Origin of the sequence: Flavobacterium frigidimaris (genome assembly GCF_002217275.1) — a bacterium.
GTDB classification, from domain to species: domain Bacteria; phylum Bacteroidota; class Bacteroidia; order Flavobacteriales; family Flavobacteriaceae; genus Flavobacterium; species Flavobacterium aquidurense.
The window spans coordinates 115,343-173,013 of sequence record NZ_MUGV01000019.1; the positions used below are offsets into that span (position 1 = coordinate 115,343).

57 protein-coding genes and 1 tRNA gene (2 of these 58 running past the window's edge) are annotated in these 57,671 nt (G+C 38.7%); 30 read left to right on the forward strand and 28 right to left on the reverse strand.

The annotated features are described in order from the left end of the window. Both B0A65_RS11985 and B0A65_RS11990 read right to left on the reverse strand, forming a co-directional pair. Positions 1-310: the 5' portion of a hypothetical protein gene (locus tag B0A65_RS11985; RefSeq protein WP_074661134.1), read on the reverse strand. 95 nt of this gene lie to the left of the window's left edge; only the first 310 of its 405 coding nucleotides appear in the window; it begins with the start codon at positions 308-310; the stop codon falls past the left edge of the window. 18 nt (positions 311-328) lie between these two features. Beyond that, positions 329-1,183 (reverse strand): hypothetical protein, encoded by an 855-nt coding sequence (locus B0A65_RS11990; RefSeq protein WP_074661133.1) that lies wholly within the window; start codon positions 1,181-1,183, stop codon positions 329-331. Positions 1,184-1,466: 283 nt separating this feature from the next. On the opposite strand from B0A65_RS11990, the gene B0A65_RS11995 reads away from it, so the two are divergent. The 3 genes from B0A65_RS11995 (at position 1,467) to B0A65_RS12010 (ending at position 3,957) form a co-directional block, all read left to right on the forward strand. Beyond that, positions 1,467-1,904, forward strand: coding sequence for a hypothetical protein (locus tag B0A65_RS11995; RefSeq protein WP_074661131.1), 438 nt, complete (start codon positions 1,467-1,469; stop codon positions 1,902-1,904). A gap of 764 nt (positions 1,905-2,668) precedes the next feature. Then, positions 2,669-3,307 (forward strand): sensor histidine kinase, encoded by a 639-nt coding sequence (locus B0A65_RS12005; RefSeq protein WP_242670274.1) that lies wholly within the window; start codon positions 2,669-2,671, stop codon positions 3,305-3,307. Then, positions 3,307-3,957 carry a response regulator transcription factor gene (locus tag B0A65_RS12010; RefSeq protein WP_074661126.1) on the forward strand — a complete coding sequence of 217 codons (651 nt, stop codon included), beginning with the start codon at positions 3,307-3,309 and terminating at the stop codon, positions 3,955-3,957. The genes B0A65_RS12005 and B0A65_RS12010 overlap by 1 nt, the downstream gene beginning before the upstream one ends. A 1-nt stretch (position 3,958) precedes the next feature. Here the strand turns inward: B0A65_RS12010 and B0A65_RS12015 are convergent, their stop codons facing one another. Beyond that, complete coding sequence (locus tag B0A65_RS12015; protein WP_074661125.1) at positions 3,959-4,471, reverse strand: adenine phosphoribosyltransferase; 513 nt, start codon at positions 4,469-4,471, stop codon at positions 3,959-3,961. Positions 4,472-4,586: 115 nt separating this feature from the next. On the opposite strand from B0A65_RS12015, the gene B0A65_RS12020 reads away from it, so the two are divergent. Continuing rightward, positions 4,587-4,660, forward strand: a tRNA-Arg gene (locus B0A65_RS12020). Here B0A65_RS12020 and B0A65_RS12025 read toward each other — a convergent pair. The 10 genes from B0A65_RS12025 to B0A65_RS12065 form a co-directional block, all read right to left on the reverse strand. Further along, positions 4,626-6,176 (reverse strand): recombinase family protein, encoded by a 1,551-nt coding sequence (locus B0A65_RS12025; RefSeq protein ID WP_074661123.1) that lies wholly within the window; start codon positions 6,174-6,176, stop codon positions 4,626-4,628. The genes B0A65_RS12020 and B0A65_RS12025 overlap by 35 nt on opposite strands. Beyond that, complete coding sequence (locus B0A65_RS23280) at positions 6,173-6,343, reverse strand: hypothetical protein (RefSeq protein WP_207556427.1); 171 nt, start codon at positions 6,341-6,343, stop codon at positions 6,173-6,175. Before B0A65_RS23280 ends, B0A65_RS12025 begins: the two co-directional genes overlap by 4 nt. Before the next feature lie 396 nt (positions 6,344-6,739). Continuing rightward, positions 6,740-7,813 carry a DNA methyltransferase family protein gene (locus B0A65_RS12030; RefSeq protein ID WP_074661122.1) on the reverse strand — a complete coding sequence of 358 codons (1,074 nt, stop codon included), beginning with the start codon at positions 7,811-7,813 and terminating at the stop codon, positions 6,740-6,742. Continuing rightward, a complete protein-coding gene (locus B0A65_RS12035; protein ID WP_074661120.1) occupies positions 7,810-8,658 on the reverse strand; it encodes a hypothetical protein in 849 nt (282 codons plus the stop codon). Before B0A65_RS12035 ends, B0A65_RS12030 begins: the two co-directional genes overlap by 4 nt. A gap of 4 nt (positions 8,659-8,662) precedes the next feature. Beyond that, positions 8,663-10,351, reverse strand: coding sequence for a zinc ribbon domain-containing protein (locus B0A65_RS12040; protein WP_074661119.1), 1,689 nt, complete (start codon positions 10,349-10,351; stop codon positions 8,663-8,665). 39 nt (positions 10,352-10,390) lie between these two features. Further along, on the reverse strand, positions 10,391-11,329 hold the full coding sequence (locus B0A65_RS12045; RefSeq protein WP_123890334.1) for a hypothetical protein: 939 nt from the start codon (positions 11,327-11,329) through the stop codon (positions 10,391-10,393). A 25-nt stretch (positions 11,330-11,354) separates the two neighbouring features. Further along, complete coding sequence (locus B0A65_RS12050; RefSeq protein ID WP_074661115.1) at positions 11,355-13,241, reverse strand: ORC-CDC6 family AAA ATPase; 1,887 nt, start codon at positions 13,239-13,241, stop codon at positions 11,355-11,357. Beyond that, positions 13,225-14,163, reverse strand: a complete 939-nt coding sequence (locus B0A65_RS12055; protein WP_074661114.1) for a phosphoribosyltransferase-like protein — start codon at positions 14,161-14,163, stop codon at positions 13,225-13,227. Before B0A65_RS12055 ends, B0A65_RS12050 begins: the two co-directional genes overlap by 17 nt. 30 nt (positions 14,164-14,193) lie before the next feature. Beyond that, positions 14,194-14,379: a hypothetical protein gene (locus B0A65_RS12060; RefSeq protein WP_123890336.1), complete on the reverse strand. Its 186-nt coding sequence runs from the start codon at positions 14,377-14,379 to the stop codon at positions 14,194-14,196. Between the two features lie 232 nt (positions 14,380-14,611). Further along, complete coding sequence (locus B0A65_RS12065) at positions 14,612-14,854, reverse strand: helix-turn-helix domain-containing protein (RefSeq protein ID WP_074661109.1); 243 nt, start codon at positions 14,852-14,854, stop codon at positions 14,612-14,614. A gap of 530 nt (positions 14,855-15,384) precedes the next feature. On the opposite strand from B0A65_RS12065, the gene B0A65_RS12075 reads away from it, so the two are divergent. From B0A65_RS12075 to B0A65_RS12085, 3 genes are all read left to right on the forward strand, one after another. Further along, entirely contained in the window at positions 15,385-18,408 is a 3,024-nt protein-coding gene (locus B0A65_RS12075) for a SusC/RagA family TonB-linked outer membrane protein (RefSeq protein ID WP_074661106.1), read from the forward strand. Positions 18,409-18,419: 11 nt separating this feature from the next. Then, complete coding sequence (locus B0A65_RS12080) at positions 18,420-19,811, forward strand: RagB/SusD family nutrient uptake outer membrane protein (protein WP_074661105.1); 1,392 nt, start codon at positions 18,420-18,422, stop codon at positions 19,809-19,811. A gap of 92 nt (positions 19,812-19,903) precedes the next feature. Next, on the forward strand, positions 19,904-22,483 hold the full coding sequence (locus B0A65_RS12085) for a S9 family peptidase (protein ID WP_207556428.1): 2,580 nt from the start codon (positions 19,904-19,906) through the stop codon (positions 22,481-22,483). 73 nt (positions 22,484-22,556) lie between these two features. On the opposite strand, the gene B0A65_RS12090 is transcribed toward B0A65_RS12085, so the two are convergent. The 4 genes from B0A65_RS12090 to B0A65_RS12105 all read right to left on the reverse strand — a co-directional run bounded on the left by B0A65_RS12090 (position 22,557) and on the right by B0A65_RS12105 (position 25,900). Continuing rightward, positions 22,557-22,910: a DUF6520 family protein gene (locus B0A65_RS12090; RefSeq protein ID WP_074661102.1), complete on the reverse strand. Its 354-nt coding sequence runs from the start codon at positions 22,908-22,910 to the stop codon at positions 22,557-22,559. Further along, positions 22,910-24,448, reverse strand: a complete 1,539-nt coding sequence (locus tag B0A65_RS12095) for a MauE/DoxX family redox-associated membrane protein (protein WP_074661100.1) — start codon at positions 24,446-24,448, stop codon at positions 22,910-22,912. Before B0A65_RS12095 ends, B0A65_RS12090 begins: the two co-directional genes overlap by 1 nt. Positions 24,449-24,538: 90 nt before the next feature. Beyond that, the gene (locus B0A65_RS12100) at positions 24,539-25,474 is read right to left on the reverse strand and encodes a helix-turn-helix domain-containing protein (protein ID WP_083370475.1); all 936 of its coding nucleotides are present in this window, start codon (positions 25,472-25,474) and stop codon (positions 24,539-24,541) included. A gap of 12 nt (positions 25,475-25,486) precedes the next feature. Next, a complete protein-coding gene (locus tag B0A65_RS12105) occupies positions 25,487-25,900 on the reverse strand; it encodes a DUF7793 family protein (protein WP_074661096.1) in 414 nt (137 codons plus the stop codon). 245 nt (positions 25,901-26,145) lie between these two features. Between B0A65_RS12105 and B0A65_RS12110 the strand changes: the two genes are divergently transcribed. From B0A65_RS12110 to B0A65_RS12135, 6 genes are all read left to right on the forward strand, one after another. After that, positions 26,146-28,572 carry a bifunctional aminotransferase class I/II-fold pyridoxal phosphate-dependent enzyme/GNAT family N-acetyltransferase gene (locus tag B0A65_RS12110; protein ID WP_074661094.1) on the forward strand — a complete coding sequence of 809 codons (2,427 nt, stop codon included), beginning with the start codon at positions 26,146-26,148 and terminating at the stop codon, positions 28,570-28,572. A gap of 102 nt (positions 28,573-28,674) precedes the next feature. Next, positions 28,675-29,526 carry an RteC domain-containing protein gene (locus B0A65_RS12115; RefSeq protein ID WP_074661092.1) on the forward strand — a complete coding sequence of 284 codons (852 nt, stop codon included), beginning with the start codon at positions 28,675-28,677 and terminating at the stop codon, positions 29,524-29,526. Between the two features lie 228 nt (positions 29,527-29,754). Further along, positions 29,755-30,063, forward strand: coding sequence for a helix-turn-helix domain-containing protein (locus B0A65_RS12120; protein ID WP_074661090.1), 309 nt, complete (start codon positions 29,755-29,757; stop codon positions 30,061-30,063). An 81-nt stretch (positions 30,064-30,144) separates the two neighbouring features. Further along, complete coding sequence (locus tag B0A65_RS12125) at positions 30,145-31,581, forward strand: DUF3945 domain-containing protein (protein WP_074661707.1); 1,437 nt, start codon at positions 30,145-30,147, stop codon at positions 31,579-31,581. Positions 31,582-31,587: 6 nt separating this feature from the next. Continuing rightward, entirely contained in the window at positions 31,588-33,681 is a 2,094-nt protein-coding gene (locus tag B0A65_RS12130; RefSeq protein ID WP_074661089.1) for a type IA DNA topoisomerase, read from the forward strand. Then, on the forward strand, positions 33,671-34,549 hold the full coding sequence (locus tag B0A65_RS12135) for an ORF6N domain-containing protein (protein WP_074661087.1): 879 nt from the start codon (positions 33,671-33,673) through the stop codon (positions 34,547-34,549). Before B0A65_RS12130 ends, B0A65_RS12135 begins: the two co-directional genes overlap by 11 nt. Positions 34,550-34,644: 95 nt before the next feature. Here B0A65_RS12135 and mobC read toward each other — a convergent pair whose 3' ends face one another. Beyond that, positions 34,645-36,663 (reverse strand): conjugal transfer protein MobC, encoded by a 2,019-nt coding sequence (gene mobC, locus B0A65_RS12140; RefSeq protein WP_074661086.1) that lies wholly within the window; start codon positions 36,661-36,663, stop codon positions 34,645-34,647. A 188-nt stretch (positions 36,664-36,851) separates the two neighbouring features. Here mobC and B0A65_RS12145 point away from each other — a divergent pair, with 188 nt between their 5' ends. Further along, a complete protein-coding gene (locus B0A65_RS12145; RefSeq protein ID WP_074661084.1) occupies positions 36,852-37,139 on the forward strand; it encodes a hypothetical protein in 288 nt (95 codons plus the stop codon). Between the two features lie 60 nt (positions 37,140-37,199). On the opposite strand, the gene mobB is transcribed toward B0A65_RS12145, so the two are convergent. Next, entirely contained in the window at positions 37,200-38,486 is a 1,287-nt protein-coding gene (gene mobB, locus B0A65_RS12150; protein ID WP_074661083.1) for a conjugal transfer protein MobB, read from the reverse strand. Between the two features lie 2 nt (positions 38,487-38,488). Beyond that, a complete protein-coding gene (gene mobA / locus B0A65_RS12155) occupies positions 38,489-38,926 on the reverse strand; it encodes a conjugal transfer protein MobA (protein WP_074661081.1) in 438 nt (145 codons plus the stop codon). Positions 38,927-39,670: 744 nt separating this feature from the next. Here mobA and B0A65_RS12160 point away from each other — a divergent pair. The 16 genes from B0A65_RS12160 to B0A65_RS12235 all read left to right on the forward strand — a co-directional run bounded on the left by B0A65_RS12160 (position 39,671) and on the right by B0A65_RS12235 (position 51,969). Then, on the forward strand, positions 39,671-40,438 hold the full coding sequence (locus B0A65_RS12160; RefSeq protein ID WP_074661080.1) for a ParA family protein: 768 nt from the start codon (positions 39,671-39,673) through the stop codon (positions 40,436-40,438). A 4-nt stretch (positions 40,439-40,442) separates the two neighbouring features. Beyond that, positions 40,443-40,880: a DUF3408 domain-containing protein gene (locus B0A65_RS12165; RefSeq protein ID WP_074661078.1), complete on the forward strand. Its 438-nt coding sequence runs from the start codon at positions 40,443-40,445 to the stop codon at positions 40,878-40,880. A 10-nt stretch (positions 40,881-40,890) separates the two neighbouring features. Then, positions 40,891-41,163, forward strand: a complete 273-nt coding sequence (locus B0A65_RS12170) for a DUF3408 domain-containing protein (RefSeq protein ID WP_074661704.1) — start codon at positions 40,891-40,893, stop codon at positions 41,161-41,163. Between the two features lie 2 nt (positions 41,164-41,165). Further along, complete coding sequence (locus B0A65_RS12175; RefSeq protein ID WP_074661077.1) at positions 41,166-41,798, forward strand: conjugal transfer protein TraD; 633 nt, start codon at positions 41,166-41,168, stop codon at positions 41,796-41,798. A gap of 44 nt (positions 41,799-41,842) precedes the next feature. Then, positions 41,843-42,655: a hypothetical protein gene (locus tag B0A65_RS12180; RefSeq protein WP_083370474.1), complete on the forward strand. Its 813-nt coding sequence runs from the start codon at positions 41,843-41,845 to the stop codon at positions 42,653-42,655. Between the two features lie 195 nt (positions 42,656-42,850). Beyond that, positions 42,851-43,156, forward strand: a complete 306-nt coding sequence (locus B0A65_RS12185; protein ID WP_074661075.1) for a DUF4134 domain-containing protein — start codon at positions 42,851-42,853, stop codon at positions 43,154-43,156. Between the two features lie 8 nt (positions 43,157-43,164). Continuing rightward, positions 43,165-43,497, forward strand: coding sequence for a DUF4133 domain-containing protein (locus B0A65_RS12190; protein ID WP_074661073.1), 333 nt, complete (start codon positions 43,165-43,167; stop codon positions 43,495-43,497). Continuing rightward, positions 43,494-45,998, forward strand: a complete 2,505-nt coding sequence (locus B0A65_RS12195; protein WP_074661071.1) for a TraG family conjugative transposon ATPase — start codon at positions 43,494-43,496, stop codon at positions 45,996-45,998. Before B0A65_RS12190 ends, B0A65_RS12195 begins: the two co-directional genes overlap by 4 nt. A gap of 27 nt (positions 45,999-46,025) precedes the next feature. Beyond that, positions 46,026-46,658, forward strand: coding sequence for a DUF4141 domain-containing protein (locus tag B0A65_RS12200; RefSeq protein ID WP_074661069.1), 633 nt, complete (start codon positions 46,026-46,028; stop codon positions 46,656-46,658). 1 nt (position 46,659) lies between these two features. Continuing rightward, the gene (traJ, locus tag B0A65_RS12205; protein ID WP_074661068.1) at positions 46,660-47,655 is read left to right on the forward strand and encodes a conjugative transposon protein TraJ; all 996 of its coding nucleotides are present in this window, start codon (positions 46,660-46,662) and stop codon (positions 47,653-47,655) included. A 19-nt stretch (positions 47,656-47,674) separates the two neighbouring features. Then, on the forward strand, positions 47,675-48,298 hold the full coding sequence (traK, locus tag B0A65_RS12210) for a conjugative transposon protein TraK (RefSeq protein ID WP_074661066.1): 624 nt from the start codon (positions 47,675-47,677) through the stop codon (positions 48,296-48,298). A gap of 9 nt (positions 48,299-48,307) precedes the next feature. Continuing rightward, positions 48,308-48,736, forward strand: a complete 429-nt coding sequence (locus B0A65_RS12215; protein ID WP_074661064.1) for a hypothetical protein — start codon at positions 48,308-48,310, stop codon at positions 48,734-48,736. A 19-nt stretch (positions 48,737-48,755) separates the two neighbouring features. Next, entirely contained in the window at positions 48,756-49,019 is a 264-nt protein-coding gene (locus tag B0A65_RS12220) for a hypothetical protein (protein WP_074661063.1), read from the forward strand. Between the two features lie 10 nt (positions 49,020-49,029). Next, positions 49,030-50,310 carry a conjugative transposon protein TraM gene (gene traM / locus B0A65_RS12225; RefSeq protein ID WP_074661061.1) on the forward strand — a complete coding sequence of 427 codons (1,281 nt, stop codon included), beginning with the start codon at positions 49,030-49,032 and terminating at the stop codon, positions 50,308-50,310. 23 nt (positions 50,311-50,333) lie between these two features. After that, the gene (traN, locus tag B0A65_RS12230) at positions 50,334-51,227 is read left to right on the forward strand and encodes a conjugative transposon protein TraN (protein ID WP_074661059.1); all 894 of its coding nucleotides are present in this window, start codon (positions 50,334-50,336) and stop codon (positions 51,225-51,227) included. A gap of 184 nt (positions 51,228-51,411) precedes the next feature. Continuing rightward, entirely contained in the window at positions 51,412-51,969 is a 558-nt protein-coding gene (locus tag B0A65_RS12235; protein WP_123890338.1) for a hypothetical protein, read from the forward strand. Positions 51,970-52,201: 232 nt separating this feature from the next. Here the strand turns inward: B0A65_RS12235 and B0A65_RS12240 are convergent, their stop codons facing one another. From B0A65_RS12240 to B0A65_RS12275, 8 genes are all read right to left on the reverse strand, one after another. Beyond that, the gene (locus tag B0A65_RS12240; RefSeq protein ID WP_074661056.1) at positions 52,202-53,002 is read right to left on the reverse strand and encodes a PRTRC system ThiF family protein; all 801 of its coding nucleotides are present in this window, start codon (positions 53,000-53,002) and stop codon (positions 52,202-52,204) included. Further along, complete coding sequence (locus tag B0A65_RS12245) at positions 52,999-53,727, reverse strand: PRTRC system protein B (protein WP_074661054.1); 729 nt, start codon at positions 53,725-53,727, stop codon at positions 52,999-53,001. The genes B0A65_RS12240 and B0A65_RS12245 overlap by 4 nt, the downstream gene beginning before the upstream one ends. Beyond that, complete coding sequence (locus B0A65_RS12250; protein ID WP_074661053.1) at positions 53,720-54,895, reverse strand: hypothetical protein; 1,176 nt, start codon at positions 54,893-54,895, stop codon at positions 53,720-53,722. The genes B0A65_RS12245 and B0A65_RS12250 overlap by 8 nt, the downstream gene beginning before the upstream one ends. A gap of 15 nt (positions 54,896-54,910) precedes the next feature. Continuing rightward, the gene (locus B0A65_RS12255) at positions 54,911-55,129 is read right to left on the reverse strand and encodes a PRTRC system protein C (RefSeq protein ID WP_074661051.1); all 219 of its coding nucleotides are present in this window, start codon (positions 55,127-55,129) and stop codon (positions 54,911-54,913) included. 18 nt (positions 55,130-55,147) lie between these two features. Further along, complete coding sequence (locus tag B0A65_RS12260; protein ID WP_074661050.1) at positions 55,148-55,828, reverse strand: PRTRC system protein E; 681 nt, start codon at positions 55,826-55,828, stop codon at positions 55,148-55,150. Further along, a complete protein-coding gene (locus tag B0A65_RS12265; RefSeq protein WP_074661048.1) occupies positions 55,812-56,186 on the reverse strand; it encodes a hypothetical protein in 375 nt (124 codons plus the stop codon). The genes B0A65_RS12260 and B0A65_RS12265 overlap by 17 nt, the downstream gene beginning before the upstream one ends. Positions 56,187-56,302: 116 nt before the next feature. Continuing rightward, the gene (locus B0A65_RS12270; RefSeq protein ID WP_074661046.1) at positions 56,303-57,376 is read right to left on the reverse strand and encodes a DUF932 domain-containing protein; all 1,074 of its coding nucleotides are present in this window, start codon (positions 57,374-57,376) and stop codon (positions 56,303-56,305) included. Positions 57,377-57,433: 57 nt separating this feature from the next. Continuing rightward, positions 57,434-57,671, reverse strand: partial view of a single-stranded DNA-binding protein gene (locus B0A65_RS12275; RefSeq protein ID WP_074661045.1) — the 3' portion only. Its footprint extends 173 nt past the window's final position; the window shows 238 of its 411 coding nt (coding positions 174-411); the start codon falls outside the window, past its right edge; its stop codon occupies positions 57,434-57,436.

Here is a 57,671-nt window from a genome sequence, read left to right on the forward strand (position 1 = left end):
TTCCGGTTCCAAAACATTCCGGACAATCCCCATTTTCGCCAAAGCATTCTGTACAGGCACCAATAGCTTTTGCTAAATCATCATTTTGATTTAGTTCAAATTCAAGCTGAAATTTTAATCCTTCGATAATGGTAAAAAGTTTATGATTGATTTTTTTTAGCTTCTTGATTCTCTCTTCAAGCATTGGATCAATTTTTGGAATTTCTTTTTCCTCTTCAGGTTCTTTTTTTTCCATCATGGGTTGCATCAGCTCAAAATATTTAGCCATTTCAGGATTATGTTCTTTCAAATATTCTAAATAAGCATCCATTGTTATAACTTTTAGGTTTTATAAACTGGCAATAGAGTTTTCAAGTCTATTAATTCTGTTAGGGGTGTTTGTGCCAACAAACTGGCCATATTGATCGATATAATAATCCTCAGTCGGAATTAATCCGCCGTTATAATATTCATACAGAATATTTTCGGTTAAATAATTCATGCTTTCGATTAATTCGGCAAAAGAGTGGCTTTCAATTGGTGCATTTGGACTTGCAGTTCCTAAACTCTGCTGTGCCTGACCAGCCTGGAATTGAGGGTTATTGATAACACCTCCTAATTGATTGTACAACCCCTGCACCCTGCCAATATCCTGAGCTGCCTGCGGACGCAATTGTACCGGATTATCCTGTACATATTGTTGAATTGCAGGAAGAGCAGCTCTGCCGGCATCAGCAAGATATCTTGTAGTATTACCCCAAGCTTGTCTAACTGGCGAAGGAGCTTGTCTGCGTTGTTGTGGCGCTTGTCTGTATTGCTGTTGTGGTGCTGGTCTGCGTTGCTGCTGGCGACTATTATCTAATGCAGAGCTTCCTGCTCCTGCCAGGTTGCTAACTAATCCACCAACAGCTCCTCCAATTTGAGGTGCGCCAAAATAAGTTCCAACAGCAGTTCCTACGATTGGAGCAACGGCAGAAACGCCACGTAAAACTCCGGAACCGATACTGCTGGCAACATTACCTAAACTTGACCAAAAACCTTCTGCTTCACTTTCAGACATTTGATCTACTCTTGATAAAAGGACATCTTCCAGCTCGCTTTCGCTTAAATTAGAATATTCCGGTCCTAAAACATATCGTACAGCTTCAAAATAATTGTCTTCGCTGAATGATTCTCCCTGAAAAACTTCGTGATATAAACTCATAATTTTTAGTATTACTATTAACTCCTACTCTTTTTAACAGGCTTTTCAGATTTCGCCTATCCATTTTGTGCACAAAAAGGAACGATGTAAAATTGATTTTTTATAAATTACTAAAAAACAGTACTTTAACCCAATTTTTTAAATAAATTTACCCTTACAAAAAAGGGTAGATTTCCCCTTGCCCGCTGTAAGGGTTTAAAATAAATTTGCCCATAAGAATTGTTTAAAAAAAGTATTAACTATCAATTAAACCATTAACTATTAAAGATTTAATTTTAAAATTATGGAAAAAGAGCTAAGAAGACCGACCCAATTAATTACTAGAAAATTCGCTACAGAATTACATTTAAATTTCATGAAATACCGAGCCAGTATTATTGCTAAATACATTAAAAAAGAAGATGCTAATGCTATTTGGTTTTCTGTAGAAGAACTCGAAAATTATATTCATTACATCAAAACCAAAGGTGAAAAAACAGGATATGACGTAAATGGAATTCGCATTTACTTTGGCGTATATCCTGATGAAAAAAAATATGAGGAAAAAGCTGGTTTGATGACCGTTTTTTTGCAGGCAACCGGAAAGAAAATCAGAAAAGCTGCTAAAGAAGGTGAAGTACAAACTCTCGCCTTACATATGGATAGCGGCGAAGGCGATGTATCAAGTATTGAACCAATGAATTATGGCAGTATCGGAAGACCGCCAAGCTTAGACTACTAAAAAATTATGTTTGAATTTTTAAGATTTTATACCTTTTATTTAGCTTTATTCTCCGGAATTATTGGATTGATTTCAATGCATAAACTTCCTAGTAATAGAGCTAAATTTTTAGTAATTTTAATTTGGTTTTCTGTTGTAATAGAGAAAGTTGGCTATTACTTTACAGAATGGACCGGCTTATTAAATTACTATGTTTTTAATTTTTATATGCTCGTCACCTTTTCTGCCTATATATTGCTTTTGAGGAGTTTGTTGTCAAAAGTAAATCATAGAATAATTGCGATTCTTTGTTTTGTGCTGTTTATTGTTTCTTTCTTTTTAAATATTTTATATTTTAAAAAAGATGTAAACCACTCCTTTACTTATAGTTTCGCCATTGGAGTTTTATTGATTATGATATTATCCTGTTTATATTTGGTTGAAATCTTTAATTCAGACAAAATATTAAACTTTAAAAGATCAGTCTTTTTTTGGTACATATTGGGCATATTAGTTTTTCATGTACCGTTTTTGCCTTTTATGCTTGCTTTAAATTGGTTTTTGATCAAACATGATGAATCCATTTTTAGTTTGGTAGTTTTTATTTTAAATGTCCTTGCACATAGTTGCTATATTATTGGATTCTTATGGAGCGAAAAGAAATACAATTATTAGTCATTTCGTTAGGTATCGTTTTCTTAACTTTACTGATCATTTTGCTTGTTATATTCTTTTATTTTTTGAAAAAGAAAAACAATTATTTGGTTGAAAAAATGGAGTCCGAAATGTTTTTTCAATCGGAATTAGTCAAAACCAGAATAGAGATTAAAGATCAGACGCTGAGCGAAATCAGTAAAGAACTTCACGATAATATAGGCCAAATTATTTCTGTTGGCATCATGCAGCTTAACATGTACCTTAATAGCGGTAAACCGGTTCATCACAATGAACTCCATGATTTAAAAGAGATATTAGCCAAATCATTAGATGAGATAAGGATTCTCTCCCGAATCATCAATAAAGACAATTTACTACAAAGCAATTTTATCGAAGCCATAAAACAAGATTTAGAGCGTATAAAAAAGCTGAAAAACATTCAATACCATTACAATCTTACAGGCGAAATTCCGAATATAAGCCAGGAACACGATTTGTTTATTTATAGAATTTTTCAGGAAGCACTGCATAATAGCCTAAAACATTCACACAGTGACTTATTTGAAGTAAATATTAATACAACTGCAACTCATTTTTGCTTAGATATGAAAGATTTCGGTATTGGATATGATACCAACCAAACCAATTCAGGATTAGGTTTAAACAATATGAAATTAAGAGCCAAATTAATTGGAGCACAATTAATAATGGAATCAAATGCCTCAGGAACCAATGTAACACTAGAATACCCCTTAATCAAAGACTAATGAAACCAAACACCAAAAACAAAATAATTATTGTTGACGATCACCAGCTTTTTTCACAATCTCTTGAACTTTTAATCAACAGTTTTAAGGATTTTGAAGTGATTAACCGATTTGAAAATGGAAAAGTATTTGTTTCGTATGTGCAGGACCATGAAGATACAGATGTCGATTTGATTTTATTAGATGTAAATATGCCGGTTTTAGATGGTGTAAGCACAATGAAATGGATTAAAGAAAACAGACCCGACTTGAAGGTTATAGCCCTTTCTGTCAACGACGACGAGGAAATCATCATAAAGATGATTACAAACGGTGCCAAAGGTTATCTCCTGAAAGATACTTCGCCAGAGATTTTCAAGGATGCCATGGTATCAGTCATTGAAAAAGGATTTTATTTTACAGAAATGGTTTCTGGAATGCTGGTCAAAAAAGCAAATGATGATTCGAAAAAAATCAGTTTAAAAGAAAAGGAACTTGTTTTCATCAAACATGCCTGCACCGAGAAAACTTATAAAGAAATAGCCTCAGAAATGTGTTTAAGCCCCAAAACAATCGATGGTTATAGAGAATGTCTTTTTGATAAACTCGAAATCAAAACCCGAATTGGATTAGTGCTTTATGCCATAAAAAATAAAATCGTTTTGATTTAAATCAATATGTAAGTGCTGCAAAAATGGGATGATTTTTAATTTTCTCCCTGCCGTTTAGAAAAGATAATTCCATTAAAAAATTGCACTGTACAATTTCGCCTCCTAGTTTTTCTACCAACTCACAAACCGCTCTTGCCGTTCCGCCTGTTGCCAGAACATCATCGTGGATTAAAACGCGATCTCCTTTTTGAATGGCATCTGTGTGCATTTCGAGACTATCAGATCCGTATTCTAATTCATACGAAGCTGAAATAATCTCATAAGGCAGCTTTTTAGGTTTCCTTACGGGAATAAAACCTGCATTTAATTCCTGCGCCAACAACATTCCGAAGAAAAAACCACGACTCTCCGCTCCCACCACCTTATCTATTTTTTGTCCATTTAAAGATTCCAGCAAAATTTTGAGACATTCTGTTCTCGCAATTGGATCATTTAATAGCGGAGTAATATCTTTAAACAAAATTCCTTCTTTTGGAAAACCTTGAATATCACGTATATAATTTTCAATCTGCATTTTTTTTTATTTTTATGTTATTTTATGCTTGCATATCTCGCATTTATACCTATCTTTGCACCCGCAATAAGCAATCAACAAAGCTACGAAAAATTAGCTGAATTGATAACAAAAAGGCCTCGTGGCGCAACTGAATAGCGCACTTGATTACGGCTCAAGAGGTTACTGGTTTGAATCCAGTCGAGGTCACTACTCGGGACAAAAGAAAAATATCATCTTTTGTCCCGTTTTTTTTTGTCCGTAATCTATTGTTTACCAGGTAGATACAGTTGACCATTTCGTTGATCCTAGCGGTTTGGATTTTGTTTTCTCGAAATGTAAAATTTTCAGGAAAAATTAAACCAATTACCTCCCTCGAATCTGCTAAACTCGCATTATCAAAGGCGTCCCCGAGTTTTAAAAGGTTTTGCAGTCCTGAGTTCGTTAAATACTCTATATTCCCTCTGTCGTCCTCCACATTTCCCATCTCTTTTTCCAGATTACTGATAATTTCATTGTATTCATTCTTCATCAGATTATAGTCCTCAGCATCAATTTTCTCACTTACTAATAGATTTCTGGCAACCGATAATTTCTTTTCGTAAGTTGCTATTTGTTCAAGTGACTTCTTTTTTTCATTAGCAACTACCCCAGTGTGTTCTCGATATCCTTCAAGCAGCACTGCCGCATATAATTTTTTCACCTCTGGTAAAGGTTTGAATTTATTTAAATAGTCTTTAAATATTTTATTGGCAATCTCCGAGTTAACTCTCCATTTACAATCTTTATGACAATGATAGTAGTAGTAATATTTATTCCTTCCTTTACATTTACTGCCTGTTAGCTTCTGACCGCACTGCGGACATAGAAAAAAGCCTCTTAATGGAAAATTTTCAATAGTCTTGATCTTTGGCCTATATGTCCTCGCTTTACTATCAAGAACGTCTTGTACGCGATAAAACAAACCATCGCTTATGATGGCATCATGTTGTCCGTTTACCCATCTTTCTTCTTCATCTCTATATTTGGGAACAACTATTTTTCCGCAGTAAAGTGGATTCCTAAGTATGACCCACAAGTTACTCTTGGACAGGACAAGCCCTTTGTCCTTGGCCATTTGATAAATAGACTCGGTACTAAAAACATTTCTTGCAACCTGTTCAAATATCCAGATAAGTTTTGTTGCTTTTTCCGGTACAATGGCAATATATTTTTTTCCATCCTCAGTTACTTTATTTGCATAACCGTAAGGAGCCATTCCCATATGTCTGCCCTCTTTCTTACCTCGTCTAAGCCCCTGAAATGTATTTAGTGCTCTTCGGTCGTTTTCAACCTCGGGAGCAGCCAAGTAAAATGCAAGCATCATTTTGTTCTCCGGTATACTCAGGTCAAGCGGCTGTTCTATAGCCTGCGGCTCTACACCCAGTTTTCTTAAAACATTGATCATTTGGTAAGCATCACCGGCATTGCGACTGAATCTGTCCCACTTCATAAAAAGAACCAGATTAATTTTATTTTTATGTTTCTTCACATCAGCAAGAAATTTTTTCCATTGCGGCCTGTTAAAAGTCTTTGCCGAATGATCTTCGTAAATTACATAACGTATCTGTATTTGGTTTATGCTACAATACTTTCTTAGCATTTCTTCCTGATTACGTTGGGAGAAGCCTTTTTCAGCCTGCTCGTCAGTACTTACACGAATATATAAATCTGCTATCTTACTCATTTTGTTTTATTTAAATGTTTCAACACAGCGATATTAGCAATTATTCTTAAGAAATACAAGATTTCCTCTGCTTGTTCAATACTTACGTCTAATCCTTCCGACCTAAGCATTTGTAGAGCTTTTTCCGGGGTCAACTTTAATTTACTGTAGTCAATATCTTTCTCCATAATCACACTTTTTAAAAATCATAAAAAGTAATTTAAATGTAGAAATGCTTCAGAGATAATAACTAGCAGTACTTGTCCTTAAAAGGAAGTCTATTTCTGAGAAATTATTCATTTTGAAATATTATCGAAAAAAATCGCTAGTTAGCTCAATTCTACCAAATGCAGTGAAATGTGTTTTGAAGTTATAAATGGAAGTTTACTATCTTTAGAAAACTAATAATTTATACGGAAAAGTTCGATGTAACTAATTTTTAGGGTTGGTCTATTTAATTACTTTTTTTGTTCTATTAAGACCAAAACCTCTGTATTATTTAGGTTGTATACATTTATAAGAGATTGATCGTAACAGTTACAAAACTTTGCTAATCATATCAAACATTATCTAATACATTTGTATCAAACTATACTAAAATTATTAGTTATTTTTTGTATTTGTTCAGTAATATCTTTCTTACACAAATATTTTGTGGTTAATCCCCTCTTCTTTTCTAATAAGCAATTCTCCATATTTTGAAGTTGCTTTTCAGTTGCCATTTTCTTAAAATCTTTTAATAAGTAGAAATAATCAGAGGGGTATTTTTTTAAATAAGCTTTTAAAGCATAATGAATTTTGCCTGAATTCCTACCAACTCTAGAAACGAGGACATCATATTTGTCAATTTTTAAATCATTAGAGAAGGTATTTTTTTTAACATAACGCTTTTGACTGATTTTTCCATCATTATTACTAAAATGGACTACTTCATCAAATTCACCATTATTAATATTTACATTCTTTGCTAATTTCGAATTATCTATTCCTCTTAGAACCCTGCACTCAATTTCGATTGATTTTTCGATTTTTACATTTTCCTTGTAATTTACTTCTTTAATAAATTTTCCAACAAAAATCCTAGTCTTAACTTCGCTTTTTGAAAAATATTTACCTGGTGTTCCAATATATAATACATCGAAGTGAGCCAAAAACATTTCTTTAAATCTTTTTAAATTTTCAGCTTCAAATATATTTTGTGGTAATATCGCTCCAAAAAGGTCCATATCATTTAATATATGTAAATTAGAGACCAGCATTAAGGCCTCGATTCTTTTCGTTTTTATAGCCTCGATTTGTAATTCCGCCAACTTTTCGCTATAATATACATTTTTAGTGCTATAGTCCAATTTCCCAAAAGGTGGGTTCGCTAAAACTAATTTGTTTAGTTTAAAATTAATTGTTTCTAAGTCCTTAAGATTTAAAGCGTCCATTTTATAAATCTCATCTGAGATATCAATTGCTTTTAGATTTGGGCTGATATCAACACCCAAAGTACTACAACCTTGCCATCTGTTTGAGGCTGCACTTAAGAAGTTTCCACTCCCCACGCATATATCAACTACCATTTCCGGAGTATAATTTTGTGGAATAAGATTAACAATTTCTGCTGCTATATTTGCAGGAGTATAAAAATTAAGCCAGTCTTTATCAATCATCTTCTTAAACTATTATAAGTAATACGGTATAAATCATATGCCTCGCGAGCGCTGCTATGGTTTCTAGGAGTCTCAATTATCGATACAAATGTCATATAATATTTCAAGAAAAGAGCCCTATCTTGATTATATTTCCAAGTCCAAATAACTGTTGGTATTTTTTTTCCACGTTCATCCATTATTAAACGTTTCAATAAGCTATTGAAAATATAGTTATTTAATTCTTTTACAACGGTATTACATGTCATTTGCAAATTTTGCAAAGCAATGTAGTCTAAAGATAATGGCTTTTCAATAGAAAGACTATGATCGGTTAATCCTAGTTTTATAGCATTCTTCGTACCTAGTTTTCCAAATCTATGCACCAAACAGTGCCTTAATTCACAAACTTTTGCGAATTCGTCAAGTGCTACTACTAATGAATCTGGCAAATTTCCTTTTAAATTTAAAAATTTTTTTAAAGATTCCTGTACATTTACTTTACCTGCAAATGAAACATCTTCTAAAATTGCTTCAGGCATTAATTCATTGACGTGACTTATCGCTGCTCCATAAGATAACGGCAAACTTTCGCAATGAGTTAAACTTATTTTATCAATTAAAATTGTCCTTCTAATTATCTCACGCATATAGCTTTCAAAAACCGAGACACTTCCTAATAAAACCAAATTTGCTAAAATCTTGTTGTAATCTGCTGGGTTTGGATCAATAAGCACAGTTAAACTTCTGATTTTTTTTATATAGGTATCAATCGGTGTTTCATTTGTTTCTCGAAAGTCAAGATCAAACATGTTTGTCGTATCAAGAAAATGATACGGCGAAGTATTATTAGCGTCAATATTCATCTCTTTAAGTTAAAAATTCATCAACGATACTTAATACTCGTTTTAATATTTCCTGCGATCTATATACTCCAACTAACTTTACTTTCCTAAGCTCGCTTACTGGATTTTGTACAGAGTAGAAATCTTTAATTTTTTTAAAATTTGCTTCCTTTACAACTTGCAATTGAAACTTTGTAAAAGGAATTGCGTTAACATCCAGTTCCATACAGCTTTCAAAAGCAGAATTATTTACCAATTCGAAGCCACATTTATGACAAAATCTCTGGTCGTCTTGGATACGTACAGTGCCACAGTTAGTACATGGCGGTAAATTTAGTTTTAAATCATGAATGTCCTGTGGAGACAATAATGTATCCAATTTTCTTCTAACAGGATGTTTTTTCTCTGGACTTAATAATTGTTCAAGAATTTTCTTTGTGTCAAACCCTCTTCCACTACTAAATGCCTTCGCTTTTAAAAGAAATAAGAGATGGGGAGTATATCGAATATATTCTCTATTGTGACCATGACTCACACTACTTGAATGCTTATATAATAGCCCTGCTTCATTGAGAAATTGGGTCATTCTTTCGGCCATATTGTTCGTATGTTCCTCAATTCCAATAATTATATTTCTTGTTCCTACAAGCTCTTTATTTATAATGCTTATGTCACTGATAATAGCATCAAAAAAGTTATTGCCAACTTCTATTATATTAGAAAACTGTGGAATTTTCTTTTTTAAAGATAAATATTCAATTTTAATAAGATTAGAGTGTTGATCAATAACTTCATTAAATTTAGACTGCCTTGTACTTTTATTGGACTGTATATATGATCTAATTAGAAATATAAATGCCCGTGGAATTCCGAAAGATGCATATTTAAAAATTTCAACTATTTCGGAATCAATATCTTTTATTGTTTCACTTAGTCTTTTATTGATGACCTCGTTCATAAAAGTACTATAAGAAAACATATCATCAGTAACATTGATCCAGCATTCAACTTTTTCAGCGTCATGGCCAAGATGAAATTTTGAACCATACTCTGTCGTGCCAGGGTAAACTGATGCTTTAGGAGAAATATTTGGCGACTTTAAACCTATAAAAATCTCAAAAAAGTCAACCAGAAACTCCGGCGTTAAAGTTAATGCAGCATCATCTAATAAAAGAATTGCTCTTTTACGACCAGAACCTATTATTAAATCTTCAATTAAATTCTTTACATATGAAACATTAAGTATTTCTAGTAAACTTTCATCTTCGAATCTAAACAAGCCTTTCTCAGCTTTACCTATGAAAATCTCGAGTTTATTCTTTGCTAATCCTGGGTCGCGCATTAATGCGGAGATATCAATATTGGCCTTTTCACTAAACTCGTACATTGAAAGGACGATTTTTGAGAGTACCCAAGTATTAAATATTTTGATAGCATTCGATGCCCGTGACATAAGAGGTTCTAGATGATAGTATCGATTAAAACTCACATATAATGAAACGGGTTTATTTCCGTCTGAAATACAGTTTATATGTGATATCAGCATTTGATGTGTTTTCCCAGTGCCCCTTGGACCAATTAATAACTTTGCACCAGTGCCTAATAATTTTCTTTGGATATTTTCAAAATAGTTATCTGTCACAAACCAGTCTACAACCTGATCGTAATCTAAATAATCACTACGTTCTTCTAATTCTTTTTTGTCAAAATCCATATTCCTAAATTTGTAATTACTCAATCAAAACTGACAACGCTAAATATTATTAATAAAATCAGTTAAGTTGTATACAAAACTTTTTCCAATACCAATTGTTCTAGTTTTACTTCCAAACGATGGAAAGTCATAATAGATCTGCACATCTTCATTATCAATCGCAAACATACATGCACCCAGCGAATGTGGTTTCGTTCCTATAGGTGCAACAACTAACTCAAATCCATTATTTTGACTTTTAATATCGTTCAAAATATTATAAACACCAAAAGGTTCATTTGCGGTAGATCTTCGTATGGAACTAAATGCCTTCGATTGCTCTAACGGATATTGATTTTGCGAATATACATAATATTGCCAGCTAGGTTGAAACGATGGAAAACCGACAATTGCGTATGTTTTTCTATCAGAAGGATTAACATCTTCAAAAGCTTTACTAAATCTGTTACCTTCAAAGCCCATTATTGCAATTAAAATTCTTTCTTTGTTGTAATCTGATACTCTTGCAAAACCAGGCAGTGAATTTACCATACAAAATTTCTCAGTTAGATCAAATTTTTGTCTAGCATTATCTTCCTTTCCCTCTTGGACATATTTTTCCGGCTCCGTATATGTAATTAAAAGTTTCTTAGGTTGAAAGTCTCTTTTTATCAAAAGCAAAAGGTAAAAAAGAAACGGATGTTTTAATGATGTAATATCAATTAATAGATTCTTATTATTTATATCTATTTGATGCAGATCAATACCTAAATCTTTTACTAAGTCTTTGCCTTCCGTATCCAGATTTTTTCTTATTTGATTTCCATCTACAGGTAAGTTTTGTATAGAGTACTTTTCATGTTCAATATCATAATCGACAGCTAGTATATCATTTTTATAGAAGCCCTTTATCAGCGAAAGGACATTTGTTGCCCTAGCTTCTGAACTCGTACCAAGAAAAAAAATATCTATATCATTAAAAATGTTTTTGATATCCAAGGAGGAATCTAATTTGTAGTACCTATTATAAAGCATCGAATAAATCTATTTTAGTTTGCCCCCCGTTGATCTCTTCGATTTTCGCAAGAGCATTTGCAACATCATTTGCCTTTCTACTTTCTCCACTAATTAACACGGCGAGATTTCCTGGATCAATATATAAGCTTCTTATTTTTCTTGCCGAAATTTGAAAATAAGGTGCATAAATATGATTGAGGTGGTATTCGATATTGTTCCCATCAATCGAAGAATTCTTAACTTTTGTCTCTTCCTTTTTTTGCAGTACCGAGTAAAGTTCTGCACTCTTTAAAAAAATTAAACTTTCTTCATCAAGTCGGTTAAATTCACTAGAAAAATGATTTCTTTCAGGCTCACTCAATTTGATATCACGGTGCAACTTTTCAAAAATACCACCTAGTAGTAGAACAAATCTTTTTAATTTATTGCTATATGGTGTATAAGTTTCAATATCATTAATCTTATATTGACTAACATAATATGCCGCCTCAGATTGTTCATTGGGTGTCAACCTTCTTGGAGATTGGAATTCAAATGAATTTCTAAAAGCGTTCTTAAAAGCACTTTCACAAAGTTCTAAAAAGAATCTTATAATACCTGAGGAAGTCGATTTATAAGTATTAAAACCATAATACATTTTATTTTTACTATGCTCCTTGCACAATAAGAATATTAGACCATTCTTATTATTGTGAATCCAATCATTAAATTTTGAAGGTTTATTTTCTAAAAATAATGTTAGTTCATGTGCTATATGTTCACTTTTTTGGCCACGTTCCAAAAGAACAAGTATTAAACGTAAAATTAATGGATCTGCTGATTCATAGAGGATTGAACAATTTTCCTCTATACCAACTCGAGCTTTTATCTTCGACTGAAGAATTTTGATATCTTTAGGTTTTAAAAATGATGATAATTCATCCTCTAGATTATATTCACCTAAGTAAAACCTTATGTCCAAATAAGTAGGATCACCAATCACTTGCAAAGCATCTATTTTTTCAAGTCTTTTACGACAAATATCCACAATTAATTCCTCATACTCTTGTGATGTAAATTGTTCAAAGTTGTAATAACTGTAATCGTGAGGAGGAGTAATTATTTCACTATCTCCTAAAGTTTGGTAAGTTTTGCATCCTTTATTCCGCATCCCTATATCAATAATGACTGGATTAGGATGTTTAATTAAAGTGTTAACTATTCTTTGCTGATACAAAAGCAAATTTTCATATTCGTCAATAAAAACATGAATAGTTTTCTCTTGAAAATTTTTTTGTTTTAGAATACTCTGTGCTATTAAATTCAATAAATATCCATTACTAATGATAATTGGTCTTTCAATTTTGCTAACATTATTTACATAATTCATTAATAAAATTTCCTCATAACTCAGCTTTTTTAACAACAAAGAAAAACTATCAATTGAATCTTTTAAATTAAACAAAATATTGAGTTCGTCAGAAAGATCAAATTCAATCTGACTTTCACGGCTATCAAAACTTGAATTTATATCTATAATGATCTCAACCAATCTCTTTGATAAAGTGATATTTAAAAAATGACCAAACAGCAATGTCCAATCATCATCATCCAAACCTTTATGTTGAAACGCAGGAACAAAATTAGAATCAGCCCTAAAATGAATTCCAATAAGTTTTTCGGCTTTAAAAAACTCTTCAAATCTTATATTCTTACTTTCCGATTCTTTTTTTTTGTTAAAATATGAATGATACAAAAAAAACATTGTTTTACCTGAACCTCTACCTCCTTCGAGCATTAATGACTTTCGCTTTAATAGTCCCTCAAAATTTTTGTGATTAGAATAAAATTCAAATAACTTGTCACCTAATTGTTCGGCTCGATCTATAGAAAATGGATTATTGTATATTGTCATGCGCGAATGTATTTTTATTCTTAAACAATGGGTTCCATTTTTTATTTTGAATATAAAAAAGTGGTAAAGATGAGTCTGGAATCGAATGATGAAATGCCATTGCATAATCCAAATTTGTATATCCGAATAATGGAATCCCTTTCCTTTTACATAGTAAATCTAAAACATTTTTGCAAGATTCAACCTCTTCATTATCAAAATAAACCGAATCTTTACCAAATACCTTATACTTGTTTGTTAATTTCTCACAGAAAGTTATTCTTAATCCTACGTCAAAGTTATTAGAGTGAAAGTTTAAAAGGCCATCTTCACTACTCACTAAACAGAAATATTCTACTTCGAGATTTGGGAACATTTTTCGAAGTTCCTTGGGCGTTATAATTTTTTTATCCAATTGAATCTTTTCAAAATTCCAGAATTGGAACAATTGGTTGGAAGAGCCAATAAAATCGTCAATAATAATTAAATTTTTTGATCTTAAGAGTTTCTCGCTTTTTAAATTGTTTTGATCTACGATATTTTCTTCGGGAAAACCAAAATCGTTGGTCAAATATCTAGCCATAGCAAGCGAGCTTTCTGACAAATTATCAGTTCTTAATGGCAAAACTATAGCATCACGAATAAAATCATTTTTTAATCTGTTAAGTTCATCATTGCTCAAATTAAAATTATGAGCAATTTCTTCTTCTAATGCTTTTCTTTTAAAGATTAGCTCAAAAAAACCAAATTGGAGTAATCTTATCATATCCTCCTCCGAATAGAAAACAAATCTATCAAGTAGCTTTAAAGCGCAGTATTTCTCTTCAATCGTATCAAAATTACTTAACCATGCATGAAATGTATTAATATCTAACTTTGACCAAAACTTACTTTCAATATAAAAATATACCTTATTCTTTGCATATTTGATGAAATCTTCCATAGAAAAAATTAATTAAATGAACTAGATAAATTATATATTCTTGTCAAATTCATCTGTTTCCAATCGTTCTGAAACATTTTGGTCAACAATTAATGAAGAAACTTTAATTAAGTGGTTTTTTCCATCTTTTGCCTGACCATTAGTAATATTTACTACATCATTTACAAATATTTTCTGCCGTATAAGATTGCTTATTTTTGTTTGTGATCTGTGCATTTTCATCAATTAATTCTGTCAAATGTAATAAATAAAGATTATGAAAAATAAATTATAGTAGGTAAAACAATTAAGTACATGCATTATGCCGTTTCAGGCATTTACTCAAATCATCCAAAATATAAAAATAACTTTCTCTTACGTAAGCTGCTAGCTATCTTTCCAACGTCTCCAGCAGTTACTGCGTAACCTTAGTATTATTAAAAATAAAAAAGATGCAGCAGCATCTTTTTTATTCCTTCTCTAAGTCAAATTTAAAATCAAATAATTCTTTAGGTTCAATATCCAGACCCTTCGCTATTGAAATTATTGTTCCCAGCGATGCCCCATGTTCGCCATTTAAAACTCTATAAACCTGCTTGAGTTCAATCTTTCCAATAGATGCAACAGTCATAACATCTTTTTTATTCTTTTCCATTACACGTTCTAAATTCTGACCAAATGCTTTATAATATTTTTTCCTAATCTCCTTCATAAAGTGAAATTGAGATAATTAGGACAAAAAAAATTGTCAAATTTGACAATTTTGTGATTTTTTTCATATATTTGAAATTCTAAATAAATATTTAAAGAAATTTTAAATAGGATTTTATTAATTTTGCGACTCTTCAATTAAAAATATTTGAAGCATTCGCTTTGAATCTCGAACAGAAAACTGGCGTTTTTTAAACCACGAGAGGATAAGTAAGATGCTCACGTCATTGGCGTGGGCTCACTTATTGTGGTTGGTGCCGCCAGTACCTCTGTTCGATAAGCTGAGTTCCGCGCTTTTTTATGCTCAATACTCTCTTGTTATTCTTAGTGTTATCTCGATGATTTTTAAAGTGTTCGCAAAAAAAACGAATAAATCTAAACTTACATATGCCTGTGAATTAAATAAAATCTTTATTGTGATTATTAAGCCGTTTACTTAATACATAAAAAAATGGCCCTCTGCAGCAGCGACTAACTAGAGCAGAGGACCGTAGCCAATCAAATCATATTTAACTAACCAATCCCAAAATTATGAATAATTATTCATTTTCCAAGGGTGGAATGGATCTCTATTGCCTAATTTTTCTAGGTTTTCTACTATCTGTTTCACCATTGTCTGCCAAAAATCAATCTCAGCAAAGCAATTCATTTTCCCAACAGCATAAGGTTCAAGGTACTGTAACAGATGGCACTAATCCCCTGCCTGGTGTAACCATTGCCATTAAAAACAAAAAAAACAATGCCGTAATTTCCGACTACAGCGGTCAGTTCTCGCTCACCTGCTCTCCTAATGACACTCTTATAGTTTCATATATAGGCTTTAAAACCGCACTTATTTCTGTTCAGGGACGTTCACTTCTAAACATAGTCCTTTCCTACGATACCACTACTCTTCAAGAAGTCCGTGTCAATGCGGGATATTATTCAGTTAAAGAAAGCGAACGTACCGGAAGTATCGCACGTATAACTTCTAAAGATATAGAAACCCAGCCCGTAACAAATGTATTAGCAACCATGCAAGGGCGAATGGCAGGTGTTAGTATTACCCAAACCACTGGAGTTCCCGGCGGAGGTTTTGATATTAAAATCAGAGGACAAAATAGTCTTAGAACTGATGCCAATGCTCCCCTATATATCATCGATGGAGTTCCTTTCTCTTCTGAGCCCATTGGTTATAACCAGACCAATACAACCTATCCTGGTCTGTCGAGTCCACTCAACAGCATTAATCCCGATAATATCGAAAGCATTGAGATTCTTAAAGATGCGGATGCCACGGCTATTTATGGCTCCAGAGGAGCCAACGGCGTTGTACTTATAACAACAAAAAAAGGGAAAGAAGGCAAGACCAGGTTCACCCTTACTGCCTCTACGGGCGCAGGAAAAGTGACCAAATTCATGGATCTTATGAATACCCAGCAGTACTTGGCTATGCGAAAACAGGCTTTCATAAATGACGGTCTTGCTAATTATAACCCATCGGATTACGACATCAACGGCACTTGGGATCAAAACCGCTATACCAACTGGCAGAAAACCTTGATAGGAAATACAGCACAGATAAATGACCTTCATGGAACCTTAACAGGCGGTTCGGAGAAAACACAATTTCTCCTAAGCGGCAGCTATCGCACAGAATCAACAGTATTCATCGGCGACTTTCTCTATAAAAAAGGAGGAAGCCATTTTAGCCTGAACCACCGCTCTGATGACAGCAAATTTCGATTAACTTTTTCAGCTGGCTATACACTGCAGGACAATGATATGCCGGCATCCGACTTTACTTCCGTATCACGGATACTCGTACCAAATGCCCCGGCGCTTTACAATCAGGACGGCACCCTGAACTGGGCCGAGGGAACATGGGAGAATCCCCTTGGAAATCTTTTTCCTAAAGTAAAATCCAAAACAAATGATCTTGTAGCCAATACGGTACTTTCTTATGAACTGCTTCCGGGTCTTGTCCTAAAAAGCAGTTTGGGGTATACAAACCTCAGCACCACCGAAACAAGAACCTGGCCTTCCTCTGCTTTTAATCCCGCAGCAAATGTTCCGAGTTCACGATCAGGGATATATTACAATAATACCAAACGGTCTTCATGGATAGCTGAACCTCAGATCAGCTGGGACAAAGACCTTCTGGGTGGAAAGCTCGGAGTTCTTCTGGGATCAACATTTCAAAGCCAGACCACAGAGAGGCTGTATCAATACGCTGAAGGATTCAGTTCCAACTCCCTGATTTATAATCTGGCAGCAGCCACTTATATAAAAATTAATCTTAACGATGAAACCCAATATAAATATCAGGCCTTCTTCGCAAGGCTCAATTACAATTACCAGCAGCGCTACATCCTTAACTTTACCTTTAGACGCGACGGATCAAGCCGCTTCAGCCCTGAGAACAGGTTCTCCAATTTTGGAGCCGTCGGAGCCGCTTGGCTGTTTTCTAGTGAGGAAATTCTTAAAAACAGCTCATGGCTGAGTTTTGGAAAAATTCGCAGCAGTTACGGAATCACAGGAAATGACCAAATTGGCGATTATCAGTTTTTAAATACGTACACTACATCCGGAGTAAATTACAATGGCGTGATCGGGCTCCAGCCCTCAAGACTCTATAATCCAAACTTTGGATGGGAAACCAATAAGAAATTTGAAATTGCGGCAGAGCTTGGATTTCTGCACGATCGCATATTCCTGACTGCCGCATGGTATCAGAACCGTTCCTCGAATCAATTGACAGGCATTCCTTTGCCGGGCACCACAGGATTTACTACACTCCAAGCCAATCTTGATGCTACAGTTGAAAATAAAGGGACGGAACTGACTCTGCGCACAGTTAACCTCAACACTGGAAACTTTAATTGGACAACCAGTCTTAATTTGACCTTTGCCCGTAATAAGCTTCTGAAGTTTCCCGGACTGGAAAGCTCTCCTTATAGTCAGAAGTACCGTATCGGGAAACCTTTAAATATTGCCCTGCTCTACCAGTATAAAGGAGTCGATCCCCAGACTGGCCTGCACACCTTTGAAGATCTGAATGCCGATGGAAGAATCTCTTTTCCTGAAGACCAGCAAGTGGTCACTGATCTTAATCCTAAATATTTTGGAGGGCTTCAAAATCAGCTGACCTATAAGAAATGGAAACTTGATTTTCTTTTTCAATTTGTAAGTCAAAAAAACAGGGCTGTTGCAATGGAAAATGCAGGTATGATGTTAAATCAGCCCTCAAGAATGATAGACAGCTGGAAAAACACGGGAGACAACTCAAAATACCAAATTTATACCACAGGTATAAACGATGCGGCGCTCACTGGTGATTATTTATTTAGTGGCAGTACAGCGGCTTTTGAGGACACCTCTTTTATGCGTTTAAAAAATATTGCCCTATCCTATGATGTTCCTCTGAATCTAAAGGAAACACAATGCCGCATTATGCTCCAGGGGCAGAATCTTTTGACCTTCACCAAATATAAAGACGGAGATCCTGAGTTTATCTCGTACGGCTATCTGCCGCCTCTTAAGGTAATCTCTGCCGCTGTACAGTTAACATTTTAAATCAGGAAAAAATGAAAATAATCTATAGAAATACTCAAAACCTCACAACTCTCATTATCCTCTTCTTTACAATGAATGCTTGTGAATCATTTGTCGATGTCGATATGCCTAAATCCCAATTGACCAGCTCAGCTGTATTTGAAAGCTATCCTATTGCAGAGGCTGCCCTTACCAATATATACGGGGCAATACGCGACAAGGGAATGATTGCCGGAACAAACTCAGGACTGTCAAATACACTGGGGAACTATACCGATGAGATGGTAGCGTACGGCACACCGTCCAACCAGGCCCTGAATTTTTATAACAACTCATTGCTGCCCACAAACATTACTATTACTGATTACTGGAATACAGCCTATAACCAGATCTACGCCGCCAATTCCATCATTGAAGGATCACAGGCCAGTTCAGCATTGACCGCGGAGAATAAGAAGCAACTTCAGGGAGAGGCACTTTTCATAAGAGCGATCGAGCATTTTTATCTGGTTAATCTCTTTGGAGACATCCCTTATATTATCTCCACAGATTACAAGAAAAACAGAGAGGCAAAAAGAATTCCTGCCGGTGAGGTTTATTTAAATATTATAGCTGATTTGAAAAATGCAGCAAATTTTCTGCCGGTTTCGTATAGCACAAATGAAAGAATCCGTCCCAATCTTTATACCGCGAAGGCATTGCTGGCCAGAGTCTATCTCTATAGTGGCGCCTATCCGGAGGCCTCAAATGAAGCCTCTTCTGTCTTGAATCAGGCCGATACATATCAGCTGATAAAAAACATCGATGCGGTTTTTTTGATAAACTCCAAGGAAACTATCTGGCAGCTTAAGGCTGCAGGGACAGGACAAAATACCAAAGAAGGAGCAACATTTATACTTACTTATACTCCGCCTTCCCTTACAGCCATGCGTACCAGCCTTGCCGATTCTTTCCACAGTTCAGACCTTCGCAGATCCAATTGGATTAAGTCCGTGACTAATGGAACGACTACCTGGTTTTTTCCTTTTAAATACAAACAAAGAAATGCTACCGCTACATCTACGGAGTATTCTGTTGTTTTTCGTCTTGCTGAACAATATTTAATCCGAGCCGAGGCAAGAGCCCGTCAAGGCGATTTAATAGGCGCCAAGGAAGATCTTAATGTAATTAGAAACAGGGCCGGGCTTACAGATTCGCCTGCTGTTAGCAAAGATGAAATTCTGGAGGCTGTCCTGCAGGAAAGGAAATGGGAACTCTTCAGCGAATACGGACATCGTTTTTTTGATTTAAAGCGATTTAATAAAAGTGATCTAATTCTTTCTCCTACAAAACCAGGATGGAATACCACCGATGCTCTTTTTCCGATCCCGCAGAATGAACTGAGCGCCAACCCCTATCTGGAACCTCAAAATCCGGGATATTAAACAACAAAAACATGCGAAGCCATAATACTAAAAAAAACGTTTGCACGACCTTTATAAAACGGCTAACACAGCTTTTATTTGTTTTTTATATTTTGCCATTAGTAGCCTGTCCCTTATGGGGACAGGTGGTGCAAAAAAAAATAGTAGAGGCTTCTGATAATCATTTATGGGGTGTACTAGGCTTGGATAAAATATCTGCCGACCAGGAGTGGGTCTCCTATAAAATGAGATATGAAAACGGCATTGACAGTCTTTTTGTTCAAAACACCATCACAAACAAAACCTATAACCTTCCCTATGGAGATAAAACAGCATTTATTAATAACAATTCATTTACAACTCTTTTTGAAAAAAATCTCTATATCCTAAATTTAAAAACCGGAAAACAGGAAATTATCAAATCCGTTAACCAGTACAATTACTCGGCTCTCACTAATTATCTGATCATAGATTATGAAGCAACAAACCAGCAGAAAATGGTAATCCGCAACCCTGATGGAAGGACAAAAAAGGAAATTTCCAATCTTACTGGTTTTTCATTAAGTCCTGATGAGCAGCAACTCCTATACACTACCAAAGTAGATAATAAATCCAGTATTATCCTTTTAAATCTCAAAACGCAAAGAGAAAAGCAGTTCTTAGTGGAGGGGCGTCATAATTACGCGGGAGTTACCTGGCAGCGTTATGGTAAATCTCTGGCATTTATTGCCAAGACAGAGCTGACATCAGAAACTTCCCTTTTCTATTACTTGGTGGAGCAAGACAAGCTTTTTGAATTGAAATCCGAAACTCTGGCTGATTCAGGCTTCCCGGACAAAGCATCATTAGCCGATGATAATAGGATGAAACTACTGGTCTCGGATGATATGCGGAAGGTGTTTTTTGCTTTTAAAGACACGGGAAATGTTTCAGAAAACAAACCAGATTCAGATGTTGAAATTTGGAACGGTAATGATAAATGGGTGTACGCGCAAGAACAGATCTATGGAAACTTTCATAGGAGATCTAAAATTGCCCTGTGGTTTCCGCTCTCCAATACTATAGTGCCAATAACTACCGAAAAGCTTCCCAAATTGATGCTCACCGGCAATCAAGATTATGCCGTGCTCTCAAACCCCAAAGAATACGAGCCTCAGTTTGATCAGGATGGTCCCAGAGACTTTCATATCATGAACCTTCAGACCGTAGAAAAAACACTGTTCTTAAAAAAACAATCTGCCTATACTAATAGCATAATTCCCTCTCCAATGGGAAAATATATTGCTTACTTTAAAGAGAAAAACTGGTGGATTTACAATATTATCGATAAAACGCACACTAACATTACAAAAAATATAGAAACAAATTTTTCTGCAAAGGAAGAGATCTTAAACCCAGAATCTATTTGTGGTAATCCGGGATGGAGCCTTAATGATAAAGAAATCCTACTCTACGATCAATATGACATCTGGGCCATTAAACCCGACGGCACATCCCCTCGAAGACTCACCCGCGGTCGAGAATCAAAGGTAAAGTACCGCATCGCGGAGAGCCCTGATAAATATACCACAGTCTCATTATCGGATGAAATTAAAATTGAAAATTATGACCTGCAAAAAGAGCTGTACCTGAGCTCTGTGGCAGACGATGGAAAAACCGGTTTTTTTAAATGGACAAATCACTCTGGAGCGATTCCTTTAGTGCATGAAGATGCGCTTATTTCTGACCTCTATTATACGCAAAAAAAAGAAAAATTCTTTTACCTGAAACAGAGATTTGATCTGCCTATCCAGTTGATCATGCAGCATAATAAATCCAAAACTAAAGTAGTTTTTCAAAGCAATCCTCAGTTTCACAAATATCATTGGGGCGCCTCAGAATTGATCCGATACCAAAACGCGAAAGGCGAGAGCCTCAAAGCAGTATTGCTTTATCCTGCAAACTATGATCCTAAGAAAAAATACCCGATGGTCGTTCATATCTATGAACTGCAGTCAAAGAATCTCCATCAGTTTGTTAGTCCCAGCCTTTACAATGAAACGGGATTTAATCCCTCTTTATTTACGCTGAACGGATACTTTGTGCTGCTTCCCGATATTGCCCTTGCACATCAAAACCCAGGCATATCTGCTTTAGACTGTACAGTATCGGCAGTAAAAAAAGTAATAGGAAAAAGACTCATAAATCCAATGAAAATTGGGCTTATCGGTCATTCCTTCGGCGGCTATGAATCTTTTTTTATTTGTACCCAGACAAACCTTTTCGTGGCGGCCATAGCAGGCGGCGGAATTACGGATCTGAAAAGTTTTTATCTAACCCTGAATCGAAATACCGGAAAACCCGACATGTGGCGCTTTGAAACTTCACAATGGATGATGGGAAAAACCCCTTTTGAAGCGCCTTTGCCTTACTGGCAGAATTCACCGATTGATCACGTGGAAAAATCAAAAACGCCCCTTTTGACCTGGACAGGAAAAAATGATCGGCAGGTCGATCCCAATCAAAGCATGGAGTATTATCTCGCCCTTCGGCGTCTGGGAAAAAAAAGCATAATGCTCTTATATCCTAGTGAAGGACATGTACTGCAAAAACCTGAAAACCAACAAGATTTAACAATGCGCACCCTGCAATGGTTCGACTACTATCTCAAGGACGATTTAACCAATGAGTGGATTACCGCCGGGATGCAATAGCAACTATTTCAAAACAAAAAAACAATGCAGTTCTTATCGGGAACTGCATTGCTCTTTAATAAAAAATTAAAAATTAGGGTTGATAAACCTCAACGCTACAATTATTGGTATCTTCATTTATACCAAACGCTTGATTACCTGCTACTTTACATAAAGCTCCCGGTGTATCGCTGCATGTTCTTTTGATGTTACAGGCACCGTTCTGAAGGGTATACCCATCCACCGAAGCTGTGGTTTTAGGAGCACTCTGCATCGAGACAGTGGCAAACGCACCTGATATCCCCAGTGCAATAACTCCTAAGGGAATCATGTTTTTAAAATTTAAAGTTTTCATGATATTAAAAATTAATTTAGACTTTTTTGATCTACTTTTTTTTACAGGTATTCGATCTTTTTTCCTGATATCGGCCGATATATCTTTAGGCATTAGAAACTCTTATTTCTGTTGCTCAGTATTTCTTTTTTTAAAATATCCCGAAGTTGGTAAACAATTAGCTCATCATCCATAATGGCATATAAATTTGATGCCGTCACAAAAAAGGATCTAAACTTTTTGTCTCTAATTTTATAAAGGGCAAAACTCATTATATAAGCTTTCTTTTTCAGATCGTAAACGTCAATAATATAAGCCTGCTGCCAAATTTTTTCATCCTCAAATTTTCCCTGTATTGTGGAATGGACAAACAAAAGATTCTCACAGGCTACTACATGCTCATTGACAAGTAAAGGGGGCGCTGCCATTTTTCTCTCCTTACGGTCCTCAAGGTAAGCAACCTTTATTTTTGCCTTAGAAATAGTATCAATGGTACGACCTCTATAAGCAACAACAGCATTACGATCAGCAACAATATATTGGTTGCGATAATAGTAAACATAAATCACTTGATTTAGTTTTTCGCTGAATACCAACTGACCGTCAGTATCAAAAATACCGTCAATCTGTTTTTGTAAAAAAGAAGAATTATAGACGGTCGTAGGAACTCTATCCTCATTGTAAGCTCCAATTATCTGCTCTCCTTTTTGGCCTTTATTAGATCTAAAAACCAATGCTGCGCTGTCTACCGGTTCTGCCCTGGTAAAAAAAGGCAGGTCCTTGAATTCTTTATCAATCTTCCAATTAATTGTTTTTCCCTTAAAAACAGCAGGGACACTTCCATCCATTAAATAAAAATAAGAGCCTCGAACAATTATTTTAACCATTTTGAAATGAATATTTTTAGGATCAAAAATTATTTTTTCGGTCCTTCTCTCTCCCAGCGTTGCATCCATCGATAGAACATGCAAGGGATCGGTATAATTTCCAAGATAAATTCTATTATTATTGTACCCTGCAAAATAATAAGAGTTGAACTTTAGATCCGTACTTCTTTCACGCATTATAGGATGCTGGGGATAACGCCGAATGAAAGGATTTTTATGCTGCATCTTATCCTCAGAAGAAAAAAACAAGACAATAATTGATAAGGTGCTCAGAATAATATTTATTGGTATACTCTTTATAGGCCGAATTGGGATTCTAATTAATGAAGGATCACTAATTGATTTATAATTAATAATAAAAGCCAAACATCCCAATGCCATAAAAATCAGATTAAAAACAAGGTGAGCATTCCATGTCATTTTCTCTAAAACACCACCGCAGGAACAGGGAACAAAAGAACTGTAATACAATATTACATAGATATAAACACTAAACATTGTCATTAAACTTATGGCTAAGAAAAGACCCAGATTTCGAAGCTTTGGCACAATAAGCAATAAGGCTATAATAAGCTCTAGTAACGGAACCATCCATGAAAGTAACATTGCATAGACACTTAATATCGGAGACTGTCCAAGCTGCACCTGAAAATTTTCAAAATCCAGCAGTTTGCTCACTGCCGCATAAACAAACAGCAGGACATATAAAAGGCAGATAACCTCAACTATATATATCTTAAGTTCCTTATTTAAAGTAAGTGCCATAACTACGACCTTTGAATTACACAATGTAAAATTCTGAATTACAAATCAATAACACTTATATAATCGGGAGCGAGTATTACTCAGAGAGGATTAATCTTTTTCACTTATAAAAAGACCACCTGTTTTGTTTCGGCCTATTTCTTTTGGGGAGAGTCCAAAGTGCTTCTTGAATGATTTGGAAAAGTTAGGATAACTGTTAAAACCGTTCATAAACGAAATATTTTTCAAAGGGATATCGGTCTGCTCTATCATAAGGTAGGCTCTTTTAAGCCGTTGTTCGGTATAGAACTTGTAGACGCTTGTATGGAAAAAATACCGGAATCCGTCTTTGAGTTTAAAATCATTTGTCCCAAAAAGCCTGGCAATTTCTTTTATTGAAGGCAAAGGCTCCGCCAAATTCGCTAGTACATAATCGTAAACTCGCTGCATCAGGCGCGCATCGGCTTTTCTAAAATTATGCTGCTTTTGCTCTTTTGTTTCGTATGATTCCGGAACAGCGTCATCAAGCTGGAGAAAGGGTGCTATGAAGCTAAGTACTGTAAACTTACCTTCAGACAATCTTGATACCGAGCATTCGGCACTTACGATCAGCTTTTTATATGTTATGAAATTTAGCGTAATAATTTCACCTGATAGAAGAAGCTCCTCCAGCGCTTTTCTCTCTAAATCAGACATTTCCGTGAAGTCGTCTAGCAAAAATTCCTGTATTGGCCTGCTTAGCATCTCTATCGAATCATAGCCCAAAATTTTCAAAGCCCCTTGATTCACATCCTTTATAGAATGATTTTCATCTAAGATAAAAGTTGCAGGTGTCACCATCCTGTGAGTAATATATGGATTGACAAAACCTGAATGAAAAGCGGACTCCTTAAGTTCTTCCGCTACCATGTTGACAAGGACGACCAAGGTTTCAATTTCGTCGTCATAACTGCTCAAAGGGATTTGGTTATTGAAATTGCCCCTTGCCATTTCAAATAACATCTTGTGCATCGATACCATCCGCTGGCGGTTGTGAGGGCTTTTCATTTGTGCTGAATTTTATATATTTCTATCTACCTGTTTACAGCTCGAAACGAAGTCCGTTAAATAGTCCAACGCCTCCTGCTCGACGGTAAAAATTCGCGTGGGCACGGACGGCTTGCTGATTTCCAGATAAAAAGTACTCATAGTCATGGAAACATTTTCACTCCCAATTAGAGCCACTGCTTTTGCAAGCAGTGATCCAGATTTTGCGAGATAGTCTCGGGCTGCTTTGTCAATTGAGGCAATTCCCCTGGTATCGCAAAATACAGGAAGATGCCTTTCATTTTGAAATGCAATCCTGTCTGCAACCACGCGCATAGCGACTTGCAAATCTATTGCAGTATTAGGTTTATATTCGAAAAAGAGGATTCCCTTTTCAATCCAAAACCTTGCATTTTGATTCTCAAAAGATTCATGTGAGGCAATCATGACCTGTTTGTTTTTAAACTTGAAATTTAACAAAATTATAAAGATTTAGAAACATTGTCATTGTCAAATATGGATTATTTCTTGCAAAACACTGTAATTTGTTGTCAAATCGGGAATTACCCTTGCCAAATTGGGAATAAAATATCTGCAAGTAAAAGCGCTTTCGATTTTTATAATGAATTTTAGGTGTCTAATTTTCAGACAATTACAAAAACACAGATCGAAACCTAAAAATTTAATAAGAGATGGCAAAAATCAAACACAATAATTTTATCGATACAGTAGACACTGTTTTTACTAGTGCAAAGGATCAAGGAATGCTACACCTATACACGGAAGGTGAATATTTAAATGGCCGGACCATAAAAATTAACGGAAACGACATGCTCCATTTTGGCACTACGGGATATTTAGGACTCGAACAGGATGAAAGGTTAAAAGAGGCTGCAATAAATGCTATAAGAAATTACGGGACGCAGTTCCCTCTTTCTAAAACTTATCTTTCGCATCCCCTATATGCTGAATTAGAAAGCAAGATTGAGCAGATGTACGATATACCGCCAATTATCACTAAGAACAGTACCCTTGGACATATGGCCATCATTCCCACCCTTATAAGAGATGAAGATGCAGTAATTTTAGACCATCAGGCGCATTGGAGTGTGCAAAATGCCTGTCAGGTTCTAAAGCTTAGGGGAATACCTGTCGAGATGGTACGGCATAACAATCTGGAAATGCTTGAAGACAAAATTCGAATGTTCAGCGGTAAATTGGGCAAAATCTGGTACATGGCGGACGGTGTTTACTCAATGTACGGAGATTATGCACCAGTACAGGATCTTTTGAACCTTGCTCGAAAACATACGCAGCTTCACCTCTATTTTGATGATGTACACGGAATGAGCTGGAAAGGACAAAATGGTACTGGTTTTATCTTCGACGCTATTGGAACGTTGGAAGAAAACGTTGTCGTTGTCAGCACGCTGAGCAAGACTTTTGGTGCCAGCGGAGCCACATTTTTCTGCAGTGATCGTAAATTGCGGGAAAAGATTAAAACTTTTGGTGGTCCCCTTACTTTTTCAGCTCAGCTTGAACCTGCATCAGTTGCCGCTGCAATTGCATCCTGTGACATACATCTTTCTGCAGAAATCTATGAGCATCAGGCTCAACTTGCCAAAAAAACAACACATTTCAGCACGCTGCTTTCAAAAAGCAGTCTGCCGCTTGTTTCTGAAAACGACTCCCCTGTTTTTTTTATTGGTATGGGGACACCCGCCACTGCTTATAATTTTACAAAGCGCCTTTTCTCAGAAGGATTTTATCTCAACCTAGGCATTTATCCGGCAGTACCTATAAAAAACACCGGAATCCGTATCACGATATCTGCGCATAATAAGATTGAAGATATTTCAGAACTTGCCCGTGCAATGGATCACCACTTCCAAAAAGCCATGGAAGAAACCGGAAGCAGTGATGAAAAGATACGGCAGGCTTTTAGAATGGATATCAGAAGAGAACTCCCTGCTAAAAAACAGCAAATAGCACTACTACATATTGAAGAGGAAACAACAATAATGAATATCGACAAGCAGGAATGGAACAAATATTTGGGCACTCATAATATCCTGGATTGGGACGGAATGAATTATCTTGAACAAACCTTTTCCGGTAACGAGGATTCCGCCAGCAAATGGGATTTCTTCTATTATATAATCAGGGACAAAAACATGCAAGTTGTTTTAATGACATTCTGCACATTCGGGATCTGGAAAGATGATATGCTGTCTACAGAATCAGTTTCAAGACACCTTGAAGAAATTCGAAAAACAGAGCCCATGCATATGACTTCCAAAGTACTAAGTACTGGCTCGTTGTTTACTGAGGGATTGCACTGTTATATTGACCAGAGTAATCCTTTGGCCGAACAATCCTTTCAAATGCTCTTAAACAAGCTGGAAGAAACATACAATTCTTTAGGGGCCGATATGCTTGTTCTGCGTGATTTTGAAAATGGATTCAAGTGGGATGAAATGATAAGAAACCAAGGTTATTTCCGGATTGATATGCCGGAATCCTGTGTAATTGAAAATAAAAACTGGCCCACAATTGAGAAGTATGGATCCCTGCTTTCAACCCGGTCACGCCAGCATTTCAACAGGGAAATACTGCCATACGAAAAATTCTACAATGTTGAAATAAAGGATTGCCTCAATCAAGAAGAAATAAACAGGGCTTACGAGCTATACTGCAATGTAAAGGATCGCAACCTAGCCATAAATACCTTCACATACAACAGACAAGTATTTGAAAATATGAACAGCTCTCCAAACTGGGAGTTCTTAATTCTGACCCTTAAAAATGCAGTTGAAAAGAATTTCGTTGGAATAATGTTTTGCTATAAAAATTCAGGAAATGTATATGTGCCTGAACTTATCGGCATGGACTATATTGCCGGAGAAGGTTTCAATCTATACAGACAGCTTTTATACCAAACAATCAAAAGAGCGCGAGAGCTTGAAATTGAGCGAATTGATTTCGGTATATCGGCAAGCTTTGAGAAGAAAAAACTTGGCGCTTCCATCATAACGAAGGTCGCTTACGTACAAGCCAAGGACAACTACGCTATGGAACTGATGCAGACACTGCAGAATGAAACCAATAGCGCGCGCTGATATAATATATTTAAATTCTCCAACGAAAAGTAACGTCATACCGTATCTGGGCATAACTGCCCTCACTTTTTGCTTGTTCAAATAAATCAAAATTCTGTTGCCATGATAAGATCTACATGTGAGAACGCACTTCAGGTTATTCGAAAAGCAGAACAGGAATTCAGCTTAGACCCTGAACATATAATTGAAAAATCCTACCACATGACTACCGTGCTTCGAAGCTTGCTTTGTACGGTTAAAAAAAATGTTTTAGAAAAAGGATTTTCCGATGAAAATGAAGAGATTAATTTTTTTAAAATTATCAAACCCCAAATACTAGGAAAACTAATTTTCTATAATAAAGTTTTCCGAATTGAAGCATCCTGTCCGGTTGTAACCGGTAAAATGCATCATAAATATTTTTCCAATGAGCTTAATCTCCTCAAGCAGGAGTATAAAGAGCACTTTTATAACACAGATTTTTATCGCTATTATCGCACGGGAAGAACCGAATGGGACCATCATTTCTTTTGTCGGGGAAAAATAGACCTTCATGAAGGAGTTAATAGTTTTGTTTTTGAAATTGACACTCAATTTTCTACATATTATGATTATAAAGTGGCGCGTATAATTGCTAACGAACTGCTTAATAGTTATCTCGTTTCTAAAATTGAACTTGACACTCAGCAGGCCACCATTTTTTCAGACGGAAATGCAGCTAACAGAGATTTTTTCTGGACAGATTCAAAGAATGCTCTGATCGAATTAATTTACGCACTTCATGCATCTGGCAGTATTTCTCATGGAAAAGCCGGCATCCGTAAAATCAGTATGGTTTTCCAGTTGCTTTTTAGGATCCAGCTCGGTGATGTACATCATGCCTACCATCGGATGAAAGACAGGGCTGATAGCAAAAGTATTTTTCTGGACCAGCTGAAATTATCGCTTAAACAGCACATGGAAAAAGAAGCCTAATTTTTTAAAAACTTACAATTTTCTTGCCAATGAGGTGCAATTGGCATCAAATGGCTACTGGCATATAAATTACTTCTATATGCTCAATTATCCCAGTAAATCAGCAACTCATCTTAATTTTTTAATCAGTTAAAATTTTCATAAAACAGCATTTTACATTGGCTGATATTGGCAATGAAAAACTTTTGCTGGTGGCAATTTTGCATCACTAATGTAAAACACACAGCCATGAATATAGACAGAATGGAATTCATTTCCTGGATGGAACGAATCATAGAACGTTTCGATCTTTTGAGCGCGCATATCAGTGAACTTGAAAAAAAACGCGGAAGTGTTGACGGCGAAGAGTTATTGGATAATCAGGATATATTACAGATGCTTAAAATAAGTGGGAGATCACTCCAGCGCTACCGATCAATCGGCAAGCTCCCCTACTATACCATCAGTGGAAAAATATATTATAAGCTATCAGATGTACACCAATTCATCAGAGAAAGTATCAATGTCCGAACGCCAAAAAACTATGCCAGAGAGTGAAAAATAACGCCAATAGCTTCCAGCTTTTAATTAGCACCTTTTCACCTTTTAATTTCGCAAATGAATTTAAAATTTAAAATTATGAGTGAAAATATTAAACATGCATTTAATACTCCCGAAGAATTATCGGATATACTGCTGGTATTCGATAAAGAGAAAAAGAAAATCCTGGCGGTAAAAGGCATTGACCAAAATGGCAATCTGGAAACCGTTGACCCTACGCGTAAGAATCAGAATCAGTTCATGCGCGTAGACAAGCAGGGAGATGTATTTTCGAATTTCTTTTCAAATTTTTTCAGCCAGCTGAAGAACCCAACTAATTTTTCGTTCTTCAAAATCCCTGCTCTGCTGGCTGTTGACACTTCAAAAGAGATGCAGAAACATTTAGATCATCCTACACCTGAAGGCGAGCAATTAATGAAACAGCACGAAGTAAAAGATTATAAACAAAAAAATGAAATTAATATGGAAACAGCACAGACAAATCCGGAAACTAGTGAATACAAATACAAACCGGAACAGATCGATTGGGAAACATTAAACCATTTGGGTTTAAGCAAAGAAAAACTTGAAAAAATGAGCCTTCTTGATCCGCTCCTAAAGGGATACAAAACAAATGAGCTAGTACCGGTCAGCCTTAACCTTGGTACTGCCGTCACCAGAATGGATGCCCGCTTATCTCTCAAACAAAACGACGAAGGACTGGTCGTGTTGGCCATTCATGGCATCCGAAAAGAACCTAATCTGAATTATCCTTTTTTCGGTCACGAGTTCAGCAAGGAAGATAAAGACAATCTGCTGCAAACAGGCAATATGGGACGCGTAGTAGATCTCACCAATCCGAAAAACAATGAGATCATGCCCTCCATTATCAGTATAGACAGGCTGACCAATGAGGTGATAGCACTGCGCACGGATTTCATTAAAATTCCCGATGAAATTAAAGGAATTAAGCTGAGTGAAGAGCAAAAGCAAACCTTGCTGGAAGGGAAGCCGCTTGCTCTAGAAGGAATGGTTTCCAAGAAAGGAACAGCCTTTGATGCATCTGTGCAATTCAATGCAGATAAACGTTTTGTTGAATTTCTCTTTGACCGAAATGATTCTAATAAACAGACACAAGGCAATCAACAGAACCAAACTCAGGGAGCACCTAAAAACTTTAGAGATAAGGAACTCAATAATGAGCAATACCAAAAGCTCAAAGATGGTCAGACGGTTTATATCAGCGGCTTAGTGGATAAAAAAGGAAAAGAATACAATGGATATATCACCTACAACAAGGAAACCAATAAAACAGATTTTTCATTTCAAAATCCAGATAAAATCAAAGAACAGATAAAACCTTCTGAAGCCCATAAAACGCAGACCGCTGTCAATTCCGAAGGCAAAACTAATGAAGCTACTAAGAACATAAAGGAGCCATTAAAATCAGGTCAGACAAATCCTGATGACAAGAAACAACAGGAACAACAAGAAGAATCTAACTCAACTGATAAATCAAAAGGGCGTAAAATGTAATAAAATATGATAACAATTATTGCAGAAAAGCCCAGTGTAGCAAGGGAAATAGCCGTTATAATCAGAGCCACCGAAAAAAAAGATGGCTACCTGACAGGTAACGGCTATTTTGTTACATGGGCACTGGGCCATCTTGTAGGATTAGGGATGCCCGAAGATTACGGCATCACAGGATTTGACAAAGCATCACTGCCGATACTTCCAAACCCTTTTTTACTGACTGTCAGAAAGGTCAGTAAAAATCAAGGGGATTCTGTAGATACAGGAGCGCTAAAACAACTAAGAATCATTAGAGAGCTCTTTGACAACAGCGATAATATTATTGTCGCCACCGATGCAGGACGTGAGGGCGAACTCATTTTTAGGTACATATACGAATACTTGAAGTGCAATAAACCCTTTAAGCGACTTTGGATAAGCTCCCTTACTGAAAAAGCAATTAAAGTAGGTTTTGATAATCTCAAAGACGGAAAAGAATTTGACGGATTATATCAGGCAGCACAAGCCAGGAGCCGTGCCGACTGGCTAGTGGGTATCAATGCCACACAAGCGCTCTCCATTGCATTAGCAAACGGGGTTTATTCACTCGGAAGAGTGCAGACACCTACATTGGCTTTAATATGCAAACGCTATCTGGAAAACAGGAGTTTCAAAGTAAAAAATTACTGGCAGATACAGTTGTCCCATAACAAAGAAATGATAGATTTTAAAAGTATCTCAAAAATCAAATGGGAAGACAAAAAACTAGCCGCCGATGTGTTGAAAGCCATTGCGCGAAACCAAACGGCAATAATTACATCCCAAGTGACCAAAAGCGTTACAGAGCAGCCGCCTTTATTGTTCGACCTTACCGGCCTGCAAAAAGAAGCCAATAAAAAATTAAACCTTTCTGCGGAAGAAACCCTCAACATTTCCCAGAGCCTTTACGAACAGAAATTTATCACATACCCACGTACCGCAAGCAAATACATTCCTGAAGATATGTGGGCAGAGATTCCTAATCTTGTAAGAGCTTTACAAAAGAGGGAAAATATTAAACAAAACCTATCTCAAATGAAATGGCGCCGTTTTAATAAACATATCGTGAACGATTTGCGTGTCACTGACCATCATGGATTATTAACTACTGATAAAATGCCATCAGCCCTGAATCCAAAGGAAAATGCGATTTATAATATGATTGCCTTTCGATTACTCGAAGCCGTTTCACAACCCTGCATCAAAGAGATAACTGATGTCGACTTACAGGTACTGCATTATGATTTTACATCAAAAGGCTGTAAGATTATAGAATCCGGGTGGCGTTCCATTAGAGGCAGTTTCCTCGATGATGATACAGAACATGTAATGGATTTGCCTGAGCTGAAAAAGGACGATGAACTTAAAATAAAAGAAGCTTCCGTTCTGGAAAAGAAAACCAAACCGCCTGTGCTTTACACTGAAGCAGGCCTTTTGTCAGCTATGGAAAGTGCCGGAAATGATATCGAAAATCAAGGTGAGCGAAAGGTTTTACAAAATTTAGGTATCGGCACTGCAGCTACAAGGGCATCAATTATCGAAATATTGTTTACCCGAAATTACATAAATAGGGAAAAGAAATCTCTGGTACCAACCGAAAAGGGATTATTGGTATACGAATTGGTCAAAGAAAAAAAAATAGCAGATGTGGCGATGACTGCCCAATGGGAACTTGCATTGGAAAAAATCGAAAACAACGAATCAGATGCAGGAAAATTTCAAAAGCAAATGGAAAATTACGCTGCATCTATTGCCAATGAATTGTTGCAGACCCCAATTGCCAAAAACAACTTGCCAGACCTCATCTGCCCTAAATGTAAAAGCCAACAACTTATCATACGTGACAAAATAGTAAAGTGTCCTGAAGAGACTTGCAACTGGATACAGTTCCGCAATGTCTGCGGTGCGCAAATCAGTATAGACAATATTAAAAGTCTTGTCAGCAAGGGTACAACTTCACTCATTAAAGGAATGAAAAGCAGGTCAGGAAAGAAATTCGATGCTTACATCGTACTGAACGATAATGCCGAAACTACCTTTGAATTTGCCAAAAATAAAAGCTTCACAAGTAATGGAAAATAAACCTACCCTTAGCACTATGGAAATCACAAATCTTATTTATTCCATACGCGGAAAGCAGGTTATGCTCGATAGCAACCTTGCTTCCTTATACCAGGTTGAAACAAAGAACCTCAACAAAGCCGTAAAAAGGAATATAGAAAGGTTTCCTGAATCCTTTTGTTTTCAATTGAATGAAGAGGAAGCTGAAATCTTGAGGTTCCAAATTGGAACCTCAGGTTTGAGTTATGGTGGAAGACGCTATTTACCTTATGTTTTTACCGAACAGGGTGTTGCCATGGCTTCTGCTATACTGCGTTCCCAAATTGCCGTTAAGGTCAGTGTAGAAATTATGGAAGCCTTTGTAGAAATGCGTAGAATACTTATGAGCAACGCCTCTCTTTTTCATCGATTAGATAAGATTGAATTCAAACAATTAGAAGCGAACCAAAAATTTGAAGAAATTTTTAAGGCTTTGGAAAGCGATAAGCTCCATAGCGAAAAAGGGATTTTCTATAACGGGCAGATTTTTGATGCCTATGCCTTTGTTTCCGATATTATCCGAAATGCCAAAAACTCAATTATCCTACTTGATAATTACGTCGATGACACGGTACTAACTTTACTGGGTAAACGCAGCGATGATGTCACCGCAACTATTTATACCAAAAGTATTAGCAATCAGCTGCGGTTGGATGTTCAGCGATACAACAGCCAATATCTCAGGATTGAAATCGAAATTTTCTCTGATGCTCACGACCGTTTTTTGATAATTGACGATACGGAACTCTATCACATCGGAGCCTCGCTCAAAGACCTTGGCAAAAAATGGTTTGCCTTTTCAAGAATAGATATTGAGGTTAGCAAAATGCTGCAAATTTTGAACAATTAAATAAATTAACCCTCTGAATAATTCGAGGGTTTTGTTTTATTTTGAACTTACAGAAAAGCCTGGCCCTGGTCAAAACTTTAACTTAGCATCTAATTTTACTCGCTCTTCTTAGTCTTATCCTTTTGTATCAAATGCTTTAAATTGGGATCATTCTTTATACGTTCCAATTCGGTTTCTATGACTAGTACAATATCCGTTTTTACCTGCCTGTAATTTTCCTCTATTGCCTGTTTTATATTGTCTTTCCCGTTTTCGTCAATAAAAGATAAGATTTCAGGAATTTTTTGATAGTCTTTAGTTTCGGAAGCAACCCTTTGATTATCCACGACAATTTCAGCATGGAAGATTTTCTGCTCGATGCGTTCATCAAAATTGTCCGATACAGAACCAACAAAAAAGCCTTGTGTCAGGGTGGATATTTTGGAAGCCGGTATAAGACTGTCCAATTGAGTTGATATTGAAGTTGATGTATCGTTGCGGTTGATGCTCATGCTCTGCCTTTTCTGCAGTACTTTCCCGAATCTTTCCGACAGGCTTTTTGCAGTTTCGCCGACCACTTGGCCGCTAAAAATATTACCTACAGTATTCTGAATTACCTTGCTCTCTTTGTCGCCATAATCCCTTGTCAGCTGGGAATAATCCTGAAAGCCCAAACAAACAGCCACCTTATTACTTCTGGCGGTTGCAATAAGGTTATCAAGCCCCCTAAAGTATATAGTGGGCAGCTCGTCTATGATAACAGAACTCTTCAATTGGCCTTTTTTGTTAATGAGTTTAACGATACGTGAATTGTATAATCCCAGCGCAGCAGAATAGATATTTTGGCGGTCAGGATTATTGCCTACGCATAATATCTTAGGCTCTTTGGGATTGTTGATGTCCAATGAAAAATCATCTCCTGTCATAACCCAGTACAGTTGAGGCGAAATCATTCTTGACAAAGGGATTTTTGCAGAGGCTATCTGTCCCTGCAACTGATCCTGTGCACCTCCCTGCCACGCGTCCATAAAAGGCGACAGATAGTTTTCCAAATCGGGATATGAGGTTAAAATCGTAAATACGTCTGAGTATTTTTTATTCAAGAGTTCTATCGCGTGTGGGAATGTGCAATATTTACCGTCGTCATAAATTTTCAGGTACCAAATGATTGCAGCCAAAAGTATAATCGGGCTCTCGACGAAAAAATCGCCCTGCTTCTGTATCCAGCTACGATTGAGGTTCAGCATTATCGTATATGCTGCTTCGTAAGCATCCGAGATATCCGTCATGAAATCAGGATTAAGAGGATTGCAACGGTGGCTCTTTCGGGGGTCATCAAAGTTGATGACATAGAATTTTGGTTGTACTTTGTATTTATCGCTGTGCTTCAATAAATGATTATATGCAATGGTAGAAAGGTCATCAAATTTGAAATCGTAGATGTACATTGAAAAACCTTTCTCAATCTGCTGTTTGATGTAATTGTTTACAATTGCATACGATTTTCCTGAGCCTGGAGTACCTAAGACAATCGTTGCCCGAAAAGGATTAACTATGTTAATCCAGCCATTGTTCCATTTTCCTTTGTAATAAAACTTCGTAGGTAGATTGACAGAGTATTCGTTTTCCATCAGTATTGTTTCCTGCTGAAAGCTTTCGTTCTCATAGTTAAAAACATCTTCCATTAGATTATTACGAAGCAGACGGCTCATCCATATTCCTGATACCATTAAAGCGATATAACCTAAACTAGTGCTAAGGATATAAAGAATTATGGAGATAGTTATTGATAGCCTTAATAAAGGTGTGTTCAGAAAAAACAGAACAAAGCCAATTGCTAAAGTCATATAAATTTTAGCCCATGTTATCTTCTGGTTTTTAACTCCCTTTGAACCCAGACAGCTTAATCCTAATAACACTAAGGCAAATACTTTGGTATAAAGAGTATGCGAGAACAATCCCACTGTACGCTGAAAATTGCCTAATAATTTGTTGATTAACTCTAATGTCCAGCCCCGATCTATAAAGTAACCGTAGCAAAACCAATAAAGGTGCATCAGTATCAATAAGATACTTACTGCCCGCATAAAAGCCATAATTTTGGCTAATCCTCTTAAATCATCTTCTCCCTGCATCTCAAAACATTTAATGTTGTTTCATGAATTTAAATACGATAAGAATTGCTTGTATTAAAGTGGTTGAAAATGGCGGCAAGCGGCAGTGTTTGACTGATTTGTTAAAATTTAAATTTTAAGGTTACGGAAAACCGTAATAACTGCTTTTTAAAAGCTCTTAATTTTAGGAAATTTTAAATTAATAAATTATGGTAGAATTTGATGAAAATGACTTAATCAATAGTGATTATGTAAACACGACCACCAATGGTGACAATCCTAATTACACGGCTATTCGTGACAGAGAACGTGTAAATAAAAAAGAACGCTATGAAGTCGTCTATTTTTGCGATGCTTTTGTAAAGAACTATCAAGTTCCGAAAACGAAAGCAAGCTTTCAAAAGGTCGAGAGAATAATAAGACTATCTCAAGCCAGCAGCATTGTAATGAGAGACCTGCTAAATAATTTTGTGGCTCAAAACTGGAATTTACTCTAGCCTTTTTAACTAAGCTATCCGATAAAACCGTCGGCTTTTCGGATAGCTTTGATTCTATCCTTATCTGCCTTCCCTCTTTTTTCTTCTCTTCTTCATTCTATTAGCAAAATCTTGTTCCTGATAATCTTCTCCATTGGCTTCTGGCAATAAGGTACCAAATGCATCAATTAAATCGCCCTCATGCTTTTGCACAGTATTCAGGAAGTCGAACAAATGATAAGGTTCATCTGGCGGAAGATCTGCATTATTTGCTGGGGATATTTTCGATTGCAATTTAACCGAATCTTTAATTTCAGGTGTGATATTTTTATTCCAATAATCATTAAATGTGTTGGCAGATAGTTCTTTTGCCAATCTGGAGCCGTTCCACACTGTTTTAGAATTATGGTCTATAAAGGTAATACCGTAAATACGTCCTGTGTCATTTCTACGTGCCACCACATTAATTCCTTGCTCCACTAACTGTTTTTTAAAAGCCTCCTCATCACTTGTTAATTGCAGGGCAATGGTAACGGCAGCTTTAATGGTTGGCTTTGCCGGGTGGTCTTTTAAAGTTTCTTTGTATTTTGCATAATTCAATTCCAGAGCCGGCAGTCCAGCATTCTTTCCAAATAAAGAAGCCTTGAAAGGATGTCCGGCTCTTTCGCCTTTTTCATTTAAAGGAATATATAGTAAACCCTCCTGCATTTTTCCCTTCAGCTCGCCCTGCACTTTTTCGGTGGTAATATTAAAAAGAGAAAGCAAGGCATTGAATTCTCCTAAAGTTTGGAATTGATAATAGTTAGCCAGGTGACGAACTACGGAAGCTATCTGACTTTTAACATCACCTTCCTTATAATCTACGGGACGGAAAACCCTGTCTATCTGTTTATGCACTTTATCTGTTGCAGGTATCAATCCATATTTCCTTTCAAGTTCACGGCAGACGTTCATAGAGCGCATTTTCTCATAACTATCCGAAATCTTTTTACCCTGTTCATCAACGCACACCGATACAATATGGATATGGCTACGGTCAATATCAGTATGTTTGAACACCACATAAGGCTGCTGTCCATAACCCATTTCCTGCATATACGCATCTGCCATTTCCCTGTACCTGTCGTTACTTACTTTGTCTTTAGGATCGGGATTAAGCGAGATATGCAACGTATGTTTCTCTGTATTGCAGTTGGCAATGAGATAAGGAGTAAAAGATTGGGCTAATTGTGCAACGGAATAATTACCGCTAGCGGTTTCAATAATCTTATTACCAAACAATATTTCCCCTTTTTCATTCTCAACTTTGAGCTGGTTGTAGGCTAAAGCTCCGTATAAATTTGCGCTTCTCCCGATTTTTGCTATCATTTCTAAGGCTGTTTTTTCAGATATTTTGCGTCAAATTCTTCAGTTATCTGTATGATTTTTTGGCATAGTGCCGCCATTTCAGCAGTTTGTTTTTCCAATTTATAGAGAAAAGCCGCCGCCTTTTTCTCGGAAAAATGACGGTACAATAGCTTTACAATCTGGTTATAATTCACGCCTACGGAGCGGAATTGACTATGAAACGAAGTCAACCGCATATAAAAATCAACTGTTCCTTTATCAATTTTAATCGATTTCATCTCCTTGCTGAACAGCATCGAGGTGATAAATTTTGCTTTGTTGGGAATTCCCGATGTTTCAAAAAGCGATAAAAGTTTGGCATTTTCCGTATCCGTCAGACGAAATACATGGCGGTGGATGCTCGGGTCGCTTTTGGGCGTGCGTCCACCCTTGTGTTTTTTATTGTTATTATTCTCCCTCATTATTTATCCATTATTAAATTTTATATAAAAACCTGACTTCGGAAGGTTTTTTCAGCCCCCGGCAAGGCAAGTTGTTTTGAGGCACTAACTCGGTTTAGAGTGCCTCAAAACACAACTTGCCGTGTTCTGGTGAACACAAAAATCCGCCCTTCGGGACGGATTAAATGTACCAGGGAAAACGGCTTGAAGCCGTTTCATTATTCTCCGTTTTTTCAGTAGTCGTTGCATAAATCCATTACTAAAAATTCATTTTACAAAGTAAATCCCTGTTTATAAAAGGATTGTAATATGAAGAAGTACCAAACACTTCCTTTAAGCGACAAGCAATGCCACATCCATGGAGTGCAACAAAAATGATTAGTCCTTTGTCTTTGAATGTTGGCAGGAGGACAATCAGCCCGTACTTCAGGACAAGTGTTTTGGGTCCATTCCAGATTGCATATCATCTGGTTTTCATGATCGCTAGATTGCAAGATCACAACAATGCGAAAATGTCGGAAAGCGTGACGGCATGCCGTGAGACTATTCTGAATTCCTGAAGGAGTGTTTGAAAGAATGTAAGTAAGATGGAATTCCCGCCTGACTAGACACAGGACTGAATGCAGTGATTCTGTACTTAAAAAAAGCAGTCGATCAGAAATGCCGGCCGGCAACCCTGACAGCTACCATGCTAAATAGTAAGCTTGAAGTCAGTGTGCCTTCAAAACTGTATTGCTAGGATATATAAACTTTAAATTAACAAATATGAACACAAAAAAGAAACCTCTGTTTATCGCCTTTTCTTCTCAAAAAGGCGGTGTTGGCAAAAGTACATTTACAACCCTTCTAGCAAGTGTGCTGCACTATCGATTGGGCTACAACGTAGCCGTATTTGATGCAGATTTTCCACAGCACAGCCTTGTAAAAATGAAGACAAGAGATTTGGCAATGGTAATGGAAAACGAAGCTTTGAAAAAGCTGGCGTATAGACAGTTTACTACCCTCAACAAAAAAGCCTATCCCATTATGCCGTACAAAGCAGACAACGTATTAGAAGCAGCTCAAGAGTTTGTAAATGATTCTCCCACGCCTTTTGATGTTGTATTCTTTGACCTGCCCGGAACCGTTAACACACCCGGTATACTGAAAGCATTGGCGGGAATGCACCACATTTTTAGCCCGATCACGGCTGACCGTGTGGTAATGGAAAGTACACTAATCTTTACACAGCTTTTGCAGGATGTAATTATGAAAAAAGGTGAAACCTCCATAGAAACTATTAACCTGTTCTGGAACCAGATTGACGGCAGGGAAAGCACGCCTTTGTATGAATTGTATAATCAACTTATTGAACAATTAGGTTTAAGCCTTATGCAAAGCCAAATCAAGAACAGCACACGTTTTCGCAAAGAAAGTGAAGTGGACAGCAAAACCGTTTTCCGTTCCACCATATTACCTCCAGATGAACGCTTGATGAAAGCGTGTCAATTAGACCTGTTCATACACGAATTTCTAAAAATTACACAATTGTAGATTTATGGAAAACGAAAATAAGAGAAAAACCCCGCCGGACATTAATGAAGAACTCATGATGAACCTGATGGTTGACGGCGTTAAAAAAGAAGGGATACAGTTTCCGCCTGAACCAATCGAAGAGACGGAAAAGGTAGATGTAAAACAGGAAGAGTCACTATCGATCAAACCTGCACAAAAGGAAAAGAACCGAACAAAGAAAAGTCTTGACGGAAGTTATGGCGGCCACTTTTTGAAAACCCACTCAATGACCAAGCGTGGAGAGAAGAGTATTTACATCCGTCAGGAATATCACGAGCGTTTGTCCCGCATTGTACAGGTAATAGGGAAAGATCAGATACCGCTGTATGCCTATCTCGACAATATTCTCGAACATCATTTTGAAATATTTGAGAAAGCAATTACTGAAGATTTTAATGAGAAGTTTAAACCCATTTTTTAATCTTATAATTATGAAAAATTTATTTAAGAATAGCAAGCTGCCTGTAAAAATCTGGCAATACAGAGACATTTTTTTACAACCTACAGAATTTATAGCTAGAAACGGCAAATCGGTATATATCAGTGAGGATTTTCACAGGAAGATATCACGGATTGTTTTTATCCTCACCGATGGAAAAATCACAATCTCAGATTACATGTACAATGTGCCGAAGCAGTATTTTCACGATTTTGGAGAAGATATCAAGGCGCTACATATTGAAAAACAAAAAACCATTCTTTGATTATGGAAACAGTTATTGTGATATGTCTGCTAATAGTCATAGTCCTTCTTATGCAGGACAAGATTGTAATTAAGAAAAACTTAAAGCAACAGCACCCTAAACAGGAAATAATTAACCCAAACCTGCCCGATATTATGGGTCAGCCCAAGCCTGCAAGGAGCCTTTCAGTCCTAAACAATGCCAATGAAAGCCAAATCGAGGAAACAGAGGTGGATCCCGATAATTTTGACATTGAATACGACGAAAACGTAAGTGTTCAAATTCCGCAGGAAGAGCTGGATGAAGTTTTCAGTAATATGCCTGATTTTGAGCAGGAAGAAGAAGAATGGAACAGGTACGGAATATCCGGCGCAGATGACGGTTTTGCCCAAGGGGTTACCTTCGAGGAACTAAGCTCCGTGGGGATGCTGCTTCAAAAAGATAAATTGGAGCCCTCTCAACAGGAAACAGCGATAGCTTTAGTTCAGAAAATACAGGGAACCGAATTATTCAGCCTGCTGGAAAATTCCATAGAAAGTGCCTCCCGAAAAATAGCCGAGCTGTTGGACAGGAACCTTTCCTCTGAAAAGAATTCCGGTTCTTCCTTTCTGCGGAAAGTTGATTTTAATGAATTTGATATTGGGGAGTATGTTTGAAAGGGCATACTCCCCTTTCTCGTATAAAAAACACCAGTAATATCATGAAAAAACAGCGAGTAATTAATATTAAAGGTACTGACTTTATAGTAGATGTAACTAAGCATCAACTTATTGAAAAGGCTGAGCCGACAAATACCATTGCATATAAAGATATGCGAGATACAGGAAATAGTTATGCATTTGACTACAGTGCCAAGAATAAAAATCTTTCCGATTTGTTTGATAATGAAAGTACAACTATAAAGATTCCCAAATTTATATTGGTTGAGCCGATTGGCTATGCAGAAAAATATACTTACTCAGTGGATGATTTTAAAGATAAATCGGATTTTGAAATAATAGTTGATCAGCAGGCCTTTGATTTGCGCATAAAGAAAGGAATACTTCCAACAATCGACATCTGCGGACATACCTTTTATGTTGATATCCGAATGGATAAACTGCGTCCAAAAGACGATTTCTTATCCAATGGTATTGCATTTTCAGATATTGAAAGATATTACAATTTAGAAAAAAGAACCTATACAATACCTTATAATCCCTCGACACGCGAATTTCAGGAGCCTGACTACCTAAATTTAAAAGAGCCTCCCAAGGATTTAATTGCTGTGAGATTTCCCTCTGAAAGATTGCTTGATAGAATCGGCTGGAACAGGAGATATGGATTTGAAATTACGCACGGTCTGATAAGGAACGGTTTAAAATTGCAGTTTACCGCAAAGAATGTTCCCTGGGAAAAAACATTTCTTGTTGATTTGATTAAAAGCAATCTCAAAGCAGAGATGAACCAGGAAAGAGATGCTCAAAAACTACCCCCATCTCCAACACCAGAAAAAAAAGGCCGCACTATTTAATTCTGTATAAAAATTTAAACGTCAAACTTAAAATGTCTGACGTTTTTTTTATGCCCAAACACTAAGAATAGCGCCACAGCTAGTCAACTGATTCCACAGATAGCCACTTCACTGCAGGCATTCGATATTCATTACACTTTTGTTGCCAGAGCCCGCGTAGAACGGGAATACAGTAACAATCTAAAGTGTTTCATTATGAAAAAACAAAGAAAAAAATTTCTGCCGGCAGTAATCATAATACTGTCATCCTTAAAGTTATCGGCGCAGGGAAACGGAACAGCAGGCATCACGGAAGCCACCCAAATGGTTACCTCCTATTTTGACCCCGCCACACAGCTCATCTACGCCATTGGAGCTGTGGTCGGCCTGATCGGCGGGGTTAAGGTGTATAATAAATTCAGCAGCGGAGATCCCGACACCTCAAAAACCGCGGCGAGCTGGTTTGGCGCCTGTATCTTCCTTATTGTCGCGGCTACCATCCTTCGCTCCTTCTTCCTTTAACCTTCCCTATGAATACTTACAACATCAACAAAGGCATAGGAAGAACAATCGAGTTCAGGGGACTCAAGGCACAGTATCTGTTCATTTTCGCAGGAGGTCTGCTTGGAATACTTATCCTGGTCATGATTTTATATATGGCCGGGACGAGTTCCTATATCTGTCTTTTTCTCGGCGCAGGCGGCAGCTCGCTACTTGTCTGGCAGACCTTCTCGCTGAACAGAAAGTACGGGGAACACGGACTGATGAAAATTGGGGCAAAGAAAAGACACCCCCGTTACATCATCTGCCGCAAGCCAGTACCACGTTATTTAAGATCAGCCGCTAAATCCAGCATCGTATGAGAAACGCAGCCAAGACCACAACACTGGAAAGCAGATTTCCGCTGCTGGCAGTAGAGAACAACTGCATCCTTTCAAAGGATGCGGATATTACCGCCTGCTTTGAAGTCCGTCTGCCTGAACTCTTCACGGTGGCTTCGGCCGAATATGAAGCGATTCATTCTGCCTGGCATAAGGCTATTAAGACCCTACCGGATTTTACGATTGTCCATAAACAGGATTGGTACATCAGGGAGAACTATAATCCTGAAATGAATAAGGATGTGCAGAGTTTTCTGGCCAGGTCTTATCAGCGGCACTTTAATGAGCGCCCTTTCCTGAACCATTACTGTTATCTGTTTCTTACCAAAACCACCAAAGAGCGAATGCGGATGCAGAGCAATTTCTCCTCACTGTGCAAAGGTTTACTAATACCAAAAGAAATCAGGGATAAAGAAATAGTTCACCGTTTTATGGAAGCCGTCGCTCAGTTTGAGCGCATTATAAACGACTGCGGATTTGTCAAAATCAGCCGTATGAGCGAAGAAGACATTTTAGGTGAGCAAGGCAAGCCGGGGCTGTTGGAACAGTACCTGACCCTTTCAAAGGAATCAGGTACCTCGATGCAGGATATTGTGCTGGGAAGTGAAGAGGTTCGCGTAGGAAATAACAGGCTGTGCCTTCACACGCTTTCAGACACAGAGGACCTGCCCTCATCGGTATCAGCTGATAAGCGATATGAAAAACTCTCCACAGACCGCAGCGACTGTCGTTTATCTTTTGCATCTCCTGTGGGGTTAATGCTGAACTGCAATCACATTTACAACCAGTACCTGTTTTTGGACAACAATGAGGAGAACCTGCAGAAGTTTGAAAAGTCAGCCCGAAACATGCACTCGCTGGCACGCTACAGCCGCGCCAACCAGATCAACAAAGAGTGGATAGAACGCTATCTGAATGAGGCGCATTCATTTGGACTGTCGTCAATCCGCGCACACTTCAATATAATGGCATGGTCGGACGACCCGTCTGAACTCAAACAGCTGAAGAACGACTGTGGGAGCGCACTGGCCCTTATGGAATGCAAGCCAAGGCACAATACTACTGATACAGCGGCGCTGTACTGGGCGGGTATGCCCGGCAATGCAGGAGATTTTCCAAGCGAGGAAAGCTTTTACACCTTCATTGAACCGGCATTGTGCTTCTTCACAGAAGAAACCAATTACCATGATTCCCCATCGCCATTCGGGATCAAGATGGCAGACCGGCTGACGGGAAAACCTATCCATCTGGACATTTCAGACTTGCCGATGAAACGCGGTATTATTACCAACCGCAATAAGTTCATACTCGGTCCCTCGGGAAGTGGCAAGTCTTTTTTTACCAATCATATGGTGAGGCAGTATTATGAACAGGGCGCTCATGTCCTGCTGGTAGATACCGGTAACTCCTATCAGGGATTGTGCGGGCTGATCAATGGAAAAACCAAAGGCGAAGACGGGGTGTATTTTACCTATACTGAGGACAATCCGATTGCCTTTAACCCTTTCTATACCGATGACGGGGTTTTCGATATTGAAAAAAGGGAAAGTATTAAGACACTCATACTGACATTATGGAAACGTGATGACGAGCCTCCCACCCGCTCCGAGGAAGTGGCTCTCTCCAATGCCGTAAGCGGTTACATCGAAAAGATCAAGCGAGATGACGCCTTTGCGTCTTTCAATGGTTTTTACGAGTATGTTCAGGGGGATTACCGAAGCGTGCTGATAGAAAAACAGGTAAGGGAAAAAGACTTTGACATTGCCAATTTTCTTAATGTACTGGAGCCCTATTACAAAGGCGGCGAATATGATTACCTGCTAAATTCCGACAAGCAGCTCGATCTGCTTTCCAAGCGTTTTATCGTCTTTGAGATTGATGCGATCAAGGAGCATAAAATCCTCTTTCCAATCGTAACGATCATCATTATGGAAGTATTCATCAACAAGATGCGAAGGCTTAAGGGCATCCGAAAACTTATCCTGATTGAGGAGGCCTGGAAAGCTATTGCAAAGGAAGGTATGGCAAATTATATAAAGTATTTATTTAAGACTGTCCGGAAGTTCTTTGGTGAGGCCATTGTGGTGACCCAAGAAGTAGATGACATTATCCAATCCCCTATTGTTAAGGAAAGCATTATCAATAATTCGGACTGCAAGATACTTCTCGATCAGCGCAAATACATGAATAAGTTTGATGAAATACAGACCATGCTCGGCCTGACAGACAAGGAAAAAGCGCAGGTGCTATCCATTAATATGAACAACGATGCATCACGTCTTTACAAAGAAGTATGGATCGGGCTTGGAGGGACGCATTCGGCTGTCTATGCCACAGAAGTGTCCCCTGAGGAATATCTCGCGTACACGACAGAAGAGACAGAAAAAATGGAGGTGATGCAGCTTGCCGCTGAACTTGGCGGCAATGTAGAGCTCGCCATCAAACAAATCGGCATAAGGCGTCGCGAAAAGGAAAATCAATAATCAATAACAATTTAAAAACCGATTACAATGAAAAAAATACTATTTATGGTATCTGCGGCAATTATGCTTGCCTCGGCGCCATCAGCAAAAGCCCAGTTTGTGGTTACCGATCCGGCAAATCTTGCCTCGGGTATTCTCAACAGCGCAAACGAGATCATACAGACCTCCTCTACAGTCAGCAATGTGGTCAAAAATTTCAAGGAAGTCGAAAAGGTATACAACCAGGGCAAAGAATATTACGACAAGCTTCAGGCGATTAACAATCTGGTAAAAGATGCCCGCAAGGTACAGCAGACCGTCCTTTTGGTGGGTGATGTATCGGAAATGTATGTCCAGAATTTCGGTCGGATGCTCAATGATCCAAACTTTTCGGCAAAGGAACTCACCGCTATTGCCAAGGGATATTCGGCACTTTTGGGAGAGAGTACCGAGCTTTTGAAAGAACTCAAGCAGATTGTCACTTCCTCAAGCCTGTCACTCAGTGATAAGGAGCGAATGGACATTATCGACCGTGTATACAAAGAGGTAAAAGAGTACCACAGCCTGGTGCGCTACTACACCAATAAAAATATTTCGGTCAGTATCCTGCGAGCTAAAAAGCAGAACAGCACCAAAAGGGTTCTTGAGCTTTACGGCACCCCAAACCAAAAATACTGGTAATATGGAATTCAATAATCTTCATGAGGTCCTTCGTTCTCTGTACGATGAGATGCTGCCACTGTCCGCCGATATGGCGGCAGTTGCGAAAGGACTGGCAGGACTCGGGGCGCTGTTTTTTGTGGCCTTGAAAGTCTGGCAGGCACTCAGCCGGGCTGAACCTATTGATGTCTACCCGCTTCTGCGCCCTTTTGCACTAGGTCTCTGCATCATGTTTTTCCCGACGATCGTGCTGGGTACAATCAATGCCATATTAAGCCCGATAGTTCAGGGGACACATAGCATTCTGGAAGATCAGGTATTGGACCTGAACGATCTTCAGGCTAAAAAAGACCTGCTGGAGCATGAAGCGATGATCCGCAATCCCGAAACTGCCTATATGGTATCGGACGCGGAGTTCGACAAGAAACTGGACGAACTGGGCTGGTCGCCTTCGGACATCGGGACTATGGCCGGAATGTATATGGACAGGCAGACCTATCAGATAGAGAAAATAATAAAAGAGTGGTTTCGAAACCTGCTCGAAATACTATTTCAGGCGGCAGCGCTGGTGATCGACACCATACGCACTTTCTTTCTTATAGTGCTGTCCATCCTCGGGCCTATCGCATTTGCCATATCAGTCTGGGACGGATTCCAGTCAACTCTCACGCAGTGGATTACAAGGTATGTCAGCGTTTATCTATGGCTTCCCGTAGCCGACCTATTCAGTTCGATGTTGGCCAAGATCCAGTCCCTAATCACTGAAAGAGACATAGAAATGCTTGCCGATCCCACTTTCGTTCCCGATACTTCAAACACCGTATACATCATTTTTATGATTATCGGTATAGTGGGATATTTTACCGTTCCAACTGTGACAGGCTGGATTATCCAGGCAGGCGGCGCAGGAAATTTTTCACGCAACATCAACCAGACTGCCATGAAGTCTGGAAATATAGCAGGCGCAGGCGCAGGTTCGGCCTCAGGGAACATTGCAGGAAGGCTGGTCAATAAGTAATCAATAAACATTCAATAAAATGGAATTTAAAACACTCAGAAATATAGAAAACAGTTTTCAGCAAATCAGGCTGTATGCAATTGTATTTGCCGTGCTCTGTACATTAGTGACCGGATACGCGCTTTGGCGATCGTATGGTTTCGCCGAGCAGCAGCGCCAGAAAATTTATGTGTTAGACAATGGCAAATCGCTCATGCTCGCACTCGCTCAGGACGCCTCTATCAACCGTCCTGTGGAAGCCCGAGAGCACGTAAGACGTTTTCACGAGCTGTTCTTTACCCTGGCGCCCGATAAAAATGCCATTGAAAGCAATATGAAAAGGGCATTTAGCCTTGCCGATAAAAGCGCCTTTAACTACTACAAGGACCTTTTGGAAAAAGGTTATTACAACCGGATTATATCAGGCAATGTACAGCAGCGTATTGAGATGGACAGCGTGGTCTGCAATTTCGAGACATACCCGTATGTGGTGCGGAGCTATGCAAGGCAAATTATCATACGTTCGAGTAACGTAACCACCCGCAGTCTGGTTACATCCTGCCTTCTGGTAAACTCGGTGCGCTCGGACAATAATCCGCAGGGCTTTAATATTGAAAAGTTTGCAGTGGTTGAAAACAGGGATATAGAAGTCATCGAACGCTAAAAAAATCTTATGGAAGCATTATTAGATTTAGACACATTTGCGAGAATCCTGACTGAAAAAGGATTTAACGGCTATTTCCATACCCAGGGTGCATACGCAGGAAAGTTAAAAGATAGCATCAGCGAATACCTTGAAAACTGCAAAGATGGAAAAGACAGTTTGCCTAAAGAGGACTTGCTGCTGACAGGCTACCTGCATTGGTCAGGTGAAGACAAGCCAAGTGTAAGATGCATTATGCTGGTAAAATACATCAACGGCAAATTTTCTCTCAACAGAATGGAGGTGGCAAGGAAAGACCAATTTGGACAGCTGCTAAAAAAAACGGAACTGACAAACCTGTCTGTTATATCTGCGCCCAGCGCGTCGCAGGCAGTCGGCTTGGTCAATGATGAACAGTACCAAAGAACAGATAAATGTCCAAAGCGTTTTAAACTTTGAGAACAAAAATAACAAGGTTATGAATAAATTAAGAGCAAATATAGACCAGTGGCTGGAAGGGCTTGACAAGAATTGGGAAGAAATGCCAATAAAAAGACAACATCAGCTGCTACTGTACTTTTTTGCGGCGTACGTGCTGCTGACCGCAGTTGTCATTTTCAATGTATGCCGCGATACGGTATACGCAAGAAACAAAATGGCTATAGAACATATCGACAGCCCTGCCTCAGCAGAGAAAGAAAGTCCGGAATCCCTACAGGACTCCCTCAAGCCAATTAAATAAAAATAGGATTATGAAAGAAAATAAAAAAAAGGTCAGCCTTCTCTCAGAAGAGGCTCGCCAAAACAGTTCCTCGTTTCTGCCTGATGAAAAAAAGACAACTCTCGAGCGTATTAAAAAACCGCTGATTTTCACACTGATGGGAATTGTGTGTATCTGCTGTATTTATTTGATCTTTAAGCCCTCGAAGGATAAAAAGCAGATCGAAAGCTTTGGTCTGAACGACAGCGTGCCACAGGCAAGCGGATCTGTACTGCAGGCAGACAAACAGAAAGCGTATGAGCAGGAAATACTCGAAAACAAAGAAGAGCAAAAAAAGAACGCTTTAACCACACTGTCCGATTACTGGAATGAGGATAACGCTGAACAGAAACAATCACTGCCCGATGAAGCGGAAGAAACCAACAATCCTGCGCTGAACACTTACCGTACTGCACAAAGCACGTTGGGTTCTTTCTATCAGCAGGACAACGGAGAAACAAAGGAACTGCGCAGGCAGCTCGAGGATCTGAAACAGGAACTCGCGCAAAAGGAAATTCCCAAAGCGGCCACGGTTGATGACCAGCTGGCACTTATGGAAAAATCCTATCTGATGGCCGCTAAATACCTTCCCTCAGGCTCCGGTTCTGTCGAGCCTGCAGGCAAAAACACTACAGTAGCAAAGGCGGAATCAGAACAGAAGATTATTTCGGCACTGGTTCCCTCAAAAAAAAGCAGGGTATCCGCGCTGTATCAACGTTCGGCAGATAGCACTTTTATTGCAGAATGGAACACGGGCAGAGAGTTTAATTCTGCAGGTTCAATGGAGGAAACGCTTCAGCCAAAAAACAGTATCAGGGCCTGCGTGCACCAAACACAAACTATTATTGGCGAGGCAGGTGTTTCCCTTCGGCTTGTAGAACCTGCAAGGATTTCAGGTCGTATCATAGCAGCGGGCAAAATATTGACAGCAATTGCGAAGATACAGGAAGGCCGCCTGCAGTTGAAAGTTAATTCTATCGAACTGGAGGGCTCCATTATTCCGGTAGACATTACTATTTATGACCTTGACGGCCAGCAGGGAGTGCCTGTTCCCTATTCTGCCGAAAGAAGTGCCCTAACTGAAATGGCGGGCAACATGAGCCAGCAGTCCGGCACGAGCCTTATGATGACACAGTCTGCAGGACAGCAGGTGGCCGCTGACCTGAGCCGCGGGGTGGTTCAGGGCATCTCGGGCTATTTCGCCAAAAAAGTGAGGACGCCTAAAGTGACCCTAAAAGCAGGACATCAGGTCTACCTGGTTTCCAAAAAATAATAGCAACCTTAAATAAATTAATTATGAAAAATCAATTTAAACTATTTTGGGCAACAGCCCTTTTAATAACATATACATTAGCCGCATCTGCGCAGGAAAACGAAGCCACTAGCCTTGATTTAGGAACGATGCCGCCGTACCATATGCAGGTTACTTATGACAAAACGTCCCATCTTATTTTCCCGTCCGCTATCCGATACGTGGATCTTGGAAGCGAATACCTGATTGCCTCAAAGGCCGAGGATGCTGAAAATGTCCTTCGCATCAAGGCATCGGTCAAGACTTTTGTAGAGGAAACCAACTTTTCGGTGATTACCGATGACGGCCTTTTTTACAATTTTAACGTTCAGTACAGCGCCAACCCGCCTACCCTTAGCTATGATCTTATGGCGATGCAGAAGAACTTCGACAAAGCGACAGCAAGCGATGTTCTTTTTGAGGAGCTTGGAAAAACACCGCCCTCACTGGCCGCACTAATCCTGCAAACTATTTACAAAAACAACAAGCGAATCGTAAAGCACATTGCATCGGAGAGTTTCGGCATTCAGTTCAGCTTAAAGGGCATCTATATCCACAACGGCAAGTATTATTTCCATACGCAGCTTGAAAACCAAACCAATGTACCTTTCAGCATTGACTTTATGAGTTTCAAGGTGATAGATAAAAAAACAGCCAGACGAACTGCCTCGCAGCAAAGGCCGATTGTGCCGCTCCGCATTTACAAAACCCTTGATGAGATTCCCGGAAAAGCCACAGACCAGAATGTATTTCTCTTGGACCAATTTACAATAGCGGATGACAAACTGCTGCTAATTGAGATTTTTGAGAAAAACGGAGGGAGACACCAGACACTCAAGATTAAAAATTCAGATCTGGTAAAAGCCAAGGTGATAAACAGTATGCACCTTAAATTTTAATAGCTATTAAAAAATTAGAAATTAAAAAGTATTACAGCCCGAAGCATTGCTTTGGGCTGTTTTGTTTCCCGAGCTTAAGCCTTTCCTGTAAATAAATTGTATAACTCAATTAATGTTAGTATCTTAGCATTGAACTGCAAGAGCCAAAACCTATTTTGGCAATAAGGATTTAACTTGTATTGTTATGCATAATGTTATTGACCGCACCAACAGGTTTTTTATCGAAATGTCCATGCAGGTACTTTCTGAAAAGGAATATGATTTACTTCAGAAACTACTCATTGATAAGATGCCCCTGAGCCAGGCGGCAGAACAATACGGAGTTACATCCGAATATGTGGAGGAGCTTTACGAGAAAACCTGCAATAAAGTAAAAGCAGCAACCGAACTGATGTGTGAAATCGATCACTACAAGAAAAAGCTTCAGGCATTAAAGCGCGAATTAAATCCAAATCCAAGTCCCGCTCAGATCAGAAAAGAAAAAGCAGAAAAAGACCGCCAGAAACTGCTTTACGACAGCCAATTTCCTTTCAGCAGAAGACTGCAAAGCGTATTGGAAGCTTTAGAGATCACAACTATCGGTGAGCTTGCCGACATACCACTAAAGGATTTTCAGCATTTCAGGGGATTTAAAATAAAGTGCAAAGAAGAACTCATAGCCTTTATCGAGTTTGAAAACATAGCGTATCTTTTCAAAGGCTTTTCCCGCTGGAAAAAAGCGCCTATTATACAATTAAAATAAAAACCATAAAAAAAGGCGGTCTTCTTTTGCTTCTTTTCTTTGGCCGCCCTCGGAAAGAAAAGAAGCCCGCCCAAAAACAGCGAAAGGGATGATGAGTATCCCTTAAAAAAAACGCAGCGGGTTTGGTAAAATAGCGGGTACTGCATTTTGGCAAAAGCGCTCCACCGTTTTAAACGCAAAAAGATGCTCCGCCCGAGAGGAAGGAGTGTCTTTTTGCCGCCCGATTTCGGGCTTATACGGAAATGGGCTGTGCCCGGAAATCTTTTAAATTCAGGAAAAATCCCCTGTTTGCTGTCATGCCCTCACGAAACAAATTCCACAATAGCGAGCATCCCATCTGCGCCAAAGCAGAATTAATAAACAAATCCTGTTTCTCTAGTGCCTCGGTAAGTGAACAGCTCGGCGTGTCGTCCTTCGTTTCAGATTCCTGTAAAAGCTCCCTAAATTCCTCTGTCACAAAAGGCAGGCGCTCCACGGTTTCAAATTTTTCGGACTTGGGCTGTGGGATTTCCCCAATAGTGGACAGGATGACCTGCCCAGTATACTGGCTGTTGCCAAAATCCATCCAGTATTTCGGGTCGTCCCTGTGATGCCTTTCGTTGCTGTATTTTAATATTTCGGCAATATCAAAACGGGAGCGTACGCTGTCAGTGCACGTGATATAAATAGATGCCTTTGCATTACTCGGCAGTTTTCCAAAATTATCCCTTTCAAATTTTACGGTTTCCGCTTTCCAGTTTGTACCCGTAAAACGATTCGCTCTGTTGATAAGTGCCACGGATTTGTACAATCCTACCTCGCTTGGTGCAAAACGCTGTCTGCCAAGGTTGGCATTTGTGATAATATCATCATCCCACAGGCGCACAGAGAGCCCTGCATGCCCGAGCGCTGTAAGGCTATGGTTCATTTCCATTAGGGCGGTCAATACCTTTGAGCCTGTACCGCCTGCCCCTATCAGGTTAACAGCAATGGGATTGGTGGGGCTAATCAGATACGGGTCTGTAAAATGCATTTTGGTTTTGCCTGTTTTCATGACAATAAATTTTTAAGTGTTTTAGTATTGCTTTTCAAAACTTCATTTGGAAAAGTTCTGCCTGTTGCGGTAAGATCTTTCCACAGGCTGACGCAATTGCCCTTTACAGGGCTGTTCTCTCCCATTAGATGACTGAAATAGCTGTTGAAAAAATAGTCCTCCCACGCCCATGTAAATTCCTCCACCGATGCAGAGTTTTTAATACTGATACTGACTGAACCCATACATACCCTGCCGTCCTCATAAATGTTAAAAAATGGTGCATAGTACAGCGGTGTTTTTTCCGTAGGTCTGCTGTTACTTAAAACGGCAAATACCCGCAGGCTGTTTTTGCTCGCCTGCCAGACCATGGGAGGCACAAACACCTGACCGCTCGGAATCCCTAGACCCTCTATAAAATAAAGCGGTCTTTTTTGTGATTTGGTGTACCATATCACAGCGCCTTTGTTCCTGCTTGGATTGATATGCAGTATATTTGTTGGCAGAATCCCGACGGGTTTTAAAAAAGCAGACTGCTTCTGCTTTTCAGTAGTAAGGGCTTTTGCGAGCACTCCTGCTTCACGCTCAGTAAGTGGGTGCGCATTAACAGGCGTACCATTTTTATCCATATCGAAATGCTCTACATACATATCTTTATCTAAACCTTTACTTTCATAGAAAACAAGGGCGGATTTAGCGTGGTAGAGCGTCCCGAAACCCTCTGTTCTATCCATTGCATTATTCATTTTCGTTCTGTTTATAGTTATACAGTAAAGCGCACATATCGTCCAAAAGTTTAAACAGACGGCTTTCAAAATCAAGGCTGTTCTCTGTCAGTTCCCTTCCGTCAAAGCATTTTATAATGGTTGGCTCGTCCATTGCACCGTACTCGTTAAACTCGTTGTTGATGCTCTCCTCTATGCTTTCATACAGCCATCCTTTGGTATCGGAAATAAAGGAAATGTACTTTTCCATCCCGATGCTCTCGTTTTCCGTTTCTTCGTCTTCCTCCTCGTCATGTGTTGGTGCATTTCGAAAAATGCTCTCGTTGGGATAATTGGTGTATATGGCAAAAGCTTTTTTGCCTATATCCAAACACTGCTTATCAAAGGCATCACTGCTTTTAAAACCTTTTAAACGCTCTTCAAACACGGCTAAATTTATGGGGTTGAAAATCTTCTTTTCGATACAGTCCCCTATACCTTCCGCCTTGACAAACTCCCGAATATACCGCTCGTTTTCTTCCCTGTCCTCGTCCTGTTCTGTCCATTCCCTGTGCATTTCATAGAGCCAGTACAGATAACTGCCCTGCTGTCTGTAATACGGTACATCTGCAATATGATACAGATACGAGCAGACCGATAAAAGCAGATGCGCATTTTGTTTGTGCTTCGGTTCTCTGAGCATTTGATAAATCGGTTCTATGGGGATATAATACAGCGTTGTGCCTGTGCTGTATTTTTCCTCGCTGAGCAGATACGTTCTGTGGCTGTCCTGCAATAATCTCAGTTCGGAAAAGTTCCCCACACTTTTTTTGAGCTTCTCTTCCAAATCCCATACAGCCAATGCCATATTATAGGGATATTCAAAATGACGGGTCGCCATCGGCATAATAGTATAATGCTCTGCAAGACTGTCAAGGGAGCTATAAAAATCGTTTTCCATTTTGGAAATATCCTGACAAGCCTGTACCGTTTTATTCTCTTGTAGTCTGGGCAGAAAAGAAACCTTTAGAAAACCATCGGTAGCATCCCCGCAGGAACTGACCTTGGTTTGTCTTTCTGCACCTCGCCTGCATCTTTTGTTCTCTGCATCCAACCCATAAACCCTGCGAGCTGTGCGTGAAGCTGTTTTTGTCTTTTTCGCTCGGGCAGTTGCACTGTTCCCGATATGATTGTCTGTTGCATAATTCATGGCTTTAAATTTTGGTTAGCCTTTTGTTCCCATTACCGTTTCAAATCGGTACTCCACCGCATCATCCCTGATGGCAGGGGCGGATATTTTGGCGGTAGTGAGTATCGGATAGGTCGGTGCATAAAAATTCAGTACCGCCTCGGTGCTCCATCTCGGTTCGGGGTCGCAAAGCCTGATTTCCTGTCCCTTGTCTTTGAGTATAAAAACCCGCTGTAATTGTGTTGCTACTAACATGATTTTCGTATTTTAAAATTAATACCCCTGCTCTTCGGGGTCTTCTTCCCAGTTTTCCATGTCCTCTGCGTCCGTTTCTTCCTCGTCCGTTTCATGCCCCTGCGCATCACTGCTATCATTAGCATACTCGGGAAAAAGCGCCTCTCGGGGCGGTTCGGTCTTTGCGGTTTCTGTTGTACTGCCGAACAGATCGGGCGCAAATTTTGCCGATAGTTCGGATTTGCGTCTTCGTATTTCCTCAGCCTTAAAGGGAAACTCATGTATTTCAGGCACTTTCATCCATGCCTCACGGAATTTCCCCTCCTTTTCCAGTTCGTCCGCCTTTGCCATGGCTTCGCTGAACTTTTTGTCCTTGGCTTCCTGCTCTTTTTTCTGCTTGTCGTCTTTTTCCTTCTCCATAGCAGACTGCTTTTTGGTATCTTCAAGCTGTTTCATATAACCTTCCATGTCGACCATCAGACCCGAAGCCGACTCAATGGGCGTAGTGATATTCTCAAAAAAACCGCTGTCGAGTTCCTCGGCTGTTCCCCGCAGGTTTAAAGGAGGTATGCTGTGCTTGGCATTGTCCCCGCACGCTTCGTTTTGAAGCATAACCAGTACGATAAGCCTGTTCTCTGCCCCTTTGGCAATTGTAATATGCAAATCGCCTATAATCTGCAACTGTGCTATCTGATTGAAAAAATTAGTTGTCGTTTCCATAATTTAATTTTAGTTTTTTAATGACGAGTTCCATCACGCTCTGCTCATCATGCCCCAATCTGTAGAGGCGTTCGATGTAGCTTTTCATATTTTCCTTATATTCCTTTTCTCCCTCTTCCCCTTTTAAGATAAGCAGATGGGTGTTCCATTCCCCGACGGCTTCCCTTATGATGGCTACAAGCTTTTGGGCGTACTTTTTTTCGGCTGTCTGGCTTTTTTTTGAAAGCCCCACTTCTATATACTTGTCCAAAATATGCCAATACATACGGGCTTCCTTGCCTGTACTGCGGTGTTTGCTGACAAATTCATTGTAGAGATACAGTATAAACTCAAAATTGTTGCTGTCCATCCTTGCCATAATTCCTGCGCTTTTATGTTACTGAATTGTGCAGATGTCCAGCCCTGCTATCGCATCACCAAAACCTGATTTTAAAGGCTGTCACGGTTTGCAACAGCCTTTGGCTTATCTTCCCCCTAATTCAGGTTTAGGATTTCTGCGCCATCCGCTTGAAAAGCCGTGCACAGTTCAAACGCCTTTTGGGCTTTTCCCTGGGCTGTGCCTCCCATGACAATGGACTGCAGTTTGGCTTCGCTGTCCTTGTATTTTCGTACATTCTGATAGTAACCCGTAACTCCATTGTAAGCCCCGAAAAGCGTGCCTTTAGTGGTTTCCATCTGCTGTGATTCACTTGCCATGGCATAGGCAAAAGCATCATCTACCGTATTTTTAAACACGGTAGATACTTCATCTTCTGCCCCTTTTTTAATTAAAGCGAGTGTTTCGGTATTGGGGCATAAAGCCAACTGAATCAGCTTTTTAACCTGAATATCTATTACCTTAACTTTAGACCATTCATTAAAGATACCTTCTAACTGACTGCTGAGTTTATCAGCCAGTCCCATCACTTTATGGGCATCATCCAAACGCTGTTTAGCGCCTGAGGTATGGCGGATGCGAACCACGTTGCTCATCGAGCGGAGTGAAGCGTTAAGGGTATTTTGGCATACGATGCGGATGGGCGTAAAAGCCGCTGTGATGCTTCCGCTCCCGTCGTGGGAGGTAGTCAGGAAAATGTACTTTTCGGTCACATCATCCCCGTTTCCGACCCTGATATAATCAGGCAGTTTTGCCGTGATAAAGATGCGCTCCCCGTTTCCTAATGCCCCTGCCGTTTCGTACAGTATGCCATCGCCCCCGCCTACAATGGCATCAAAAAAGCTGAACGCCTCACGGTTCTGCACGATTTGGTAATCCTTACCCACAACGCCCAAAACGGCATTGCTGTCGGTGCGGATGGTGGCAAAGCAGTCAGGTACTGCCAGTTCGGTACTGCCCATTTCAATACCGCCCGAAGTTTGGATAATGCCCGACGCTTTTGTGTATAAAGGGCTTTTAGCCACCTCATAATCAAGCCCCGCATGTCTGATGGCTTCTGCGCTTGTCGGGTACTGCTCCACTATCTGCCCGAGCCCGTGCCACGCTTTTTCCTTTACGCTGAAAAAAGAATACTTTCCTGTCTCGCTGTTGTAATTGATATTATGTGCCATGATATTTGATTTTAAAAGTTTGAAAAATAAAATTGTTTAGAACCCTTTACTGCCTGCTCAAAACGGGATGTCGTCCACAGGCTCTTTTAAGGTGGCTTTTTTGTTTTCTCCCTGCTCTGCAGTCTGCCCCGCTTTCACTGCCTGCGCACCTTCGGGCTTCTTCCCGCCCCCGTGCAGTTTGATATTCGAGGTATTGAAGTTCAGCCCTGCACGCGGTTCCCCGTCATTGCCTTTCCACGCCCTTGCGCTCACCATGCCAGTGAGCTCCACCACCGTGCCTTTGGTCAGCCACTCG

Excerpts from the sequence above, each read along its gene's own strand:
- traJ (WP_074661068.1), top strand. The coding sequence starts at position 46,660 with ATGGAATTCAATAATCTTCATGAGGTCCTTCGTTCTCTGTACGATGAG.
- B0A65_RS12260 (WP_074661050.1), bottom strand. The coding sequence starts at position 55,828 with ATGGAAACGACAACTAATTTTTTCAATCAGATAGCACAGTTGCAGATT.
- B0A65_RS12240 (WP_074661056.1), bottom strand. The coding sequence starts at position 53,002 with ATGAAAACAGGCAAAACCAAAATGCATTTTACAGACCCGTATCTGATT.
- B0A65_RS12135 (WP_074661087.1), top strand. The coding sequence starts at position 33,671 with ATGGAAAATAAACCTACCCTTAGCACTATGGAAATCACAAATCTTATT.
- B0A65_RS12270 (WP_074661046.1), bottom strand. The coding sequence starts at position 57,376 with ATGGCACATAATATCAATTACAACAGCGAGACAGGAAAGTATTCTTTT.
- B0A65_RS12050 (WP_074661115.1), bottom strand. The coding sequence starts at position 13,241 with ATGACAATATACAATAATCCATTTTCTATAGATCGAGCCGAACAATTA.
- B0A65_RS12080 (WP_074661105.1), top strand. The coding sequence starts at position 18,420 with ATGAAAATAATCTATAGAAATACTCAAAACCTCACAACTCTCATTATC.
- traN (WP_074661059.1), top strand. The coding sequence starts at position 50,334 with ATGAAAAATCAATTTAAACTATTTTGGGCAACAGCCCTTTTAATAACA.
- B0A65_RS12180 (WP_083370474.1), top strand. The coding sequence starts at position 41,843 with ATGAAAAAACAGCGAGTAATTAATATTAAAGGTACTGACTTTATAGTA.
- mobA (WP_074661081.1), bottom strand. The coding sequence starts at position 38,926 with ATGAGGGAGAATAATAACAATAAAAAACACAAGGGTGGACGCACGCCC.
- B0A65_RS11990 (WP_074661133.1), bottom strand. The coding sequence starts at position 1,183 with ATGAGTTTATATCACGAAGTTTTTCAGGGAGAATCATTCAGCGAAGAC.
- B0A65_RS12060 (WP_123890336.1), bottom strand. The coding sequence starts at position 14,379 with ATGCACAGATCACAAACAAAAATAAGCAATCTTATACGGCAGAAAATA.
- B0A65_RS12025 (WP_074661123.1), bottom strand. The coding sequence starts at position 6,176 with ATGAGTAAGATAGCAGATTTATATATTCGTGTAAGTACTGACGAGCAG.
- B0A65_RS12115 (WP_074661092.1), top strand. The coding sequence starts at position 28,675 with ATGATAAGATCTACATGTGAGAACGCACTTCAGGTTATTCGAAAAGCA.
- B0A65_RS12250 (WP_074661053.1), bottom strand. The coding sequence starts at position 54,895 with ATGAATTATGCAACAGACAATCATATCGGGAACAGTGCAACTGCCCGA.
- B0A65_RS12010 (WP_074661126.1), top strand. The coding sequence starts at position 3,307 with ATGAAACCAAACACCAAAAACAAAATAATTATTGTTGACGATCACCAG.
- B0A65_RS11995 (WP_074661131.1), top strand. The coding sequence starts at position 1,467 with ATGGAAAAAGAGCTAAGAAGACCGACCCAATTAATTACTAGAAAATTC.
- B0A65_RS12185 (WP_074661075.1), top strand. The coding sequence starts at position 42,851 with ATGAAAAAACAAAGAAAAAAATTTCTGCCGGCAGTAATCATAATACTG.
- B0A65_RS12005 (WP_242670274.1), top strand. The coding sequence starts at position 2,669 with ATGTTTTTTCAATCGGAATTAGTCAAAACCAGAATAGAGATTAAAGAT.
- B0A65_RS12165 (WP_074661078.1), top strand. The coding sequence starts at position 40,443 with ATGGAAAACGAAAATAAGAGAAAAACCCCGCCGGACATTAATGAAGAA.
- B0A65_RS12145 (WP_074661084.1), top strand. The coding sequence starts at position 36,852 with ATGGTAGAATTTGATGAAAATGACTTAATCAATAGTGATTATGTAAAC.
- traK (WP_074661066.1), top strand. The coding sequence starts at position 47,675 with ATGGAATTTAAAACACTCAGAAATATAGAAAACAGTTTTCAGCAAATC.
- B0A65_RS12035 (WP_074661120.1), bottom strand. The coding sequence starts at position 8,658 with ATGAATATTGACGCTAATAATACTTCGCCGTATCATTTTCTTGATACG.
- traM (WP_074661061.1), top strand. The coding sequence starts at position 49,030 with ATGAAAGAAAATAAAAAAAAGGTCAGCCTTCTCTCAGAAGAGGCTCGC.
- B0A65_RS12235 (WP_123890338.1), top strand. The coding sequence starts at position 51,412 with ATGCATAATGTTATTGACCGCACCAACAGGTTTTTTATCGAAATGTCC.
- B0A65_RS12110 (WP_074661094.1), top strand. The coding sequence starts at position 26,146 with ATGGCAAAAATCAAACACAATAATTTTATCGATACAGTAGACACTGTT.
- B0A65_RS12130 (WP_074661089.1), top strand. The coding sequence starts at position 31,588 with ATGATAACAATTATTGCAGAAAAGCCCAGTGTAGCAAGGGAAATAGCC.
- B0A65_RS12095 (WP_074661100.1), bottom strand. The coding sequence starts at position 24,448 with ATGGCACTTACTTTAAATAAGGAACTTAAGATATATATAGTTGAGGTT.
- B0A65_RS12200 (WP_074661069.1), top strand. The coding sequence starts at position 46,026 with ATGAAAAAAATACTATTTATGGTATCTGCGGCAATTATGCTTGCCTCG.
- B0A65_RS12220 (WP_074661063.1), top strand. The coding sequence starts at position 48,756 with ATGAATAAATTAAGAGCAAATATAGACCAGTGGCTGGAAGGGCTTGAC.
- B0A65_RS12175 (WP_074661077.1), top strand. The coding sequence starts at position 41,166 with ATGGAAACAGTTATTGTGATATGTCTGCTAATAGTCATAGTCCTTCTT.
- B0A65_RS23280 (WP_207556427.1), bottom strand. The coding sequence starts at position 6,343 with ATGGAGAAAGATATTGACTACAGTAAATTAAAGTTGACCCCGGAAAAA.
- B0A65_RS12090 (WP_074661102.1), bottom strand. The coding sequence starts at position 22,910 with ATGCCTAAAGATATATCGGCCGATATCAGGAAAAAAGATCGAATACCT.
- mobB (WP_074661083.1), bottom strand. The coding sequence starts at position 38,486 with ATGATAGCAAAAATCGGGAGAAGCGCAAATTTATACGGAGCTTTAGCC.
- B0A65_RS12125 (WP_074661707.1), top strand. The coding sequence starts at position 30,145 with ATGAGTGAAAATATTAAACATGCATTTAATACTCCCGAAGAATTATCG.
- B0A65_RS12195 (WP_074661071.1), top strand. The coding sequence starts at position 43,494 with ATGAGAAACGCAGCCAAGACCACAACACTGGAAAGCAGATTTCCGCTG.
- B0A65_RS12160 (WP_074661080.1), top strand. The coding sequence starts at position 39,671 with ATGAACACAAAAAAGAAACCTCTGTTTATCGCCTTTTCTTCTCAAAAA.
- B0A65_RS12190 (WP_074661073.1), top strand. The coding sequence starts at position 43,165 with ATGAATACTTACAACATCAACAAAGGCATAGGAAGAACAATCGAGTTC.
- B0A65_RS12055 (WP_074661114.1), bottom strand. The coding sequence starts at position 14,163 with ATGGAAGATTTCATCAAATATGCAAAGAATAAGGTATATTTTTATATT.
- B0A65_RS12255 (WP_074661051.1), bottom strand. The coding sequence starts at position 55,129 with ATGTTAGTAGCAACACAATTACAGCGGGTTTTTATACTCAAAGACAAG.
- B0A65_RS12215 (WP_074661064.1), top strand. The coding sequence starts at position 48,308 with ATGGAAGCATTATTAGATTTAGACACATTTGCGAGAATCCTGACTGAA.
- B0A65_RS12100 (WP_083370475.1), bottom strand. The coding sequence starts at position 25,474 with ATGAAAAGCCCTCACAACCGCCAGCGGATGGTATCGATGCACAAGATG.
- B0A65_RS12245 (WP_074661054.1), bottom strand. The coding sequence starts at position 53,727 with ATGAATAATGCAATGGATAGAACAGAGGGTTTCGGGACGCTCTACCAC.
- B0A65_RS12170 (WP_074661704.1), top strand. The coding sequence starts at position 40,891 with ATGAAAAATTTATTTAAGAATAGCAAGCTGCCTGTAAAAATCTGGCAA.
- B0A65_RS12075 (WP_074661106.1), top strand. The coding sequence starts at position 15,385 with ATGAATAATTATTCATTTTCCAAGGGTGGAATGGATCTCTATTGCCTA.
- B0A65_RS12120 (WP_074661090.1), top strand. The coding sequence starts at position 29,755 with ATGAATATAGACAGAATGGAATTCATTTCCTGGATGGAACGAATCATA.
- B0A65_RS12265 (WP_074661048.1), bottom strand. The coding sequence starts at position 56,186 with ATGGCAAGGATGGACAGCAACAATTTTGAGTTTATACTGTATCTCTAC.
- B0A65_RS12105 (WP_074661096.1), bottom strand. The coding sequence starts at position 25,900 with ATGATTGCCTCACATGAATCTTTTGAGAATCAAAATGCAAGGTTTTGG.
- mobC (WP_074661086.1), bottom strand. The coding sequence starts at position 36,663 with ATGCAGGGAGAAGATGATTTAAGAGGATTAGCCAAAATTATGGCTTTT.
- B0A65_RS12065 (WP_074661109.1), bottom strand. The coding sequence starts at position 14,854 with ATGAAGGAGATTAGGAAAAAATATTATAAAGCATTTGGTCAGAATTTA.
- B0A65_RS12030 (WP_074661122.1), bottom strand. The coding sequence starts at position 7,813 with ATGATTGATAAAGACTGGCTTAATTTTTATACTCCTGCAAATATAGCA.
- B0A65_RS12040 (WP_074661119.1), bottom strand. The coding sequence starts at position 10,351 with ATGGATTTTGACAAAAAAGAATTAGAAGAACGTAGTGATTATTTAGAT.
- B0A65_RS12015 (WP_074661125.1), bottom strand. The coding sequence starts at position 4,471 with ATGCAGATTGAAAATTATATACGTGATATTCAAGGTTTTCCAAAAGAA.